Here is a 57,671-nt window from a genome sequence, read left to right as displayed (position 1 = left end):
CGTGCAGGAAACCGTGGAAGAGCACGCGGCAAAACACGCCCATCAGTACGATGTAGTGACCTGCATGGAGATGCTGGAGCACGTTCCCGATCCGCAGTCGGTGGTGCACGCCTGTGCAAAACTGGTGAAACCGGGCGGCCAGGTCTTCTTCTCAACCATCAACCGTAACGGTAAAGCCTGGCTGATGGCCGTTGTCGGCGCGGAGTATGTGCTGCGCATGGTGCCGAAAGGGACGCACGACGTGAAGAAATTCATCAAGCCTGCGGAACTGTTAGGCTGGGTTGACCAGACGTGGCTCAAAGAGCAGCACATCACCGGCCTGCACTACAATCCGTTGACCGATAAATTCAAGCTCGCACCGGGCGTAGATGTTAACTATATGTTGCATACCACCGCCAAAAACGACTAACGTCATTCGTTATTCTTATAAAGATTGCGCGACATCATGTTGCGCAATTCTGACCTCTCGTTGAAGAAATCAGCACTCGATCAAATTTTGAATTTTTTTTCTTAATTATTGACATGTCTTCCAGGCCTTACGGTACGAGGACTTAGCCTTTTTTACCCTTTCACAACCTCAATTTAACGCCAAAATCAACCCTTGTGCTGAAAAGATTCGATACTAGAATACTCACCATATAGCGTTTTTCTTATCGCAAACCCCCTACATGTAGTATTTATCCACAGAGTTAGTCACAAGACGGATCTGTGGATAAGCGGGGGATATTTTTTATTTCACGGACAGGTAAAACCCACATGAATCAGAGTCTGCTGGTGACAAAGCGCGACGGTACTACCGAGCGTATCAATCTGGACAAAATCCATCGAGTTCTCGACTGGGCAGCAGAAGGACTGAACAACGTATCTATCTCCCAGGTTGAACTGCGTTCCCACATTCAGTTCTACGACGGCATCAAAACGTCTGATATCCACGAAACAATCATTAAAGCAGCGGCAGACCTCATTTCCCGCGAAGCACCGGATTATCAGTACCTCGCTGCACGTCTGGCGATTTTCCACCTGCGTAAAAAAGCCTACGGTCAGTTTGAGCCGCCGAAGCTTTACGATCACGTCGTGAAAATGGTTGAGCTGGGCAAATACGACACGCATCTGCTGGAAGACTATACGGAAGAAGAGTTCGAGCAGATGAACGGGTTTATCGATCACTGGCGCGACATGAACTTCTCCTACGCGGCGGTGAAGCAGCTCGAAGGCAAATACCTGGTTCAGAACCGTGTAACCGGTGAGATCTACGAAAGCGCCCAGTTCCTCTATATTCTGGTGGCCGCCTGCCTGTTCTCTAACTACCCGCGTGACACCCGTCTGGAATACGTAAAGCGTTTCTACGATGCGGTATCCACGTTCAAGATTTCTCTGCCGACGCCAATCATGTCTGGCGTGCGTACCCCAACCCGTCAGTTCAGCTCCTGCGTACTGATCGAGTGTGGTGACAGCCTGGATTCCATCAACGCCACCTCCAGCGCCATCGTGAAATACGTCTCCCAGCGTGCCGGTATCGGCATCAACGCCGGTCGCATCCGTGCGCTGGGCAGCCCGATTCGCGGCGGTGAAGCGTTCCACACCGGCTGTATCCCGTTCTATAAACACTTCCAGACGGCAGTAAAATCCTGCTCTCAGGGCGGCGTGCGCGGCGGTGCTGCGACCCTGTTCTACCCAATGTGGCACCTGGAAGTGGAAAGCCTGCTGGTTCTGAAAAACAACCGCGGCGTGGAAGGCAACCGCGTGCGTCACATGGACTACGGCGTGCAGATCAACAAGCTGATGTACACCCGTCTGCTGAAAGGCGAAGACATCACCCTGTTCAGCCCGTCAGACGTTCCGGGCCTGTATGATGCGTTCTTTGCCGATCAGGACGAGTTCGAGCGTCTGTACACCAAATACGAAAAAGACGACAGCATCCGCAAGCAGCGCGTGAAGGCGGTAGACCTGTTCTCCCTGATGATGCAGGAACGTGCCTCTACCGGCCGTATCTACATCCAGAACGTGGACCACTGCAACACCCACAGCCCGTTTGATCCAGTAGTTGCGCCAGTGCGCCAGTCTAACCTGTGCCTGGAGATCGCCCTGCCGACCAAACCGCTGGAAGACGTGAACGACGAAAACGGTGAAATCGCGCTGTGTACGCTTTCCGCGTTCAACCTGGGCGCAATTAAGAGCCTGGACGAGCTGGAAGAGCTGGCGGTGCTGGCGGTTCGCGCGCTCGACGCCCTGCTGGACTACCAGGATTACCCAATCCCGGCCGCTAAACGCGGTGCGATGGGCCGCCGTACCCTGGGTATCGGCGTGATCAACTTCGCCTACTGGCTGGCGAAAAACGGCAAGCGTTACTCCGACGGCAGCGCTAACAACCTGACGCACCAGACGTTCGAAGCGATTCAGTACTACCTGATGAAAGCCTCTAACGAGCTGGCGAAAGAGCAAGGCGCGTGCCCGTGGTTCAACGAAACCACCTACGCGAAAGGCATTCTGCCAATCGACACCTACAAGAAAGACCTGGATGCGATCGTCAGCGAGCCGCTGCACCTCGACTGGGAAGGCCTGCGCGAGTCCATCAAGACCCACGGCCTGCGTAACTCCACGCTCTCTGCCCTGATGCCGTCCGAGACCTCTTCGCAGATCTCTAACGCCACCAACGGTATTGAACCGCCGCGCGGCCACGTCAGCATCAAAGCGTCAAAAGACGGCGTGCTGCGTCAGGTGGTACCGGATTACGAAACGCTGGGTAATAACTACGAGCTGCTGTGGGAAATGCCGAACAACGACGGCTACCTGCAGCTGGTGGGTATCATGCAGAAGTTTATCGACCAGTCGATCTCTGCCAATACCAACTATGACCCGACGCGCTTCCCGTCCGGCAAGGTACCGATGCAGCAGCTGCTGAAAGACCTGCTCACCGCCTACAAATTTGGCGTGAAAACGCTGTACTATCACAACACCCGTGACGGTGCGGAAGACGCGCAGGACGACATGGTACCGTCAATTCAGGACGATGGCTGCGAAAGCGGCGCATGTAAGATCTAATGAAGGGCGGGGATATCCCCGCCTTTATTTCGTAAGACAGGACACACTCATGGCATATACCACCTTTTCACAGACGAAAAACGACCAGCTCAAAGAGCCGATGTTCTTCGGCCAGCCGGTCAACGTGGCACGCTACGATCAGCAAAAATATGACATCTTCGAAAAGCTGATTGAAAAGCAACTCTCCTTCTTCTGGCGCCCGGAAGAAGTGGACGTTTCCCGCGACCGTATTGATTACCAGTCGCTGCCGGATCACGAAAAACATATCTTCATCAGCAACCTGAAGTACCAGACGCTGCTGGACTCCATTCAGGGTCGTAGCCCGAACGTGGCGCTTCTGCCGCTGATCTCCATTCCTGAGCTGGAAACCTGGGTGGAAACCTGGGCGTTCTCCGAGACGATCCACTCTCGCTCTTACACCCACATCATCCGCAACATCGTGAACGATCCGGCGGTGGTGTTTGACGATATCGTCACCAACGAGCAGATCCAGAAGCGCGCGGAAGGCATTGCCCATTACTACGACGAGCTGATCGAGATGACCAGCTACTGGCATTTGCTGGGCGAAGGTACGCACAACGTGAACGGTAAAACCATCACCGTTAACCTGCGCGCGCTGAAAAAACAGCTGTACCTGTGCCTGATGAGCGTCAACGCGCTGGAAGCGATCCGCTTCTACGTGAGCTTCGCCTGCTCCTTCGCCTTTGCAGAGCGCAAGCTGATGGAAGGCAACGCCAAAATCATTCGTCTGATCGCCCGCGATGAAGCCCTGCACCTGACCGGTACCCAGCACATGCTGAACCTGCTGCGCAGCGGGACGGACGATCCGGAGATGGCGGAAATTGCCGAAGAGTGCAAGCAGGAGTGCTACGACCTGTTCGTGCTGGCGGCTCAGCAGGAGAAAGAGTGGGCAGACTACCTGTTCCGCGACGGCTCCATGATTGGCCTGAACAAAGACATTCTGTGCCAGTACGTTGAGTACATCACCAACATCCGCATGCAGGCTGTCGGTCTTGACCTGCCGTTCCAGACGCGCTCTAACCCGATTCCGTGGATCAACACCTGGCTGGTGTCCGATAACGTGCAGGTTGCGCCGCAGGAAGTGGAAGTCAGCTCTTATCTGGTCGGTCAGATTGATTCTGAAGTCAACACCGACGACCTGAGCAACTTCCAGCTCTGATGTCACGCGTCACGCTACGTCTTTCCGGCACTGAGGTACTGTGTCGGGAGGAGCACCCTTCTCTGCTGGTGGCGCTTGAGGCGCATCAGGTAGAAGTAGAGTACCAGTGTCGTTCCGGCTACTGCGGCTCCTGCCGCTGCCGTCTGGTCGCCGGCCAGGTGGACTGGCTGACCGAGCCGCTGGCCTTTATCAACGAAGGGGAAATTTTGCCCTGCTGCTGCCGGGCAAAAGGCGATATAGAGATCGAGATGTGATGTTGTCCGTATCCCCTCTCCCGGTGGGAGAGGGTTAGGGTGAGGGTATCAGGCCGCAGAGCCTGATTGTCGGGTGGCGGCTTCGCCTTACCCGACCTGCCAAACCTACTTCCGGTGAATGAATTCGACCGCTTTATCCGGGAAATCCGTAAACAGTCCGTCCACGCCCGCCTGGTTATACAACACCTCATAAAGCTGATTCACGTCCGTGGCATACGGCGGCAGCTGGTCTGCACGCACGGTATACGGATGCACCTGCATCCTGCTGGCGTGCGCCTCTTTCACCATCGCCGTCAGCTTCACGTGGCCCGGCGCTGAGCCTTCCGCCACCAGCATGTGGTAATCCGGCCCGATACCGTCAGCGTACTGCGCAATTTGCTTCATCGCGCCCGGCTTAAACATCCAGTCGTAGTTATAGTTCACCCACTTGCCGTCCGGCTGCTTCTCCTGGGTTTCATTCCAGTCGGTATAGGCAATCAGCTGAACCAGATTGAGGTTCATCCCCATCTTCGGCTCCAGCTCGGTTTTGATGCGCTTCAGCTCGGCGGCGTCAAAACACTGCAGGTAGACTTTGTCCTTCTTGCTGGTGTAGCCGTACTGTTTCAGCACCTCCAGCGTCTTCGCGGCAATGTCTTTGCCTTCCTGATGGTGGAACCACGGCGCTTTGATCTCCGGGTAGATGCCGATATTTTTACCGGTTGAGTGGTTCAGCCCCTGAACAAACTCAATCTCTTCCTGGAAGGTATGGATCCGGAAGTCAGACTTGCCCATCGGGAAACGTCCCGGATAGACCTGCACCTTCTTGCCGTTTTCAATCTCAAAGCCTTCGGTAAACTTCAGGGAACGGATCTCCGCCAGGGTGAAATCAATGGCGTAGTAGCGGCCATCTTTGCGCGCGCGGTCCGGGAAACGCTCCGCCACGTCCGTCACGCGGTCCAGATAGTGGTCATGCAGGACGACCAGCTGGTCGTCCTTCGTCATCACCAGATCCTGTTCCAGGTAATCCGCGCCCTGGGCATAGGCCATCGCCTTCGCCGGGAGCGTATGCTCCGGCAGATAGCCGCTGGCGCCGCGGTGGGCAATAACGATTTTATCCGCCGCCAGCGCGGAGCCTGTCATCAGGCCCGCCAGCAGCAGGCCGGTTGTTACGTAAGATAATTTCATCGCAATGCTCCTTATTGACGACGCGCCAGCACTTCCGCGTGGTGACGTTTCTCACCGATCATGACCACAATGAGCAGCAATACCGCCAGCACGCTGCCGCCGATCATCACCATAAAGCCGCCGTCCCAGCCGAAGAAGTCAACGGTGTAGCCCACGATGGCGCTCGCCGCGACCGAACCGCCCAGGTAACCGAACAGACCGGTAAAGCCTGCCGCCGTGCCTGCCGCTTTTTTCGGTGCCAGCTCCAGCGCGTGCAGACCGATCAGCATCACCGGACCGTAAATCAGGAAGCCGATGACGATCATGCAGGCCATGTCTACTGATGGGTTGCCCGGCGGGTTGAGCCAGTAAACGACGGTCGCGATGGTGACCAGGGTCATAAAGAACACGCCCGTCGCGCCGCGGTTGCCTTTAAACACCTTGTCCGACATCCAGCCGCAAAGCAGCGTGCCCGGGATCCCGGCATATTCATACAGGAAATAGGCCCAGGAGGACTTATCCAGCGCGAAGTGCTTCACCTCTTTCAGGTAGGTCGGGGACCAGTCCAGAATGCCGTAGCGCAGCAGATAAACGAACACGTTCGCCACCGCGATGTACCACAGCAGCTTGTTCGGCAGGACGTACTTCATGAAGATCTGTTTTGCGGTCAGCTCTTCTTCGTGCTCCTTGCTGTAATCATCCGGATAGTCGTTTTTGTACTCTTCAATCGGCGGCAGGCCGCAGGATTGCGGCGTATCGCGCATCAGCGCGAAGGCGATAATCGCCACGACGATGGCGCCAAAGGCAGGCATATAGAGCGCAGCGTGCCAGTCGTTGAACCAGGCCATCCCCAGCAGGAACAGCAGCGGCGGGATACCGCCACCGACGTTATGCGCGCAGTTCCACACCGACACGATGCCGCCGCGTTCCTTCTGCGACCACCAGTGCACCATGGTACGTCCGCACGGCGGCCACCCCATCCCCTGGAACCAGCCGCAGAGGAACAGCAGCACGAACATGACGGCGATGCTGGAGGTTGCCCACGGCACAAAGCCCATGAACAGCATGACCGCAGCCGCCAGGATCAGGCCGGCGGGCAGGAACACGCGCGGATTCGAGCGATCCGATACCGACCCCATGATGAATTTGGAAAAACCGTAGGCGATTGAGATCCCCGACAGCGCGAACCCCAGATCGCCGCGGGAGAAGCCCTGCTCCACCAGATACGGCATCGCGAGCGCGAAGTTTTTACGTACAAGGTAGTACGCCGCGTACCCGAAGAAGATCCCCAGGAAAATTTGCCAGCGCAGACGGCGGTATAGCGGATCAATTTCTGCCTCTGGCAGACGCGCCCTGTGCGGCGCAGGTTTGAAGATACTGAGCATAACAGCCTCCGTGGCCTTGAATTGAATGGGCAGGTGGCTCGCACCTGAATTCCAGAGGCGGGGATGTTAAGAAATCACGGTGATTGTTACTGTGAATCAACGCACAGATTGTTACAGAAATATGACAGAATGCGCAAAAAAGCGCATGGAATCACGTTCCACTTTCGAATTTCGCGCGTTTATGTTCGAAATCAAACAAACCACATTATTGATATGGCTAAATGATAAAAAACGAACATAGAGGGTAAACAATGACCATTCACGATCCTCGCTACAGCGATGTGATAATCATTGGCGGTGGCGCAACCGGCGCCGGGATCGCACGCGACTGCGCCCTTCGCGGCTTAAGCGTTACGCTGCTAGAGCGCCACGACATCGCAACGGGCGCAACCGGGCGTAACCATGGCCTGCTGCACAGCGGCGCGCGGTATGCGGTTACTGACGGTGAATCCGCACGCGAATGTATTGCTGAAAACCAGATCCTCAAGCGTATCGCCCGCCACTGCATTGAGCCGACCGACGGCCTCTTTATTACTCTTCCCGAAGATGACCTCGCCTTTCAGGACACCTTTATTACCGCCTGCACTGCGGCGGGCATTCAGGCTGAGGCCATGGACCCGGCGCTGGCGCGGCGGCTGGAACCGTCGGTTAACCCGGCGCTTATCGGCGCGGTGAAAGTGCCTGACGGCACCGTTGACCCCTTCCGCCTGACCGCCGCCAATATGCTGGACGCCCGCGAGCATGGCGCGAACATTCTGACCGGGCACGAAGTGACCGGGCTTATCCGGGAAGGTCATCGCATCTGCGGCGTGCGGATCCTTGATACGCAGTACAACGAACACAGCGAGCTGTATGCCGCCGTGGTGGTCAACGCGGCGGGGATCTGGGGGCAGCGCATCGCGGAATACGCGGACCTGTCGGTACGCATGTTCCCGGCAAAAGGCTCGCTGCTGATCCTCGACCACCGCATCAATAACCACGTGATCAACCGCTGCCGCAAACCGTCCGACGCCGATATCCTCGTCCCGGGCGACACCATTTCGTTAATCGGTACCACCTCAACCCACGTCGACTACAGCGAGATTGACTACAACCGCGTGACCGCCGAAGAGGTCGACATCCTGCTGCGCGAAGGGGAAAAACTGGCCCCGGTGATGGCGCAGACGCGTATTCTGCGCGCCTACGCGGGCGTGCGTCCGCTGGTTGCCAGCGACAACGACCCGAGCGGACGTAACGTCAGCCGGGGCATCGTGCTGCTCGATCACGCCGAACGCGACGGCATGGACGGGTTTATCACCATCACCGGCGGCAAGCTGATGACCTACCGCCTGATGGCCGAGTGGGCGACCGATGCCGTCTGCCGCAAGCTGGGCAATACCGAACGGTGCGTGACGGCAGAACACCCCCTGCCCGGCTCGCGTCAGTCCACCGAAAAAACGCTGCAAAAAATCATCTCCCTGCCCGCGCCGCTGCGCGGATCCGCGATTTACCGCCACGGCGACAGAACGCCGCAGTGGCTCGGTGAAGGACGCCTGAGCCGCAGCCTGGTATGCGAGTGCGAAGCCGTCACCGCCGGTGAGGTGCAGTATGCGGTGGAGAGCCTGACGGTCACAAGCCTGCTCGATCTTCGTCGCCGCACCCGCGTGGGAATGGGGACCTGTCAGGGCGAGCTGTGCGCCTGTCGTGCCGCCGGGCTGCTGCAGCGTTTTCATACCACCACCGCCACCCAGTCGCTCGATCAGCTCAGCGCGTTTTTAAACGAGCGCTGGAAAGGCATTCAGCCTGTCGCCTGGGGCGATGCCCTGCGCGAAAGCGAATTTACCCGCTGGGTCTACCAGGGGCTTTGCGGTCTTGAGAAGGAGCAACGCGATGAAATTTGATACCGTAATCGTCGGCGGCGGGCTGGCAGGCCTGCTCTGCGGCATCAAGCTCACGAAGCAGGGGCTGCGCTGCGCCATTATCACCCGGGGCCAGAGCGCCCTGCACTTCTCGTCGGGCTCGCTGGATCTGGTGGACGAAGCGTACCGCGATAAGCTGCCGCCGGAGCACCCGTATCACCTGATTGGCGCCCAGCATATTGACCGCTTTGCGCTGGAAACCGAAGCGCTGCTGGCAGACTGCGGCGCGCGTCTGAAGGGAAGCGCCCGGCTCAATCACCAGCGCGTCACGCCGCTCGGCACCCTGCGCTCTGCCTGGCTCAGCCCGGAAGAAGTGCCCGTTGCTCCCTTCAACGCCGCGCGCGTGCGGGTCGTGGGCATTAGCGGCTTTCTGGATTTTCAGCCCCATCTCGCGGCGGCGTCGCTCTGTCGCCAGGGCGTCAATGCCGAAACGGCAGAGATAGAGCTGCCTGAGCTTGATGTCCTGCGCGACAACCCGAGCGAATTTCGCGCGGTGAATATCGCCCGTTTTCTGGATAACGAGGACAAATGGCCGCTGCTGTATGACGCACTCAGACCGCTCAGCGACAGCTGTGACGCCCTGCTGATGCCCGCCTGCTTTGGTTTACGCGACAACCGGCTCTGGCGCTGGCTCTCGGATCGTCTGCCCTGCTCGCTTGGCCTGCTGCCAACCCTGCCCCCTTCCGTCCCCGGCATTCGCCTGCATACCCAGCTCCAGCGCCAGTTTGTCGCGCAGGGCGGCGTGTGGATGGCGGGTGATGAGGTGAAAAAAATCACCCTGACCGACGGCGCGGTGAGCGAAATCTGGACGCGCAACCACGACGATATTCCGCTTCGCGCGCGCTTTACGGTGCTGGCAAGCGGCAGCTTCTTCAGCAACGGGCTGCTGAGCAGCCGGGAGGGCATCCGGGAAGCCATTATGGGGCTGGATGTTCGCCAGCGTGCCTCCCGCGCGGACTGGTATCAAAGTGATTTCTTCTCGCCGCAGCCCTGGCAGCAGTTCGGCGTGATTGTCGATAACCAGCTACATCCGCAACTTTCAGGTAAGCCCGTCAGTAATCTTTTTGCCATCGGCTCGCTGCTGGGCGGGTACGATCCGATTGCCCAGGGATGCGGTGGCGGGGTCTGCGCCGTCACGGCGCTGTATGTGGCAGAGCAGATTAGCCAGCGCACGGAGGCTGAACAATGAACGACACCCGTTTTGAAAGCTGCATTAAATGCACGGTGTGTACCACCGTCTGCCCGGTGAGCGGCGTGAACCCACGCTATCCCGGACCAAAGCAGGCCGGGCCGGACGGCGAGCGTCTGCGGCTGAAGGACGGCAAGCTGTACGACGAGGCGCTGAAATACTGCATTAACTGCAAACGCTGCGAAGTCGCCTGCCCGTCGGATGTGAAAATCGGCGATATCATCCAGCGCGCCCGGGCGCGCTACAGCACGCAAAAGCCGACGCTGCGGGACGCTATTCTGAGCCATACCGATCTGATGGGCAGCGTCTCGACGCCGTTTGCCCCGCTGGTGAATGCCGCGACCTCCCTCAAACCGGTGCGTCAGCTGCTGGATGCCACGCTGAAGATAGACCATCACCGCAGCCTGCCGAAATATTCTCACGGCACCTTCCGCCGCTGGTACAAATCCGTCGCGGCGGAGCAGGCGCAGTACGCCGACCAGGTGGCTTTTTTCCACGGCTGCTATGTGAACTACAACCACCCGCAGCTGGGCAAAGATCTGCTGAAGGTGCTTAACGCCATGGGAACGGGCGTTCAGCTGCTGAACAAAGAGAAGTGCTGCGGCGTACCGCTGATCGCCAACGGGTTTACCGATAAAGCGCGCAGGCAGGCTCAGAGCAATGTCACGTCACTGCGCGAAGCGATTGTCGATAAAGGTATTCCGGTGCTGGCGACCTCGTCCACCTGTACCTTCACCCTGCGCGATGAGTACCCGCATCTGCTGGACGTGGATAATACCGGCCTGCGCGAGCACATCGAGCTGGCGACACGCTTCCTGTGGCGCAAGCTCGATAGCGGGCAGACGTTGCCGCTGGGGAAATTGCCCCTGAAAGTGGTGTATCACACGCCGTGTCATATGGAGAAAATGGGCTGGTCGCTCTATACGCTTGAGCTGCTGCGGTTAATTCCGGACCTGGAGCTGACGGTGCTGGATTCGCGCTGCTGCGGGATTGCGGGAACCTACGGCTTTAAGCGTGAAAACTACGAAACGTCACAGGCGATTGGCGCCCCGCTGTTCCGCCAGATTGAAAAGAGCGGCGCGGATATCGTGGTAACGGACTGCGAAACCTGCAAGTGGCAGATTGAGATGTCCACCAGCAAGCGCTGCGAACATCCAATCACCCTGCTGGCGAAGGCGCTGGGCTAAACAGTGCCGGGGCGAAAGGCCCCGGCACAGGTTTTACTCGATGAACAGCGACTCGACAACGTTAATCCAGCCGTGCTCGCTGGCAACCTCTTTGCCATTCAGCCAGCGGCGCAGCATGTTCAGCGCCATCATGGCGCAAACCTCCTGACGCACCGCCAGGCTGTGGCGGGTAATGCTCATTTTTACCCGCAGGGCCCAGGTGCCTTCCGGCGTCGCCAGCGCGAAGTTAAGGTGTTCCTCGTCCAGCCCCCCGACAAACAGCGCCAGACCGGCAAAATGCTTCACCCTTCTCTCGGAAGCCCAGCGGGCGGTTTGCGCCAGGGTCTCCTGCTGGAACGGCACCACTTCGCTGGCCAGCAGCGGCGCGTTGACGCGCGACAGCTGCAGCGCCAGCAGGCCACCGGTGAACTGCTCGCTTAAGGTCACGCTCAGCTGACGCGACTGCAGATGCGTCGCAATCTGCGCGGGCAGCCCTTCCGTCCCTTCAAAGATCAGGCTTTCGCCCGCCACGCGCTGCACCTCGGGCCACAGGGCCAGCATCGCCTCTTTCTGTTCGGCCGGACCTGTCAGCTTGAGCTCAATGATCGGCATGGAGGAGCGGTAGCCCATGGAGACGCCCGGCGGCAGCGGGAGAGGATCAAGGCTCTGGGCCAGATCGCTTTCCGAGCGGCCAAAGGTGGTCAGACGCAGACACAGCGGCGGTTCAGGCAGGGTAAAACGATCGCGAAGGCGCGGCAGGATCTGCTGCTCGACCATCACTTTAAATTCTGAGGGCACGCCCGGCGTGAAGAACATCAGGCAGCGGTTCAGCTGCATGGCAAACCCGCACGCGGTACCCACCGGGTTATCGACCAGCTCGGCGCTGGCGGGAATTTCAGCCTGTTTGCGGTTGCTGGGGGCCATGACGCGGCCACGTTCGGAGAAAAAGCGCTCCATCTGCGAAAGCCACGCCTCATGCAGCACCAGCCCTTCGCCTTTTGCGGTCGCGGCGGCCAGCGCGCTGAGATCGTCACCGGTGGGGCCGAGTCCGCCATTCACAATCAGCACGTCGCAGTGTTCGCTGCGCTCGCGCAGAATAGCGACCAGCGACTCAAGATTGTCGCCCACCGTATTGCGGCGCGTTAACGGTAATCCTTGCTCAAAGAAAAGATCGGCAAGCCAGGCAGCATTGGTATCAATAATTTGTCCATGCAGCACTTCGTCGCCGGTGGATAACATCTCCACGTTAATCATTATGTTCTCCCGCTTATTTGGTCAAAACACTATAGCGCAAACGCGGGGTGGAGAAGAGAGAAACAGGCGCGACAGAACGCCGCGCCGGAGTGATTAGAAGCCTGCGCTGACGCCCACGTACGGGCCGTCGGCCAGCGCGTTGTCGCGGTTGCCGTCTTTGCCGGCCAGGTTCAGATAGCGATAGCCCGCTTCGATGGTAATCGGACGCATGATGGTCCAGCGCGCGCCGGCGTTGGCCTCTTCATAGCTTTCGATACCGCTTGAGAGGGAGTCCGGCGAATAGTAGTACTCACCAAACAGGCCGAAGCTGTCGCCAATTTTCCACTGCAGGCCGCCGCCCACTGCCGCCGCGTACCCTTCGTCACCGTCATTTGGGTTGGTGTAGATACCTTTACCGCCGACGGTGGCCAGGAACGGGCCAAGAGGAACGTTCAGACCCAGGCCGAGGCTCGCCGCGTCGCCGTCGTCATCGTTATGCGTCCAGCCGCCGGTCATCGCCAGGCCGGAAGTCTCGGTACCCATGCCAAAGCCCAGGTGGGTATAATCCTGACCCGCCGATCCGTTAATGCTGATGGCGTTAGCCGCCGCAGATACAACCATCAGGCCGAAGCCCACGAATGCCACTTTTTTCATTGTCGTGATCCCGCACAATTATTATAAAGAAGTCCCAAAACCGCGAGATTTTAACCGGAGTCTCCCGGGGATCAAGCACTCTGCGTGCGGCAGGTCAGTAGATTGTAATTATTTGAAACGGCTATTATCCCTTCAGCGAGGCGTTCACCCACTGCTGCAACGCGCGGCGCGAGACTTTAATGCCGCCATTTTTGAGTTCGGTCGGCAACAGCAGCCAGCGGACGGGTTGCTCAAAACGCGCCACTTTATCCTTCACCCAGTCAGGCAAACAGGTGATATCCGTTCCCGGCTCGCACTCCACCACCGCCACCGGACGCTGTCCAAACTCGGCGTCGTCCAGCGGGACGATAAACACCTGGTTAATCTGCGGATGGCGGGCGATAACGCGCTCAAGGCTTTCCGGCTGGATCCCTTCTCCGCCGCTAAAAAAGAGGTTGTCCATGCGGCCCAGGATCGTCAGGCGGCCGTCATGCCATTCACCGCGATCGCGGGTAGCGAACCATCCCTGCGCGTTGGTCAGCGGAACCAATTCGCCGTTCCGCCAGTAACCTGAGGCCATACTCTCTGCCCGGATCCAGACTTCACCGTCAACCACCTGCACCTCTCTGCCCGGCAGCGCATAGCCTACGTCCGGCTCGCCGTCCGCCGCTTTCGCGCAGACGGTAGAGGCAAACTCGGTCAGGCCGTAGCCGCAGAAGGTGCGAATCCCCTGCTCGCGCGCCTGCTGCGTCAATTCAACAGGGATGGCGGCTCCGCCCAGCAGCACCGCTTTCAGTGCAACAGGCTGGTGGGTGTTAAGCAGACGCCAGAGCTGGGTCGGCACCAGCGAAGCGTGCGTACAGCCGCGCAAAGCCTGCGCCAGCGGCTGTTTCTCGCGCACGGTTAACCGCGCGCCGGCCTGCAGCCAGCGCCATAAAATCCCCTGGCCGGAAACGTGAAACAGCGGCAGCGAAAGCAGCCAGTCGTCGTCTTCGCCGTAGGGCATCAGCGCCAGCACGCCGCGCGCGCTGGCGAGATGGGCGTCGCAGGTATGCACCGCTGCTTTCGGTAGCCCGGTAGAGCCGGAGGTCAGCGTCATCGACGCCAGCCGCGCCGGCTGCCACGCAACGCGATATTCCCCCGCGCGCTCGCGCATGCTCAGGGCTGGAAGACCGTCGCAGGTACCGTCCAGCACCAGCGCAAAGCGCAGCGTCATCTGCGGGAGCAACACGTCCAGCAGCGGGCGAGGCAGCTGCGGATTAACGGGAAGAATACGCGCCCCGCACTGGAGCAACGCCAGCCACGCCAGCAGGGTTCGCGGATGATTATGGGCCAGCAGCAGCACACCGTTGCCCTCCTCCACGCCCTGCAGGTGAAACTCTGCCGCAAGGCGGTCGACGCGGGCGCACAGCTGTTGCCAGCTGAGCACCTCGTCGTTCAGCCTCAGGGCCGGTTTATCAGCAAACTGCGCGCGCCAGTGCCGCCATGGCCAGTCGGTAAAACTCATAACAACGGCTCCAGCGCCGCGACGTTGAGGCACGGCAGCGCGCTGTCCGGCCACCTGCGGATAAGCTGAGCCTGCATCAGGTTCAGCGTGTCGAGGCCAGGGATCGTATCCGGCGTTAGCCAGGCGGCAATGCGCGCCAGCTGGGTCAGCCCAAGGCTGGACTCAATCGACGAGCTGATGACCGCCGTCAGCCCTGAGGCATGCGCTGCCGCGACCTGCTCTCGCACCTTCGCCAGGCTGCCGGTCAGCGTTGGTTTAATCACTACCGCGCTGACGCCGGGCTCGGCGACAAATTCAAAATCGTCCTCGCGCAGGCTTTCATCCCAGGCGATGGCAATCCCCGTTTCGCGGGCGAACGCGCGCGAATCGTCGCGGGTTTTGCACGGTTCTTCGAGGAAGGCAATGCGGCTGCGGTACGCCGGGTTGACGTACTTTGCAAACTGCTGCGCCTTGAGCGGCGTCCAGGCGCGGTTAGCGTCAAGACGCAGATGAAGGTCGGGGATCGCCTCCAGCAGCAGGTTGGCGACCATGCCGTCGCGCACCGCTTCGTAAAGACCGACTTTAATTTTCGCTACTTTCTCGCCCGGCATGGCGGTGAGCAGCGCGAACAGCTCGTCAGGGTCGCCCGTACAGAGCGGTGCCGCACGGTAGTTAGCCTCTTCAGGCAGGCTGCCGTCCAGCTCCGCCAGCGCGCAGCTGATGCCAAAAGCCGCGGAAGGCACGTCCGGCAGCGCCGGATCCGCGCCCTCACGCCACGCGTCTGCCCACGCCAGCAATACAGACTGCGCGTCATCCAGCGACTCCAGGCTAAAGCCCGGCAGCGGCGAAATCTCGCCCCAGCCTTCCCGCTCGTCCTGCTGCAGATGCACGAAGAAGCCGTCACGGGTTTTTAACCGCCGTTCACGCAGCACCACGCCCGCGTCCATCGGTATCTGCCAGCGGTAAACCTGCGCGCGACGCATTACGGGTTCCGTTTGTATTTGCTGAAGTCCGGCTGGCGTTTTTCGTTAAACGCGTTGCGCCCTTCCTGACCCTCTTCGGTCATGTAGAACAGCATGGTGGCGTTGCCCGCCAGCTCCTGCAGACCCGCCTGACCGTCGCAGTCGGCGTTGAGAGCGGCCTTCAGGCAGCGCAGCGCCATCGGGCTGTTTTGCAGCATTTCGCGACACCAGCGAACGGTCTCTTTTTCGAGATCGGCAATCGGTACCACGGTATTCACCAGGCCCATATCCAGCGCTTCCTGGGCGTTGTACTGACGGCACAGGAACCAGATTTCGCGGGCTTTTTTCTGCCCGACGATGCGCGCCATGTACGAGGCGCCCCAGCCGCCGTCGAAGGATCCCACTTTCGGACCGGTCTGGCCGAAGATGGCATTTTCTGCGGCGATGGTCAGATCGCACATCATGTGCAGCACGTGACCGCCACCGATGGAGTAGCCCGCTACCATCGCCACTACCGGTTTCGGACAAGTGCGGATCTGACGCTGGAAATCGAGGACGTTCAGGTGGTGGGTACCCGCATCGTCCTGGTATCCGCCGTAGTCGCCGCGCACTTTCTGATCGCCGCCGGAGCAGAACGCTTTATCGCCTTCGCCGGTCAGGACAATCACGCCGATGTTATCGTCGTAGCGCGCATCCGCCAGAGCCTGAATCATCTCTTTCACGGTCAGCGGACGGAAGGCGTTACGCACCTGCGGGCGGTTGATGGTGATTTTGGCAATGCCGTCGGTGGATTTGTGGTAGCGAATGTCGGTGTAGCCTTCGGAGCAGTCCTGCCATTCAACCGGGGCGTAAAGCATGTTTTCATCAGGATAGATCATAGAGTGTCCTTTATTCGATAACGCAGTATCTGAGCCAGACTCGCGATAACCGCATCGGGGTTTTCCCGGTGGGCGTTGTGTCCGGCGTCTGGAATGGCATGGCGAACGGCGTTCACTTCCGCGGCAAGGGCCGCGAACTTCTCATCCCGTTCGCCATAGAGATAGTCAAAAGAGAAATCGCGTGCGCTAAGCGCGGCACGCAAATCAGGCTGCACGGCCAGCGAGGTCGTCTCAAGCATCATCGCCAGCGTCGCGGCGTTGTTCTGGCTGCGCAGGGTAATAAGCGCATCGCGCTGGGCGTCCGTGAGGGAGGCGAACACGGGCTGTTGGTACCAGTCAGCGAACACCTTCTCCAGCGGTTCGGTGCGAAAACGCGTTGCCCAGCGGCGGTCGGACGCCAGCCGCGCACTTCGCGCATCGGCATCCTGCAGGCCCGGGTGTCCACCTTCAACAATCACCCCGAGCAGCCCCTTCGGCTGCTGGCAGGCATGAAACATCGCAATGCGGCCGCCGAGGGAGTACCCGATGAGCCAGAATTTAAGTATGTTGTAACTAAGAAGGGTTCGGGTGAGCAACGTGCTCATCTCGTCAAACCCCATCACGCCCAGATTCCGGGATCCGCCGTGCCCCGGCAGATCCAGATACAGCCGGGGATAATCGCTGAGCCCTGTACCGACCCTCTGCCACTCGCGGCGGTCGCCGGAAAAACCGTGCAAAAAGACCAGCCAGGGATAGTCCGGTTTGCCAGCCTGCTGCATGCCAGAGAGGATCACAGCTGGCTCACCTGCGCCAGCAGGCTTTGCAGGGCCTGCGCACCGTCAGCCTCGTTCACCACCAGCTCAATCAGCGTCGCGCCCGGCTGTTTCCAGGCGCTGCTTAACGCCGCGTCCAGCTGTTCCCAGCTTTCCGGGCGATGGTATTTCAGGCTAAACATCGCCGCGGCGTGTTCGAACTGCACGTTCTGCGGCATCAGATAGAAGCGCTCGCGCTCGCTCTGCGGCGTTGGCAACAGGGAGAAAATCTGCCCGCCGTTGTTGTTGACCACAATCAGCACAAACGGGGCAGACGCCTGACGCAGCAGCGCCAGCGCGTTAAGATCGTAGAGCGCGGAGAGATCGCCCACGATCGCCAGCGTCGATTTCGCGCTGGCGCGCTGCACGCCCGCCGCCGTAGAGATCAGCCCGTCGATGCCGCTGGCACCGCGGTTGCTGTACACCGGGTAGCCCGCAGGCAGCTTCGAAAACGCGTCAATCAGCCGCACGACGAGGCTGTTGCCGACAAACAGCTGCCCCTGTTCAGGCAGGTACTGGCGAATGCGGTGCGCCAGCCCGGCTTCGCTAAACGCTTCGCAGTGCGCTTTGGTCAGTTCCCACGCCTGGCGCGAAAGGTCCGGTATAGCCACCGCCCAGGGCTTGCGTTTCTCAGCCGGATGAAGCGTCAGCCAGGCGTCGATACTGCTGACCAGACGACGGCCGCGGTGGTGCGCCGGGTCAAGCCGTCCTTCCAGCGAATCCACCAGCCAGTACTCTTCCGGCGTGCAGGTGGCCTGCCACTGCAGTAACCGTTTGCCGGTCAAACTCGATCCAAGCTGGACCACAATCTGCGCCTGCGCCAGTTCGGTGACCGCTTTCGCATTACCCAGCCAGAGGTCGGCGCACGGCAGCGGCTGACCGGTCTGAGAAAGCACATCGCCAATCAGCGGCCAGCCAAGGGTTTGCGCCCATTCAGCGACCAGCTTGCCTTCGGCGGCGCTCATGCGCCCGGCAATCACCACGCCGCGCTTCTGCCGCCAGAAGAACCAGTCGCGCTGCTTCGCGCTCTCAAGATGCGTCTGCTCGCGCAGCCACGGTTTTTCACTCTGCCACCAGTCGCCGAGGGACTGCTGCCAGTCAAGACCGGTGTCGTCCAGCTCGCCATAGAGCGGCTCGGCAAACGGGCAGTTGATATGCAGCGCCCCGCTGCGCAACGTCTCCATGGCGTGATCGACAGTGGAGACCAGCCAGCTTGCCGGAATATCCTGGGTGGGACGCGGTAACGAAATCGTCTGCGAAGGATGCGAAGAAAAGAGCCCCGGCTGGCGAATGGCCTGATTGGCGCCGCAGTCGATAAGCTCAGGGGGACGATCGGCCGTCAGTAAGATCAGTCTTTCACCCGTTAACCCGGCTTCTATCAGGGCCGGATAGAGGTTCGCCACGGCGGTACCGGAGGTGACGATCACCGCCACAGGTTCTTTGCTGACTTTCGCCAGACCCAGCGCCAGATGGCCGAGGCCGCGTTCATCAAAGTGGGTGTGGTGAATCAACGCCCGGTTTTCTGCGGCCGCCAGCGTCAGCGGCGTTGAGCGAGAACCCGGTGCAATACACACGTGCCTGACGCCGTGGCGCGTCAGGGCTTCAAGGATCACCGCCGCCCAGCGTCGGTTAAAAGAACTTACTGACATGAGATTGTCCGGTATCAAGAATGCGACACAGTATAAATAATAGGAAAAATTGGAATTTTGATATGAATCGGGATTGCGCGAATCTGTATTAATCCCTTAGGAGCAGAGAGCGCAATCCGGCGGCTTTGTTTTCAATCTCCTGCCACTCCTGCTCCGGGTCAGACCCGCTGACAATACCGGCGCCGGCGTAGAGCCGCAGGGAGTCCTCCTGAACGCGCGCGGAGCGCAGCGCCACGCAGAACTCACTCTGTTCGGGGGATAAGTACCCGGCCGAACCGGCGTACCACTCGCGGTTAAAGGGTTCAACCTTCTGGATGAACTCGCGCGCAGGCTGTCGGGGTAATCCGGCAACGGCCGCGGTCGGCTGTAACATGAGCAGACACTGCTCGTCGTCGGCCTGTTTGAGCTCGGTCCAGATACAGCGGCGCAAATGCTGCACCTTACGCAGGCGTACCACCTGGGGGGGCAGTACCTCAAGCGTCTGCGTAGAGTGCTGAAGACGCTGGCAGATATCTTCCACCACCAGCATATTTTCGCGCTGGTTTTTATCATCGTTCAGCAGCCACTCGCCGAGACGCTGCGCCTGGCTATCATCGGTATGGCTGGCGACGGTGCCAGCGAGCGCTTCCGTGCGCAGCAGCTTGCCGCGCCGCCGCCAGAGACGCTCGGGCGTAGAGCCGAGAAACGCGTTGCTGGCGTCGAATACCATGCAGAAATGATAGCAATGTAAATTCAGGGCGCGGCTGGCGGCCATCAGCGCGACAGGGTTAACACGCTGCGTGAACTGCAGATCGGTTGCCCTGGCGAGCACCACTTTTTCAAACTCACCGCGCGCGATGGTCTCCGTCGCCCTGCGGATAAGTTTCAGCCATTCGGCCTGCTGCGGCTGATGGGTTTCGTGCTCAACCTGCACGGAGAGCGGACGGATAGATTTGGCAGGACGAAGCCGCTGTAAAAAATCCTGCGCGACGCGGGCATCCTCCACAAGCGAGCGGTCGCTCCAGAGCTGCAGGCGCAGCGTGGCGTTGCCGGCGGTACGTCGCCAGAGCAGTCGCGGTAAAAAGAGGCTCCCCTGTTCGGGATTAAAGGCGTTCAGGCCGCAGATGCGAGTATCTTGCGCCGCATTTTGCTCGCGCAAAAACTGCGAGGCTAATGCCAGAGAGGAAAATTGGTTGACCGCCCCCAGCGCGGCCAGCTCTTCATCGCCGTTACGCTGCTGCCAGTAAAACTGCGGATAACACTGCTGCTCGCCCAGCCAGGCGAGGGGATCGAAGGCGTCGTTTAACGGGAAAGAGACGTCGAAATGACGTATGCCGGGTGCTGCGGGTAACGCTTGCGATAGCTGGGTACGCAGTTGCTCCAGCGCGAGGAAAATCGAATTCACGCGAACCTCTCCCTGTTAAAACCTCGTATTATACGGGGTACTGGCCATAAATAGCAGTACCCACGTATAGGGAGTGGTTAAGCGGCTTAACGACGGGCTAACAGCAGCCCCAGCACCAGCCCAACGGCAGCACCCACCCCAATACCCTGCCACGGTTTTTCATGCACGTAATCATCGGCACGATACACCGCTTTTTTGGCACGGTAGTAGTAAGTATCTGACGCATGGCTGACGCGGTTTTTCACTTCATGCAGCGCCTGTTCGGCACGGGCTTTTAGCTCAATATATTTCTGATCGGCAGGGTCGCCCGAGGAACGTAACACCTCTTCCAGCGTTTCGCTCAGCAAGGCCAGATCGTCGTCGATACGGGTATCCCAGGATTGAAATGACATATTTTTCTCCATGTTAGTACACCAGTCCGCTAACTATAGCCAACGAGATGCCATTACGCCTGTTTCACTTCTCGCGCCATGCCGATGTGGGGAATGCCATCTTCATCGTATACCTCCGTCACTGGCGCAAAGCCAAAGTGCCCGTAAAAGGATTGAAGATGCGCCTGCGCGCCGAGGTATAACGCCTTGTCCGGCCACTGTTTCCGGCACGCCTCCAGCGTTTTTTCCATCAGCTGATAGCCCAGTTTTTCCCCTCGCGCTTTGCCGCTAATGATGACGCGGCCAATGACGACGGGCTCAAAATCGTCTTCGCTTTTCAGAATCCTCGCATACGCCACCAGCTCGTTATCCCGCCAGCCGAGGATATGGCGGTTCTCACCGACAAGGTCATCACCATCGATGTCCTGATACGGGCAGGTCTGTTCCACAACAAACACTTCACAGCGCAGCTTCAGCAGGGCGTAAAGTGAATGAACGGTGAGGTCGCTATGATGTAAATCTTGCCACTGGATCATGTCAGTCTCCTTCCTGGGGTTCATCACGTTATACTAAACCCCTCCCCGTTCGGCAAAGGGCTGATTGCGTTATGGAACTGATTTTTCTGGGTACGTCCGCTGGCGTGCCAACCCGCTCACGAAACGTGACGGCGATCCTGCTGGATCTTAAGCATCCCACCCGCGGCGGGCTGTGGCTGTTTGACTGCGGTGAAGGGACGCAGCATCAGCTGTTACACACCGCTTACCACCCCGGCAAGCTGGATAAAATTTTTATCACCCATCTGCATGGCGACCACCTGTTTGGCCTTCCCGGCCTGCTGTGCAGCCGCTCGATGGCCGGTAACGCCAACCCGCTGACGATTTACGGGCCAGCGGGTATTCGTGAATTTGTCGAAACTACGCTACGCCTGAGCGGGTCATGGACAGATTATCCGCTGGAGGTCGTTGAGATTGCCGAAGGCCTGGTTTTTGATGACGGGGATTATCGGGTTACCGCTCAACCGCTCAATCATCCTGTCGAGTGCTATGGCTACCGTATTGATGCGCATGATAAACCCGGCGCGCTGGATGCCGCCGCGCTGATGGCCGACGGCGTAAAACCCGGGCCGCTGTTCCAGCGTCTGAAGCACGGAGAGACCGTCACGCTGGAGGACGGACGCGTCATTAACGGTCAGGATTATCTCGCCGCACCGCAGCCCGGCAAAAAACTGGCGATTTTTGGCGATACGGCCCCGTGCCCGGCGGCGCTCACGCTGGCCCAGGGCGTGGACGTCATGGTGCATGAAGCGACGCTTGAAACGGCGATGGAAGAGAAAGCCAACAGCCGGGGCCATAGCTCCACGCGTCAGGCGGCACAGCTTGCCCGTGACGCGGGCGTAGGGCGGCTCATCGTCACCCATGTCAGCTCGCGCTACGACGCGCGGGGATGCGCAAGCCTGCTGGCAGAGTGCCGCGCGCTGTTCCCGGAATGTGAGCTGGCCGAAGATTTCGCTCAGGTTAGCGTTTAGTCCTTCATTTTTCCCTCAGGATGCCGATAACGATTAAAAGGTCAGCATTTCTCTCGAGGGTAGAATGGATAATTTCCAGAAAGATATTGATGACAGGGCGAATCTGACCCTGTCGAACCGTTTTGAACTGTTGCTGTTCCGTCTTGGCACCTCTCTGAACGAAAATAAATCCGAGCTGTTTGGCATTAACGTCTTTAAGCTGCGTGAAATTGTGCCGATGCCGGAGTTCACAAAACCCGCTGGGATGAAGTCACCGCTGATGGGAATGGTGAATATTCGCGATCAGGTGATCCCGGTGATTGACCTGGCCGCCGTGGCGGGCTGTAAGCCCACCACCGGGCTGAACATCCTGCTGATCACCGAATATGCGCGCAGCGTGCAGGCGTTTGCCGTGGAATCGGTTGAGAACATCATGCGTCTGGACTGGAAGCAGGTGCATGCGGCGGAAACCGCCGTCAGCGGTCGCTACATCACCAGCATCGCGTGTCTTGACGAGAAGACCGATACCAACGATCTGGCGATGGTGCTGGACGTTGAGCAGATCCTGTATGACATCACCCCGGCCAATCACGATCTGCACGCCACGAACCTGAAGACCACCAAATTCCATATCAAGCCAGGCGCTGTCGCCATCGTCGCGGAAGACTCCAAGGTGGCGCGCTCGATGCTGGAGAAAGGTCTGCAGGCGATGGAGATCCCCGCACAGCTGCATATCACCGGCAAAGACGCGTGGGAAAAAATCGGCGTGCTGGCGGCACAGGCCCAGGCTGAGGGGGTTCCCATCACCGATAAGATCGCTCTGGTGCTGACCGACCTCGAAATGCCGGAGATGGACGGTTTTACGCTGACGCGCAAAATCAAAACCGACCCGATATTGAAGGACATTCCGGTGGTCATCCACTCTTCCCTGTCCGGCAACGCCAACGAAGACCATATTCGCAAGGTGAAGGCGGACGGGTACGTCGCGAAGTTTGAGCTGAACGAGCTGTCGTCGGTGATTGAGGAAGTGCTGGACCGCTCGATGAAGAAGATTGACGGGCCGTTGATTAGCCGGAAGCAGCTGGCTTAAGTCCGGTGCGGGCAGGTGCCTTCACCCTGGCCCTCTCCCTTAGGGCGAGGGTACAAATCATAAAAAAACCCGCCTCGGCGGGTTTTTTGTTTTTACATCAGCGGCATCGCTCGCTGCACGATATCAATCAGCGGCTGCGGATAGATACCGAAGATCAGCACCAGCAGTGCGGAGATAAGCACTACGATACCACCGGCGCTGTACTGCCAGTTGGTTGGGGCATCACGATTGAGCTGCTGAGGCGCGCTCAGGTACAGACTCACGGCAACACGCAGGTAGTAGTAGAGACCAATCGCGGAGCCGATAACCACGCCCGCGGTCAGCCACCACAGGTGCGCCTGCACACCGACGGCCAGCACGTAGAACTTACCGATAAAGCCAAGCGTCATCGGGATACCTGCCAGAGAGAGCATCATCACGGTCATTACCGCGGACAGGATCGGACGGTGCCAGAACAGACCACGGTAGGAGAACAGTGAATCGGCATCCGGGCCACGGTACGGGCTGGACATCAGGCTCACCACGCCGAAGGCGCCGAGACTGCTGAACAGGTAGCCGGCCAGATACACGCCCACTGCTTCCATTGACATCTCGCCGCTCTGCAGCGCAATCAGCGCCACCATCAGGTAGCCCAGATGAGAGATAGACGAGTAGCCCAGTAGACGCTTGATGTTGGTCTGGCTCAGCGCCATCAGGTTACCGAAGATGATGGAGACGAACGCGATAATGCCCAGCACCACGCGAACCGCTTCGCTGTCACCAACCGGCGCGTACAGGAACAGACGCATGACCACACCGAAGATAGCGATCTTGCTCGCCGTCGCCAGGAAGGTCGACACCGGAGCCGGGGCACCCTGGTATACGTCTGGCGTCCACAGGTGGAACGGCACCAGAGAGAGTTTGAAGCCGAGGCCAACGATCATCATGCCCAGACCCGCCAGCAGCAGCGGCTCATGCAGCATGCCGTCACCGAGGCTCTTGCCGAGCGCCATGAAAGAGAGATTACCGGACTGTGCGTACAGCAGCGCAATACCAAACAGCAGGAACGAGGACGCAGCAGCAGACAGAATGGTGTACTTGATGCTTGCTTCCAGGGAACGCTTCTGACGGAAGGCGTAACCAATCAGGCCGAACAGCGGCAGAGAGATCAGCTCAATACCGAGGAACAGCGCGGCCAGGTGGTTCGCATTCGCCAGCAGAATGCCGCCCAGCGCGGCAATCAGAACCAGCAGGTAAAACTCTTCTTTGTTGTCGTTGTAGCCTTCGAGCCACGGGTACGCAAAGGTACAGGTTGCCAGGCTCGCCAGCAGCACCAGACCGGTATACAGCATGGCGTAACCGTCAACGCGCATCAGCGGGGTGACGTCCATCGCCCCACCCTGGCCAACAAACCAGAGAGAGACTAACGCGGCGTTCAGGCCGATGACCGACAGCGTGGCATTCAGGAAGTGATTGCGTCGCCACGCAATGGAGAGCATCACAACCACCACCGTCAATCCGACGATCAGCAGCGGTAGCAGCGCGATCAGTTGTTGTGGAGTTATTGTCATGGCGAATTACGGCCTTGTAGTAGAAGCAGAATTAACAAACCACTGCTGGATGTTACCCATCGCGCTATGCGAGGTATCCAGAATCGGCTGCGGGAAGAAGCCCAGCAGCACCAGCAGTACGACCAGCAGCAGGATGATGAACAGCTCACGCAGCGACATCCCCGGCAGTTCTTGTGCAGCAATTTCGCTCTTCGCTTTACCGAAGTAGGCGCGGTGCAGCATCGCCAGCGAGTACACGGAAGCGAATACCAGACCAAAGGTGGAGATCACGGTAATCACCGGAACCACTTTGAAGCTGCCGAACAGAATCATAAATTCGCCGACGAAGTTACCGGTACCCGGCATCCCCAGGGTAGCCACCGCGAAGAACATGGACAGCGCTGGCAGCCACTTAATTTTGCTCCACAGACCGCCCATCATGCGCATGTCGCGGGTATGCAGACGTTCGTACAGCTGACCGCACAGGATGAAGAGGCCGGCTGCGGACAGACCGTGCGCAATCATCTGGATTACCGCGCCCTGGTACGCCAGCTGGCTACCGGTGTAGATAGCAATCAGCACGAAGCCCATGTGGGAAACGGATGTGTAGGCAATCAGACGCTTAATGTCGTACTGCGTGAAGGCCATCCAGGCACCGTAGAAGATACCGATCACACCCAGCCACATGGCAATCGGTGCGAACTCTGCGGAGGCATTCGGGAACAGCGGCAGTGCGAAACGCAGCAGACCGTAGGCCGCCGTTTTCAGCAAGATGCCCGCCAGGTCAACGGAACCCGCCGTTGGTGCCTGAGAGTGCGCGTCTGGCAGCCAGCCGTGCAGCGGAACGACCGGCATTTTCACCGCGAACGCGATGAAGAAGCCCAGCATCAGCAGGTATTCAACGCCGTGGGACATTGGCGTTTTCAGCAGATCTTCGTAGTTGAAGGTCCAGGTTCCGGTCGCGTTGTGGTGAACAAACACCAGCGCCAGAATGGCAATCAACATCACCAGACCACTCGCCTGGGTATAGATGAAGAACTTGGTTGCCGCCGTGATACGCGTTTTACCGTCGGACGCCTTGTGACCCCACAGCGCGATCAGGAAGTACATCGGCACCAGCATCATCTCCCAGAAGAAGAAGAACAGGAACATGTCGATGGCAAGGAACACGCCGATCACGCCGCCCAGGATCCACATCAGGTTCAGGTGGAAGAAGCCCTGGTATTTTTCGATTTCTCGCCAGGAGCAAAGTACCGCCAGAACGCCGAGCAGACCGGTCAGCACCACCATCAGCAGCGACAGACCGTCAATCGCCAGGTGGATCGTAATGCCGAAACGCGGGATCCACGGCAGGATGAACTTAGACTGCCACTGCGGAATGCCCGCAGACTGGGTCAGTGAGTAACCGCCCTGCAACCACAGTTGCAGGCCAAGCGCGAGCGTCAATCCCATGGTGATCAGCGCGATCCAGCGCGGCATCTTCACGCCAAAGCGTTCAGTCTGCCAGCACAGGAAGCCGCCGATGAAGGGAATTAATATTAGCCAGGGTAGTAACATGGCGATTTACATTCCTTTTTAAGGCCCCCAGCAGGGGCCTGATTTTCAACGAATTCGAATAAAATTCACTTAACGATCAACGCAACACCATCAGCAGCGCCAGCACGACAACCGCACCGATGCTCATGGACGCCACATACCAGCGCAGGTAACCGTTCTCGCTGTACAGCAGGCCTTTACCTGCAAAGCGGGAAAGGATCGCCGGGATATTCATCAGGCTGTTCAGCGGGTCGCGCTTCAGCAGCCACGCAATGCCCAGGAACGGCTTAACGAAGATCATGTCGTACAGCCAGTCGAAGCCCCACGCGTTGTACCACCAGGTGCCCAGCAGACGGCCCGGCGCACTGTTGGCAACGGCAGTCACCAGCGTACGTTTGCCCAGCCACAGCCATGCAGCGATCAGGATGCCCGCGATAGCGACCACACCGGAGGTGATTTCAAGCGTCAGAACGCGACCGTGCTCAAGCTCGGTGGTGTCTGGCAGTACGCCCTGCAGCGGTGGCACAATCATCGCGCCAACGAAGGTGGACAGTACCAGCAGCACAATCAGCGGCAGGTGGTGGGTGATCCCCTTCCCTGCGTGAGCGTGAATTTGTTCTTTACCGTGGAATACGATGAAAATCATACGGAAGGTATACAGGGAGGTCATGAACGCACCGACCAGACCCGCAACCATCAGATTGATATGACCATTCGCCATGGCACCCGCAAGGATTTCGTCCTTACTGAAGAAGCCCGCGGTGATCAGCGGCAGTGCCGCCAGCGCCGCGCCTCCCACCAGGAAGCAGACATAAACCAGCGGAATGGACTTACGCAGTCCGCCCATCTTGAAGATATTCTGCTCGTGATGGCAGGCCAGGATCACGGAACCGGATGAGAGGAACAGCAGCGCTTTAAAGAACGCGTGCGTCATCAGGTGGAAAATGGCTGCGTCCCACGCCTGAACGCCCAGCGCCAGGAACATGTAACCAATCTGGCTCATGGTGGAATACGCGAGAACACGTTTGATGTCGGTCTGCACCAGCGCGGCAAAGCCTGCCAGCACCAGCGTGACCGCACCGACGATACCCACCAGATGCAGAATTTCCGGGGTCATCAGGAACAGGCCATGGGTACGCGCAATCAGGTAGACACCGGCGGTTACCATGGTCGCGGCGTGGATCAGCGCGGAGACAGGGGTTGGACCCGCCATCGCGTCGGCCAGCCAGGTCTGCAACGGCAGCTGCGCGGATTTACCCACGGCACCACCCAGCAGCATCAGCGTAGCCCACCACAGCATGTTGTTGCCTGCAGCGAAGTGCGCCGGCGCCAGTTCCACCATTTCGCGGAAGTTCAGCGTGCCCAGTTCGTTGTAAAGAATGAACAGCGCGAAAGCGAGGAAGACGTCACCCACGCGGGTCACGACGAACGCTTTCATGGCCGCTGCGCCATTCTTCGGATCGGTGTAGTAGAAACCGATCAGCAGGTAAGAACACAGACCTACGCCTTCCCAGCCCAGATACATCAGCAGCAGGTTATCGGCCAGCACCAGAACAACCATGCTGGCGATAAACAGGTTGGTGTAGGCGAAGAAGCGGGAGTAACCCTCTTCACCGCGCATATACCAGGAGGCGAACATGTGGATCAGGAAGCCCACGCCGGTGACCACGGAGAGCATGGTCAGCGAGAGGCCGTCCAGCACCAGGTTGAAGCCGATGTTGAAATCACCGACCGACATCCAGGTCCACAGCGGCACGCTGAAAGGCTGACGCCCGTTGTTAAAGAAGTCGATACCCGCATACGCCGTCACCAGCGCAGCCAGACCGATGGAGCCAATGCCCACGGTCGCAGACAGATTCTCAGACCAGCGGCCGCGAGAAAACGCCAGCAGCACGAAGCCAATCAGCGGAAAAATAATGGTTAAGGCAAGCATGTTCATCCACGCAACTCACTTACTGAATCGATGTTCAGGTTCTGGCGGCGACGATGGAGCTGCAGCAACAGCGCCAGGCCAATACTCGCTTCGGCAGCCGCGAGGCTGATGGCGAGAATGTACATCACCTGACCATCGGTCTGGCCCCAGTAGCTTCCGGCGACCACGAAGGCCAGCGCGGAGGCGTTAATCATGATTTCCAGACCGATCAGCATAAACAGCAGATTGCGGCGGATAACCAGACCGGTTAGACCCAGAACGAATAAAATCGCAGCGAGGATCAGTCCATGTGTTAAGGGGATCATGCGCGCTCCTCCGTTTTTCTTTTCGCGCGGTCGTCAGTGCGGTTGCTCAGCACCTCGCCAGCACGCTCTTCGCGGCCAACGTGGAAAGCAACAACCAGACCTGCCAGCAGCAGCATTGAGGCCAGTTCAACCGCCAGAACGTATGGGCCAAAGAGCGTGATACCGACCTCTTTAGCGCCGATCGGCGTGCCGTCGATGCCCTGATCGTTGACGCCCAGAATGGCGTAAACAATCACCGCCAGCATGATGGCCGACAAAATTGCCGGACCAATCCACACCTGCGGTTTTAACCACTGACGTTCCTGCTCAATCTCAGAGCCGCCCAGGTTCAGCATCATCACCACGAACACGAACAGCACCATGATGGCCCCGGCGTAGACGATGATTTCCAGCGCACCGGCGAAATGCGCGCCCAGTGCGAAGAACACCCCGGAAATGGCCAGCAGCGAGATGATTAAGTACAGCAGCGCATGCACCGGATTGGTGTGCGTAATTACTCGCAGCGTAGCCAGGATGGCGATAAGGCCACAGATATAAAAAGCGAATTCCATTGCCCTCTCCTTACGGTAACAGGCTCTTGACGTCGATAGGCTTAGCTTCGTTCTCTGCTTCGCCCTTATCTTTGCCGTCGATTGCCATACCCGCCATCCGGTAGAAGTTATATTCCGGGTATTTGCCCGGACCGGAAATCAGCAGATCCTCTTTCTCGTACACCAGGTCCTGACGCTTGTACTCACCCAGCTCGAAGTCTGGAGTCAGCTGAATCGCCGTGGTTGGGCACGCTTCTTCACACAGACCGCAGAAGATGCAGCGTGAGAAGTTGATGCGGAAGAACTCAGGGTACCAGCGGCCGTCTACCGTCTCTGCTTTCTGCAGAGAGATACAGCCTACCGGACACGCTACCGCACACAGGTTACAGGCAACGCAGCGCTCGGAACCGTCCGGGTCGCGCGTCAACACGATACGGCCACGGTAGCGCGGCGGCAGATATACCGGCTCTTCCGGGTACATCCGGGTTTCGCGTTTGGCAAACGCGTGCAGGCCGATCATCCAGATACTGCGTACCTGGGTACCAAAGCCTACCAGTAATTCTTTTAAGGTCATGGTCTATAGCCCCTTATGGCTGCTGCCAGAGAATGACAGCCGCCGTTACCAACAAGTTGACGAGCGTCAGCGGCAGGCACACTTTCCAGCCGAAGGACATTACCTGGTCATAACGCGGACGCGGTAACGCTGCGCGAATCAAAATGAACATCATCATGAAGAACGCGGTTTTCAGCGCGAACCAGATGAACGGCGGTAAGAACGGGCCATGCCAGCCACCGAAGAACAGCGTTACCATCAACGCGGAAATGGTGACGATACCGATGTACTCGCCTACGAAGAACAGACCGAATTTCATACCGGAATATTCGATGTGGTAACCGTCGGCCAGTTCCTGTTCGGCTTCTGGCTGGTCAAACGGGTGACGGTGACACACTGCCACGCCCGCGATAGCAAAGGTAATAAACCCAAAGAACTGCGGGATAACGTTCCAGATGTCGGCCTGGTTATTGACGATGTCGGTCATGTTGAATGAACCGGCCTGCGCCACCACGCCCATCAGGGAGAGCCCCAGGAACACTTCGTAGCTCAGCGTCTGCGCGGAAGCACGCATCGCACCCAGCAGCGAGTATTTGTTGTTACTGGACCAGCCTGCGAACAGCACCGCGTACACCGCGAGGCCTGCCATCATCAGGAAGAACAGAATGCCGATGTTCAGGTCAGCGACTACCCAGGTCGGGCTGACCGGAACGATAGCAAACGCCAGCAGCAGCGAGGTGAAGGCGATCATCGGTGCCAGAGTAAAGATCACGCGGTCCGAGAAGCACGGGATCCAGTCCTCTTTAAAGAACATCTTGATCATGTCCGCGACCAGCTGGAGTGAACCACCCCAACCCACGCGGTTCGGTCCGTAACGGTTCTGGAACAGACCGAGCAGACGACGTTCACCAAAGCTCATGAACGCGCCGCAGGTGACCACCACCAGCAGGATAACAATCGCTTTCAGAATGCTCAGCAGGATGTCGATAAGATCCGGCGTTAACCAACTCATGCTTTTGCCTCCTGCAGATTATCAAGACGCGCACCCGCCAGAACCGGCGCGATGCCAGGCATACCCATCGGCAGACCCACCTGCCCTGCTGTCAGACCTTCGGAGATAATCAGCGGCAGGCTGATTGTCTGGCCGTCATAGCTAAAGGCGATGTTCGCGCCCGCGTTTACGCCAAGCTTCGCGGCATCCGCCGGGTTGAGCTTGATGTAAGGCTGCGGCATACGGGTCTGGAAGACAGGCGAACGCTGAGACAGCTCGTCGCTACCGAACAGATGGTAGTACGGCGCGATACGCCAGCTGCCATCCTGCGCCTGGAAGCTCGCCGGTACGGAGGTGAAGAAGTCCAGACCGGTTTCGGAGGCTTCAATCAGACGCACGCCCGGATCGCCGTGACGCAGGGAGCCACCCACTTCAGCCTGGAACTTGTTCCATGCCTGCGGGGAGTTCCAGCCTGGCGCCCATGCGAATGGGATTTGCGAACGCGGCGCAGACGGCTGGTTGTTCCCTTCCATAGAGAAGGCGAACATGGTGTCTTTATCCTGCGGCTGGCGCGGTTCGTGCACGCTGATATTGGCGCGCATCGCGGTACGGCCGCTGTAACGGTGCGGTTCACGCGCCAGTTTCTGGCCGCGAATGCGGAAGCTTGCTTCAGGTGCGGCATCTTTAATGCCTGCCAGCTGAGGCAGTTTTTCCACTACCGCGTCGATAACGTGGTCGAGCTGCGTCCAGTCCACTTCACGGCTCTGCACGGTGCTGTGCAGGGAGTGCAGCCAGCGCCAGCTTTCCAGCATCACGGTGTTGCTGTCGTAGTACGCCGGATCGTAAACCTGGAAGAAACGCTGGGCGCGACCTTCGTTGTTGATAACGGTACCGTCGCTTTCTGCGAAGCTTGCCGCAGAGAGCACCAGGTGCGCTTTGTCCATGATCGCGGTGCGCTGATGGTCAATGACCATTACCAGCGGCGCTTTGGAGAGCGCGGCGTCAACGCGAGCGGCAGAGGCGTGGCGATGCAGATCGTTTTCCAGCACCACAACGGCGTCAGCGGCACCGGACTCCAGTTCGCTTAACGCTGCTTCCAGCGAGCCGCCGCCGATCATGCCCAGACCAATGCTGTTCACCGCACGGGCAATCATGGTCACACCGACATCAGCACCGCGGCCTTTCAGGGCTTTAGCAACGTTGGCTGCCGCCTGAATGATCTCCGCGCTGCCGGCGTTGGTACCGGAAATAATCAGCGGTTTTTTCGCACCCGCCAGGGCCTGAACAATCACGTCAACCTTGTTCTGCAGGTCACGATCCAGTTCAACGGCCGGCGAGCTGCTGTCCAGCGCGTGGGCAATGGCAAAGCCGAGGCGCGCCTGATCTTCAACCGGCGCGCAGTAGGTCCACGCCGCGATATCGTCCAGACGGGTGTTGTCGACGTTGGTCACAAACAGAGGATGCTTCGCGCGCTGGCCGATGTTGAGGATCGCCGCAATCTGCCAGTCAGCCACTTTCTGCGCCGCTGCCATTTCACGTGCTTTCCCCTTCACCGCCTGACGAACCGCCAGAGCCGCGCGTGCGCCCGTCTGCGTCAGGTCTTCACCCAGCACCAGGACCGCATCATAAGATTCGATTTCGCGCAGCGCAGGGGTATGAATACCGCCTTCACGCAGCACTTTCAGTACCAGCTGCAGACGTTCCTGCTCGCCCTGAGCGATACCGGTATAGAAGTTTTCCGCTCCAACCAGCTCGCGCAGCGCGAAGTTGCTTTCGATGCTGGCGCGCGGGGAGCCGATACCGATCACTTTCTTCGACTGGCGCAGAATATCTGCCGCGCCCTGCATCGCCTGCTCAGCGTTCAGGGTAATGAAGTCGTCGCCACGGCGCTGAACCGGCTGACGCGGACGGTCCTTCAGGTTCACATAGCCATAGCCGAAACGACCGCGGTCGCAGAGGAAGTAGTGGTTAACGGTACCGTTGTAACGGTTTTCGATACGACGCAGCTCGCCGTAACGCTCACCCGGGCTGGTGTTACAGCCGAGGGAACACTGCTGGCAGATGCTTGGCGCAAACTGCATGTCCCATTTACGGTTGTAACGCTCGGAGTGGGTTTTATCGGTGAATACGCCTGTCGGGCAGATTTCTACCAGGTTACCGGAGAATTCGCTTTCCAGCACGCCGTCTTCCGGACGACCGAAGTAGACGTTATCGTGCGCGCCATACACGCCCAGATCCTGACCGTCTGCGTAATCTTTGTAGTAACGCACGCAGCGGTAGCAGGCGATGCAGCGGTTCATTTCGTGAGAGATGAACGGCCCCAGGTCCTGATTACGGTGGGTACGCTTGGTAAAGCGATAGCGACGGAAGCTGTGGCCGGTCATCACGGTCATATCCTGAAGGTGGCAGTTACCGCCCTCTTCACAGACCGGACAGTCGTGCGGGTGGTTGGTCATCAACCATTCCACAACGCTTTCGCGGAACTGTTTCGCTTCTTCGTCATCAATCGAAATAAAAGTGCCTTCGGTGGCTGGCGTCATACAGGACATCACCAGGCGACCACGCGTGTCTTCCGCGTTTTGATATTGCTTCACCGCACACTGGCGGCAAGCACCGACGCTGCCCAGCGCCGGATGCCAGCAAAAGTACGGAATATCGAGGCCAAGAGACAGACAAGCTTCCAGCAGGTTGTCCGCCCCGTTGACTTCGTATTCTTTGCCGTCTACATGAATCGTAGCCATTAGCATGCTTCCAGTTGGCTCGGTCGAAACCGAGCGTTAATCAAAATTCTTGTCGTTACCAGCGCGCTTTAAGCAGGTTCGGCTGAATCCCATTGATGGCATGGGTATTGCTGAACGGCTGCTTGATGCCTGCTTCGAACTCGTCGCGGAAATATTTGATCGCGCTCTGCAGAGGTTCGACGGCACCCGGTGCGTGGGCACAGAAGGTTTTACCCGGGCCTAAGAATCGACACAGTTGCTCAAGCGTCTCGATATCCCCAGGCTGGCCTTCGCCACGTTCGATTGCACGCAGGATCTTCACGCTCCACGGCAGACCATCACGGCACGGTGTACACCAGCCGCAGGACTCGCGGGCGAAGAACTCTTCCAGGTTACGCACCAGCGAGACCATGCCGATCTCGTGGTCGACGGCCATCGCCAGCGCCGTACCCAGACGGCTGCCTGCTTTACCAATGCTTTCGAATTCCATTGGCAGGTCAAGATGGGCTTCGGTCAGGAAGTCTGTCCCTGCCCCACCCGGCTGCCAGGCTTTGAATTTCAGGCCATCGCGCATGCCGCCAGCGTAGTCTTCAAGAATTTCACGTGCGGTGGTACCGAACGGCAGTTCCCAGACGCCAGGATTTTTAACGCGACCAGAGAAGCCCATCAGCTTGGTACCGGCATCTTTGCTTGAGGAGATGCCCTGATACCACTCCACGCCGTTGGCGAGGATAGCCGGAACGTTACACAGGGTTTCAACGTTGTTTACGCAGGTCGGTTTACCCCATACGCCGGAACTTGCCGGGAACGGTGGCTTGGAACGCGGGTTCGCGCGGCGGCCCTCCAGGGAGTTAATCAGCGCGGTTTCTTCACCGCAGATATAACGCCCTGCACCGGTGTGCACGAACAGCTCAAAGTCAAACCCGGTACCCAGGATGTTTTTACCCAGCAGGCCGGCTTCGGTGGCTTCGGCAATCGCGCGACGCAGGTTTTCCGCTGCTTCGATGTACTCACCGCGCAGGAAGATGTAGCCACGGTACGCTTTCAGCGCGAACGCGGAGATCAGCATGCCTTCCACCAGCAGGTGCGGCAGCTGTTCCATCAGCAGGCGGTCTTTATAGGTGCCCGGCTCCATTTCATCGGCGTTACACAGCAGGTAACGGATGTTCATGGATTCGTCTTTCGGCATCAGGCTCCACTTCAGACCGGTGGAGAAGCCCGCACCGCCGCGCCCTTTCAGGCCGGAGTCTTTCACCGCATTAACGATGTCGTCCGGCGCCATGCCGCCAAGGGCTTTACGCGCGCCGGCATAGCCGTTTTTGCTCTGGTATTCGTCGAGCCATACCGGCTGTTTGTCATCGCGCAGACGCCAGGTCAGCGGATGCGTCTCAGCAGTACGAATTACAGTTTTCATTTGTACTGCTCCAGCAGGTCAGGAATCGCTTCCGGCGTCAGATGGCTGTGAGTGTCCTCATCAATCATCATGGTCGGCCCCTTGTCGCAGTTACCCAGGCAGCAGGTTGGCAGCAGGGTAAAGCGTCCATCGAACGTGGTCTGGCCCGGCTTGATATTGAGCTTTTTCTCAATCGCAGCCTGAATGCCCTGATAACCGGTGATGTGGCAGACAACGCTGTCACAGTAGCGGATCACATGGCGGCCAACCGGCTGACGGAAGATCTGGCTGTAGAACGTGGCTACGCCTTCTACGTCACTTGCCGGAATACCCAGCACTTTCGCGATCTCATAGATCGCCCCATCCGGCACCCAACCACGCTGTTTCTGTACGATTTTCAGCGCTTCAATGGACGCCGCACGCGGGTCTTCGTAGTGGTGCATCTCGTGCTCAATCGCGGCACGTTCTGCTTCACTCAGCTCAAAAGCCTCGGTTTGTGGTTGTTGATTCTCGTGCATAATTAGCGGTCCACATCTGACATAACAAAATCGATACTACCCAGATACACAATCAGGTCGGAGACCAGACTGCCGCGGATGGCGGACGGGATCTGCTGCAGGTGCGCAAAGCTCGGCGTACGCACGCGGGTACGGTAGCTCATGGTGCTGCCGTCACTGGTCAGGTAGTAACTGTTAATACCCTTGGTCGCTTCAATCATCTGGAAGGATTCTTGCGCCGGCATGACCGGACCCCAGGAAACCTGCAGGAAGTGGGTGATCAGGGTTTCGATATGCTGCAGAGTGCGCTCTTTCGGTGGCGGCGTCGTCAGCGGGTGATCCGCCTTGAACGGGCCTTCCGGCATGTTGTTGAGGCACTGCTCAAGGATGCGCAGACTCTGGCGCAGCTCTTCCACTTTCAGCATCACGCGGGTGTAGCAGTCGGAAACACCGCCGCCCACCGGGACTTCAAAGTCGAAGTTCTCGTAGCCAGAGTAAGGACGGGCTTTACGCACGTCGAAATCAATACCGGTCGCACGCAGGCCTGCACCTGTCGTACCCCACTCCAGCGCTTCTTTCGCGCCGTAGGCAGCAACGCCCTGGGAACGGCCTTTCAGGATGGTGTTACGCAGCGCGGCTTTCTCGTATGACGCCAGACGTTTTGGCATCCAGTCGAGGAATTCACGCAGCAGACGGTCCCAGCCGCGCGGCAGATCGTGTGCCACGCCGCCGATACGGAACCATGCCGGGTGCATACGGAAACCGGTAATCGCTTCCACCAGATCGTAGATTTTCTGACGGTCGGTAAAGGCGAAGAAGACCGGGGTCATCGCGCCGACGTCCTGAATGAACGTGGAGATGTACAGCAGGTGGCTGTTGATACGGAACAGTTCTGACAGCATAACGCGAATCACGTTAACGCGATCCGGCGTAACGATACCCGCCAGTTTCTCAACGGCCAGCACGTATGGCATTTCGTTGACGCAGCCGCCGAGGTACTCGATACGGTCGGTATACGGAATGTAGCTGTGCCAGGACTGACGCTCGCCCATCTTTTCAGCGCCACGGTGGTGGTAGCCGATGTCCGGAACGCAGTCGACAATCTCTTCGCCATCAAGCTGAAGGATAATACGGAATGCACCGTGCGCAGACGGGTGGTTTGGACCGAGGTTGAGGAACATGAAGTCCTCGTTGTCGGTACCGCGCTTCATGCCCCAGTCTTCCGGCTTGAAGGTCAGCGCTTCCATCTCCAGATCCTGCTTGGCTTTGGTCAGCTCAAACGGATCGAATTCGGTTGCACGCGCAGGGTAGTCTTTACGCAGCGGGTGGCCGGTCCAGGTCTGCGGCATCATGATGCGCGTCAGATGCGGGTGGCCGTCGAAGGTCATGCCGAACATTTCCCAGGTTTCACGCTCATACCAGTTCGCGTTCGGGAAAAGTTTGGTGATCGTCGGCAGATGCATGTCGTTTTCAGACAATGCCACCTTGAGCATGATATCCGTATTACGGTCTATTGAGATCAGGTGGTAGAAAACGGAAAAATCCGCAGCAGGGAGACCCTGGCGGTGGGTACGCAGACGTTCATCCATGCCGTGTAAGTCAAACAGCATGACGTACGGTTTTGGCAATTTCTTAAGGAAATCGACAACTTCCAGCAATTGCTCACGCTTCACCCAAACAACGGGTACCCCGGTGCGGGTAGCCTGAACAGTAAAGGCATCCGGCCCAAAACGGTTGCGCAGTTCGCCAATGACTGGGTCATCCAGATGATCCCGGGTCTGCCAGGCGGCTTCTTGCGCGGTTAAGTCGGTCATATTGTTCACCATTGCAAATGGTCCGTGGTGACTGTTGAGCCTGGCTTCGCGCTATTTGAGTAGTGATATGCGAAGGTGTTCTCCAGGCCTACAGGCGCAAATTAAATTTCGTCAGGCGTACGCAGATTGGTGACGGCAATACGTTCACCACGTTTACGCTCGCGCTCAGACTGCATGTTCGCGCGATACACACCCTGATCGCCAACAACCCACGACAGTGGGCGACGTTCTTTACCAATAGATTCCTGCAGCAGCATCAGCGCCTGCATGTAGGCTTCCGGACGTGGCGGACAACCCGGGATGTACACATCCACTGGGATAAATTTATCTACGCCCTGCACGACGGAATAAATGTCGTACATACCGCCAGAGTTTGCACATGCGCCCATGGAGATAACCCATTTTGGCTCCAGCATCTGGTCATACAGACGCTGAATAACAGGTGCCATCTTGGTAAAGCACGTTCCGGCAACCACCATCAGGTCAGCCTGACGCGGGGAAGCACGGAGTACCTCGGCCCCAAAACGCGCAACGTCATGCACCGCAGTGAATGACGTCACCATTTCAACGTAGCAGCAAGAAAGACCAAAGTTGTAAGGCCAGATGGAGTTCTTACGACCCCAGTTGACCATATCGTGCATGGCATGTTCGAGCTTGCCCATGTACACGCTTTTATTGACTTCTTGCTCCAGGGGGTCGGTTACGATCTCCTGTTTTTGCAGGGGGTAACGGTCATTCTCACCGTTAGGATCTATGCGGGTGAGCGTATAATCCATCTTATTGCCTCGCTGTTACTGCTGACGATTAGAGATACTGTTTTCCGGGTTGATGTGTTCACGACGTGAACGCGCAGGCGTCCAGTCAAGCGCGCCAATACGCACCAGATAAACCAGACCGGCCAGTAGCACTAAAATGAAAATTGCGGCCTCGACAAAGCCCACCCAACCACTTTCGCGGATGGACGTTGACCATGCGAAAAGGTAAAGCGCTTCCACGTCGAAGATGACGAAGAACATGGCTACCAGATAGAACTTGGCAGACAGGCGTAAGCGAGCGGAACCTACTGAATCAATACCTGATTCGAAAGGTGTGTTTTTGTGCCTTGCACGGGCGCGACCGCCCAGGAACCAGCCGCCGACTAACATCAGGCAGCACAGGCCAATGGCTACAATAAGAAAGATTGCGAATGCCCAGTGATGAGCGATGACTTCTGTGGATGTTGACATACTCATTGCTTACTCATCAAAAGTGATACCAACGACACTGCTCTTGCTGGCAGATGGGCATCACATCGATTCATGGGGAGGAACAAATAACCTTACACTAACTGTCAGAAATGAGACGTAGACAGCAAAATGATGGGGTTTTTTACTCCTTTCTATAACCTATTGTCAACTTTAACAAAGGTTTCTTCACATTAAATTACATCGAGCGATTCTCATTAACATTTGGTGCCCTTTAACCCTGGTGGGTGCATGACTTTCCGTCAAATGTATGTTGTTGAATCGTGTCCGTTTCGGAAGTAAAAAAAATAACCCTCCTATTTTGACAGGATTTGCCAACGATTCCTCCCCCCAAATAGGAGTATTTTCTTGATCTGCGACACGCTTTTGTTAATTCAACATGGAAAACGGCAACATATTTCCTGTTTTTTTAACATGAGAGGGATATGGGCGAAGTTAGAACGGAAAACGGACAAGTTTTAAGCAAAAGTATTCAGCTTATTGATAAATAAGAGAGTATCCTGAAAACCCTTGCGCCATAAGCGGGTATTATTGCGTAAAAAAAGCCACTGCATGTGAAAATCACACGAGTGGCTGTTTTTTACACTTACATTTTGTTACCAGAATATTGAGCTATCGATCACTCAAAATCCCCTTCGACGATCAGGGAGTCATCCCCCCCTTCGGAGGTAACGCGCTCGAATTGCCACGGGTTATGGTAGTTTTCCATCGCCTCGAACACCACTTTGGCCAACTCGTTATGGCTGGACGAATTGTGGCAGAGCAGATACTCCGTATCCGGCAGCGCAGGAAGACCGTCGGATTTCCCCAGAACGCGCAGATCGGGGCTCATCATCTCTACCGGACGGGCCGTTACGCCCAGACCGGCCTTCACGGCGGCACGAACCGCTGGCAGCGTGGAAGCCACATACGCCAGACGCCACGGAATGTTGGCCTCATTCAGCGCCGTGAGCACCATATCGCGGAACGGGCTCGGGTCATCCAGCAAGACCAGCGGAACCGGCTCCCCTTTTTGCAGCACGTACTCGGCTGCGCAATACCAGTGTGTAGGTGATGTGCGCAGCGTCAGGCAATCAAACTGCCCGGGACGATGCGTCGTCACCACAAGGTCGACTTTGTGCTCATTTAACATCTCAACCATAAAGGCATTACGTTTCACGCTAACGTCCAGCGCAAGCTTCGGATAAACCGAACTAATACGGTTGAGAAGAAACGGCAATATAGTATCCGCTGACTCATCAGATGCGCCTAACGTTAACACCCCTTGAAGGTTGCTAAACATTAATGACATACATGCTTCATCATTAAAGCGAAGAATTTTCCTGGCATAACCCAGTAGCTGAATACCGTGTTCCGTTAAGAGCTTATTACGCCCGTGACGTGCAAAAAGCTCTTTACCAACCAGTTGCTCCAGCCGCTGCATTTGCTGGCTAACGGCGGACTGAGTTCGGCAAACGGCGGCAGCAGCTGCTGCAAAAGTGTTGAGATCGGCGACCGCAACAAACGTTCTCAGCAGATCGAGGTCGAGATTCATTATCGGACGATTTGCATTTATCATATCTATTCACTTTCAGGTTGCTCGTGCGGAGCTGCCCGGGTTGAAGCTGTGTGTAACAGTTAAGCAATTCCCTCTGAAGGTTTTCCCTCGCATCCCGGCCCGGCAGACTGCCTGACAGATAGTTATTGTGCTGCTTTATATCAACAGTCAGAAAGCACGTTTCATGACGTTATTTTTATTCTCTTAAACGTTCAGGATATTTAGATGTTCGCAGGTTTATGTAAATTACATTAAAGGTATAACACCTTTTCTGCCATCTTTATCGCAGCGCTGTCAACGTAGCAGGAGATGTGCGACACATTCCAGCCAGAGATAACTCCAACAATAACAATCAATTAATTCGAAAAGTCAGTGCCAGATATACAAAATTCTTGCATCTGTCCTCTGCTTTCCTGAAAGACATCTTAACCCAAATCCACTTTATTTATAAGTCTTATTGCAATATTGAGGATTAAAGAAGAATGTTAAGCTTCTAAACTAATTTTATTAAAATTAACTAAAGTTGCATTTTATAGGTTAATAATAAATAAATTTTAATTTAGATTAAGACCATTCATTAATGGCACTTAACATTAATTTCACATGAGTAACTTTTAGCCACATTATGCTTTTACAGGAACATGTATCAAGCATTCAGGTTTTACGAAAAGTCACGCAGGGTGATTGCTACCGTTGTCAGGTTCACCACTTATTTTTACCAGCACAATATACAGAATTCTGACAAATGAATAGCACATTTAACCTATCATCGTGCCATGCGCACAACTTTAAGACAGTAAAAAAGCTAACGCACAGCGAAAAAGATTTATCAAAATTTTGCTCCCGGCACAAAATCTTCTACTGTAAACCCTTCAAAACGAAGCGAGGGGGGAGTACATTATTCCGTGCTGACTTCCACGGCAGGGAGCGGCAATAATAGCGAAAAGGTTAAAGGTTCATGTCCCCTATCGAAAAATCCAGCAAGCTAGATAACGTCTGTTATGACATCCGCGGCCCGGTTCTGAAAGAGGCAAAACGCCTTGAAGAGGAAGGCAACAAGGTTCTGAAACTCAACATTGGTAACCCTGCGCCATTTGGTTTTGAAGCGCCGGATGAAATTCTGGTTGATGTGATCCGCAACCTTCCAACTGCACAAGGCTATTGCGATTCAAAAGGACTTTACTCCGCACGTAAAGCCATCATGCAGCACTACCAGGCGCGCGGTATGCGTGATGTTACCGTTGAAGATATCTATATCGGCAACGGCGTTTCCGAACTGATCGTGCAGGCGATGCAGGCGCTGCTGAACAGCGGGGACGAAATGCTGGTGCCCGCGCCGGACTATCCGCTGTGGACGGCTGCCGTATCACTGTCGAGCGGGAAAGCCGTGCACTATCTGTGCGACGAGTCCTCCGACTGGTTCCCGGACCTCGATGATATTCGCGCAAAAATCACGCCCCGCACGCGCGGCATCGTGATCATTAACCCGAACAACCCGACGGGTGCAGTGTACTCAAAAGAGCTGCTGATGGAGATCGTCGAGCTCGCCCGCCAGCACAACCTGATCATCTTTGCCGACGAAATTTACGACAAGATCCTGTACGACGCGGCACAGCACCACTCAATCGCTGCGCTGGCACCGGATCTGCTGACCGTCACCTTTAACGGCCTGTCTAAAACCTACCGCGTGGCCGGTTTCCGTCAGGGCTGGATGGTTCTGAACGGCCCGAAAAAGCACGCCAAAGGCTATATCGAAGGGCTGGAGATGCTGGCCTCGATGCGTTTATGCGCTAACGTGCCGGCGCAGCATGCAATCCAGACGGCGCTGGGTGGTTATCAGAGCATTAGCGAGTTCATCGTTCCCGGTGGTCGCCTGTATGAACAGCGCAACCGCGCGTGGGAGCTGATCAACGATATCCCGGGCGTTTCCTGCGTGAAGCCGAATGGCGCGCTGTATATGTTCCCGAAAATTGACGCGAAGCGCTTCAATATTCATGACGATCAGAAAATGGTGCTGGATTTCCTGCTTCAGGAAAAAGTGCTGCTGGTTCAGGGGACGGCGTTTAACTGGCCGTGGCCGGATCACGTGCGCATCGTGACGCTGCCGCGCGAAGATGACCTCGAAATGGCCATCAGCCGCTTCGGGCGCTTCCTCTCCGGATACCATCAGTAATCTTAAAATCAGGCTACTTCGGTAGCCTGATTTGCATCTTCCCTCCCCTCCCCGCACAATGAACGCCTGTCGCAGTGAAGACAAAAGGTAACCTATGAGTCAGAGTCATTTCTTCGCCCACCTCTCCCGCCTGAAACTCATCAACCGCTGGCCGCTGATGCGTAATGTCCGCACGGAAAATGTCTCAGAGCACAGTCTGCAGGTTGCGATGGTCGCTCACGCGCTGGCCGCCATTAAAAACCGCAAATTCAACGGTCAGGTCAATCCAGAGCGCATCGCCCTGCTGGCGATGTACCACGATGCGTCAGAAGTGCTGACCGGCGATCTGCCCACGCCGGTGAAATATTTCAACTCGCAAATTGCGCAGGAATATAAGGCCATCGAGAAAATTGCCCAGCAGAAGCTGATTGACATGGTGCCGGATGAGTTGCGCGACATTTTTGAGCCGCTCATCGATGAGCATCAGTACACGGAAGATGAAAAGTCGCTGGTCAAGCAGGCCGACGCGCTCTGCGCCTATCTGAAGTGTCTGGAAGAGCTGTCTGCGGGGAATAACGAATTTTTACTGGCGAAAACGCGTCTGGAAAAAACGCTGGAATCCCGCCGCAGCGAAGAGATGGACTATTTTATGCAGGTGTTTGTGCCAAGCTTCCATCTGTCGCTGGATGAGATTAGCCAGGATTCACCGTTGTAATCTGTTTGCCCAGCGGCGCTGCGCTTGCAGGGCCTTCGGGTAGTAGGCCGGGTAAGGCGCAGCCGCCGCCCGGCAAAATTATCAGAACGGGAACAGGACCGGTATCAATACCACGCACACCACCATCACCAGCACGGTGAACGGCACGCCTAGCTTCACGAAATCACTGAACTTATAATTCCCGGGCCCCAGCACCAGCGTATTTACCGGTGAAGAGACTGGCGTCATAAATGCCGCGGAGGCCGCCATTGCGACCATCATCGCAAAGGGATACGGTGACACGCCCATGGATTTGGCCATCGCCAGCGCAATCGGCGCCATCAGTACCGCCGTCGCGGTATTGGAGATAAACAGACCGATGGTGGCGCACATGATAAACAGACAGACCAGCATCATGTACGGCCCATACCCGCCGCCAACGTCCATTAAGCCTTTAACAATCAGATCCACCCCGCCGGTTTTTTGCAGCGCCAGGGCAAAAGGCATCATCCCGACAATGAGGATAATGCTCGGCCAGTGAATGGCTTTATAGGCACTTTCGGCGTCAATGCAGCGGAATTTGCCCATCAGAAGGCAGGCGATAATAGCCGCGACCGGATTGGGAATTTCATCGGTCAGCATCAGCGCCACCATCAGCACCAGACAAAAAATCGCGTGGGGCGCCTGGCTGTGAGCCGGGGAGGCGTCGCTCTCCTCGACAGGCATGTTGAGCACCACAAAATCGCGCCCTTTTTGCCCAAGCTGGCTAATTAGCTTCCAGTTACCAACAACAAGGAAGATATCGCCCAGCAGGATCGGCTCATCCACCACCGCCCCTTCCATCGCTACGCCATCGCGCTTCAGCCCCACGACATTCAGGCCATAGCGGGTTCGGAACCCCATTTCCCGCACGGTTTTGCCCAGCAGTTCCGATTCCGGGATCAGCGATACTTCGGCCATGCCGACATCCAGTGCCTGATCGGAGAAATACTCCCCGCGCAGCACCATCGGTTCCAGCAGCTGTTCGCTGCAAAACTCGCGCAGATCCACATCCGCGGTGGACATATCAATCAGCAGGACATCCCGCGCGCGGAATTCCGACACCCCGTTGACGTTGACAATAACCCGGCGAAAACGACGCCAGCGCTCTACGCCAATCACGTTCGCGCCATAGCGCTCACGCAGCTTCAGATCGTCAAGACGCTGTCCCACCATCGGCGAGCCGGGACGAATAGCCAGACGGCGCGCGCGCCCGGTGAGACGGTACTCTTTAATCAGATCGCGGAAGGTGCGTCGCTTCCACCCTTCTTTATTTTTGTCCTGTTTTTCACCTTTCAGGGCAAACCGGGTCAGCAGCATGTAGACCACGCCCATCACCAGAATGACCAGCCCAAGCGGGGTGACGCTGAAAAAACTGAAGCCCTGGAATCCTTCCCGGATCAGCTCACTGTTGACGACCAGGTTCGGCGGCGTTGCCACCAGCGTCATCATGCCGCTAATCAAACCGGCAAAACTCAGGGGCATCATCAGGCGCGACGGCGAGATCTGCATCCGCATGGAGACGCTCAGCACCACCGGGATAAAGATGGCGACCACGCCCGTTGAGCTCATAAACGCTCCCAGCCCGGCGACGGTCACCATCAGGTAGATCAGCATTTTGGTTTCGCTGCTGCCCGCCACCTTCACCAGCCACGACCCCATGATGGTCGCCACGCCAGTACGCACCAGCCCATCACCAATAATAAACAGGGCGGCAATCAGGATAACGTTGGGATCGCTAAACCCGGAGAAGGCTTCCGGCAGCGTGAGCGTACCGCTCAGCACAAACGCGACGATGACAAACAAGGCGACGGCGTCCATGCGTACCTTGCCCGTTGCAAAAAGAAGGATGGCGATTAAAAGCAGGCTCAGGACCCAAATCAGTTCACCGTTCACAACATGTCCTTGTCAGTGGGAGATGAGGAATTTTGCCATAAAAAAGCCCCAGCAATGTGGGGCTATATCATGTGATTACATTTTTAGCGAGACGGTTACAACCCCGTCAGAGGCTTTCGAAACAGCCAGCGCCGTCAGTGAATCCAGCACAAAGTCTGCCTCCTCCAGGCGGGGAGATCCCGCCGGAACATTCACCGCAATAACGTGGCTTCCGGCGTTCAGCCCGGCCAGTACGCCAGCGGCCGCGTCTTCCACCACCACGCACTCTTCAGGCTCGAGGCCCAGCAGTTCAGCGCCCAGTAAAAACGCGTCGGGCTCCGGTTTACCGCGCTTTACGCGCTCCGCCGTGATAAACACTTCTGGCGTCGGCAGACCTGCCGCCTTGTGACGGGCGTGGGCGACGGGAATGGAGCCTGAGGTAACGATAGCCCACGGGATCTGCGCTTCGTTCAGATGCTCAAGCAGCTCGCGCGCGCCCGGTAAGGCTGTGATGCCGTCCGTATCCGTGGCTTCAATATGTTCCAGGTATTTGAACTCCGCCTGAATTTCGTCCTCAGAGCGTCCGGCCAGGAAGTGCCGTAGCGAGGTGATGGCCTGTTTGCCATGGATAAAATTCAGCACGTCCTGATGGTCGATGCCATGTCTGTCAGCCCAATGGCACCAGGAACGCTCCACAACCGGCAGCGAATCCACCAGCGTACCGTCCAGATCAAACAGAAAACCTCTACACTGCACACGCACCTCCGTCAGGCATTAATGATTTGTTGAATTTCGTTGCTGCTTAAATGGTACTGGCGCGGGCAGGCGTGCCACGCGCTTAGCATTCGCTGATACTTATCCCACATTGGGGTCTGCGCGTTGAAGCCGTGGGTGCCCGCATCAAAATGGGTATAGCGCCCTTCTGTATTCACCATAAAGCGAACATAGCTCAGATAACGCGCTTCCGTTGCGGCATCAAAGCCTAAGAAGGTCACGCGGCGCTCGTCGATGGACTGCTGATCTTTGAGATTCGTCCAGGACACGTGCAGGGCGTGATACATCTCCATAATGTCGATCACGATGCGACAGGTTTCTTCTTTCAGCTCGCCAAACTCGCGGTCCAGTTCGCGCATTTGCAAACCAAAACCGCGTTCAACGATGGTTTGCAGGCGGCTGTAGCGCGCAGCGTTATCGGGATCAAGCATAGTCATCATCTTGTACTGGTTGGACAAAATCAGACGTTGAGCATGGGTCATTTCCATCTTTCGACTCCTGTAGCGCATTGCACTTTAAAAAAAAGACACGGTAACTGATTGTTACTGTGCCTTCTTTTCGTCGTCGTTTCGATGATCAATCACAAATCATCGAGGAATGTTTTATCCAGTTGCTTAAAAGCGCGCTTTAACGTGTCCGCCAGCGCCTGGTAGTCCGGCTTGCCTTCGACCGGGGCGAGCGCCTGTCCGGCCTCCTCCAGTTTTCCGCGCACTTCATAAAACCAGTGTAAAATAGAAGGGGGAAGCGGAGTGATGGACCGTTTACCTAACCACCACAGGCCCTGCATCGGCAGGCTTAAGGCGAAGAGCGCCGTCGCGACTGAAGGACCAAGCTGCCCGCCCAACGCAATCTGCCAGCACAGCGTAAAGACAGCGACAGGCGGCATAAAGCGAATCGCATAGCGCGTGGCGCGAATGGTGCGATTCTCAATGAACATCGGCGCAAGGCGCTTTTCCATCGGCCACGTCTTTGCGTAATGCTGTCCCCGACGAAACAGACTAAAGAAATTTACGGACGGGTTCTCTGGTGTCGACATGGCTGTACCTCAACTTCACATATAAAAATTAAAATTTTCGTGCAAAACCACAACAGGCTATGACAACGTTCAAAATATTTTGTCATCTCTACCCCGTATCGGGTATCCTGTGCCAGCCTGATAGGGCCCTAGACGAGAATCATTAACTCGTCAAATTATTGCACATTATGCCATTGGCTGAAAATTGTGCAAAATGGCATAAAATCATAGTTATTTCTTCCATCATGCCACAATGTTCGTTTGGCATGATGTTAATCATAAATGTCTGAGTCCTCATGCGTTACGCTGTTAGACTCACTGACGTTTTTTTAGCCACGTATCAATAATAGGTACTTCCATGTCGAGTAAGTTAGTACTGGTTCTGAACTGCGGTAGCTCCTCACTGAAATTCGCCATCATCGATGCGCTCAACGGTGACGAATACCTCTCTGGTTTGGCCGAATGTTTCCATCTGCCTGAAGCACGTATCAAGTGGAAGATGGACGGCAGCAAACAAGAAGCGGCTTTAGGTGCAGGCGCCGCTCACAGTGAAGCGCTGAACTTTATCGTTAACACTATTCTGGCACAAAAACCAGAACTGTCTGCTCAGCTGACTGCGATTGGTCACCGTATCGTCCACGGCGGCGAAAAATACACCAGCTCCGTCGTGATCGACGAATCTGTGATCCAGGGCATCAAGGACTCTGCGTCCTTCGCACCGCTGCACAACCCGGCTCACCTGATCGGTATCGCTGAAGCGCTGAAATCCTTCCCGAATCTGAAAGACAAAAACGTGGCCGTATTCGACACCGCGTTCCATCAGACCATGCCGGAAGAGTCTTACCTCTATGCCCTGCCATACAGCCTGTACAAAGAACACGGCGTACGTCGCTACGGCGCGCACGGCACCAGCCACTTCTATGTGACTCAGGAAGCCGCAAAAGTTCTGAACAAGCCGGTTGAAGAACTGAACATCATCACCTGCCACCTGGGCAACGGTGGTTCTGTTTCTGCTATCCGCAACGGTAAATGTGTTGATACTTCCATGGGTCTGACCCCGCTGGAAGGTCTGGTGATGGGTACCCGTTCCGGTGACATCGACCCGGCGATCATCTTCCACCTGCACGACACCCTGGGCATGAGCGTTGACCAGATCAACAAAATGCTGACCAAAGAGTCTGGCCTGCTGGGTCTGACCGAAGTCACCAGCGACTGCCGTTACGTTGAAGACAACTACGCAGAGAAAGAAGACGCTAAACGTGCAATGGACGTTTACTGCCACCGTCTGGCGAAGTACATCGGCTCTTACACTGCGCTGATGGACGGTCGTCTGGACGCGGTTATCTTCACCGGTGGTATCGGTGAGAACGCGGCAATGGTTCGTGAACTGTCCCTGGGCAAACTGGGCGTTCTGGGCTTCGACGTTGATCACGAGCGTAACCTGGCTGCCCGCTTCGGCAAGTCTGGCTTCATCAACAAAGAAGGCACCCGCCCTGCTCTCGTTATCCCAACTAACGAAGAACTGGTCATTGCGCAAGACGCGCACCGCCTGACTGCCTGATTCCACACCGCCAGCAATGCTGGCGGTGCTGTTTTGTAACCCGCCCAATTGCGGCGGTAACGAAAGAGGATAAACCGTGTCCCGTACTATTATGCTGATCCCTACCGGAACCAGCGTCGGCCTGACCAGCGTCAGCCTTGGCGTTATCCGTGCTATGGAACGCAAAGGCGTTCGTCTGAGCGTCTTTAAGCCAATCGCCCAGCCACGTGCTGGTGGCGATGCGCCAGACCAGACCACCACTATCGTTCGCAAGAACTCCAATCTGCCAGCGGCTGAACCGCTGAAGATGAGCCACGTTGAGTCTCTGCTGTCCAGCAACCAGAAAGACGTGCTGATGGAAGAGATCATCGCTAACTACCATGCTAACGCGCAAGATGCGGAAGTGGTGCTGGTTGAAGGCCTGGTCCCGACGCGCAAACACCAGTTTGCCCAGTCTCTTAACTTTGAAATCGCGAAAACCCTGAACGCAGAGATCGTTTTCGTGATGTCTCAGGGCACCGACACCCCAGAGCAGCTGAACGAGCGTATCGAACTGACGCGCAGCAGCTTCGGCGGCGCGAAAAATACCAACATCACCGGCGTGATCGTGAACAAGCTGAACGCACCGGTGGATGAGCAGGGACGTACTCGCCCTGACCTGTCCGAGATTTTCGACGACTCTTCCAAAGCGAAAGTCATCAAAGTTGACCCGGCTAAGCTGCAGGAATCCAGCCCTCTGCCAGTACTGGGCGCGGTGCCATGGAGCTTCGATCTGATTGCAACCCGTGCAATCGATATGGCGCGTCACCTGAACGCTACCATCGTTAACGAAGGCGACATCAACACCCGCCGCGTGAAGTCCGTGACCTTCTGTGCGCGCAGCATTCCGCACATGCTGGAACACTTCCGCGCAGGTTCCCTGCTGGTAACCTCCGCAGACCGTCCTGACGTGCTGGTTGCCGCCTGTCTGGCCGCGATGAACGGCGTGGAAATCGGTGCGATCCTGCTGACCGGTGCTTACGAGATGGACCCACGCGTTAGCAAGCTGTGCGAACGCGCGTTTGCGACCGGCCTGCCGGTCTTCATGGTGAACACCAACACCTGGCAGACCTCCCTGAGCCTGCAGAGCTTCAACCTGGAAGTGCCGGTTGATGACCACGAGCGTATCGAGAAAGTTCAGGAATACGTTGCGGGCTACATCAACGCAGACTGGATCGAATCCCTGACTGCAACCTCCGAGCGCAGCCGCCGCCTGTCTCCTCCAGCATTCCGTTATCAGCTGACCGAGCTGGCGCGTAAAGCGGGCAAACGCGTTGTTCTGCCAGAAGGCGACGAACCACGTACCGTTAAAGCGGCTGCTATCTGTGCAGAGCGCGGCATCGCGACCTGCGTGCTGCTGGGTAACCCGGATGAGATCACCCGCGTTGCGGCGTCTCAGGGCGTTGAGCTGGGCGCTGGCATCGAAATCGTTGACCCTGAAGTGGTTCGCGAGAGCTACGTTGCCCGTCTGGTTGAGCTGCGTAAGAGCAAGGGTATGACCGAAGCCGTTGCGCGCGAACAGCTGGAAGACAACGTGGTGCTGGGCACGCTGATGCTTGAGCAGGACGAAGTTGACGGTCTGGTTTCCGGTGCGGTTCATACCACGGCGAACACCATCCGTCCACCGCTGCAGCTGATCAAAACCGCGCCAGGCAGCTCTCTGGTTTCTTCCGTGTTCTTCATGCTGCTGCCTGAACAGGTTTACGTTTACGGCGACTGCGCGATCAACCCGGATCCAACCGCAGAGCAGCTGGCAGAAATCGCTATCCAGTCCGCGGACTCCGCGATTGCCTTCGGTATCGAACCGCGCGTAGCGATGCTCTCCTACTCCACCGGTACTTCTGGTGCAGGTAGCGACGTAGAGAAAGTGCGTGAAGCGACCCGTCTGGCGCAGGAAAAACGTCCTGACCTGATGATCGACGGCCCGCTGCAGTACGACGCCGCCGTGATGGCCGACGTGGCGAAATCCAAAGCGCCGAACTCGCCGGTTGCAGGTCGCGCTACCGTGTTCATCTTCCCGGATCTGAACACCGGTAACACCACCTATAAAGCGGTGCAGCGTTCAGCAGACCTGATCTCCATCGGGCCAATGCTGCAGGGCATGCGCAAACCTGTGAACGACCTGTCTCGTGGCGCGCTGGTTGACGATATCGTCTACACCATCGCTCTGACCGCGATCCAGTCTTCGCAGCAGCAGTAATGTTAAAAAGCCCGGTGGCGCCAGCGCTTACCGGGCAACAAAAAGGCGACCACTTAACGGGTCGCCTTTTTTATTTACAGCAGCTCTCGCGCCGCCGATACAATGTCATGTGCCGTCAGGCCATACTCCTTCTGCAGGAAATCCTGTGTCCCCACCTGGCCGTAACGCTCCTTGACGCCCACCCGCCGCATCGGTACCGGGCAGGTTTCCACCAGGACTTCCGCCACCGCCGATCCCAGGCCGTTGTGAATACTGTGGTTTTCACAGGTGACGATGCGACCGGTTTTCTCGGCGTAGTTTTTCACCAGCATCCGGTCGATGGGCTTCAGGGTAAACATGTCGATGACCGCCGCGCTGACCCCCTCCTGCTCAAGCTGGCGCGCCGCCTCCAGCGCTTCCGCCACCATGATGCCGTTGGCAATCAGGGTGATATCGGTTCCTTCGCGCAGCACATTGCCTTTACCAATGGTGAAGGTTGACCCCGGCGCATACACGCTCGGCGCCTGCTTGCGGATGGTGCGTACCCAGTAGAAGCCTTCGAGGTCGATAAGCTGGCGCAGCACGTCCTCAAACATCACCGCGTCGGTCACCTCCAGCACCACCGAATGCGCCAGACCGCGTACGATGCCCATATCCTCAAACGACATATGCGTTCCGCCGTTGTGGCAGGCCGTCACGCCCGCATCCGAGGCAATCACCTTCACGTTGTTGCGCTGATAGTCCAGGGACATAAACAGCTGGTCGAAGCAGCGACGGCTGGCAAACGCGGTGAAGGTATGAACGAACGGTTTACGCCCGGTAAGCGACAGCCCCGCCGCGGTGCCGATGACGTTGGCCTCCATAATGCCGCAGTTAATCACGTGCTGCGGATAATCGCGCGCCACGCCGTCCATCGCCATCGAGCTCATCAGATCCGCCTCCAGGGCGATAATCTCGCTACCCGCCTCAATCTGCTTTGCCACAAAGCCCGCGTAGACCTTACGCATCTCAACGGCGTCTTTCTCTCCTGCCGGTGCAACCTTAATCATGTGAAGCCTCCAGTTGGCGAATCGTCTCGTTGAGGGCCGCTTTGCTCTCCGCGGTCAACCGCAGGTGGTGCGAGTTGCTGAGCTGTTCCAGGTACGGCACCCCCTGCCCTTTGATGCTGTCAAGGATGACGACTAACGGACGCGCGTCGGCAGCCGGAACCCGCGACGTCAACGCCAGCAGGCCCGGGATGTCGTCGCCCTTCACCGTCGCCACGTCAAAGCCAAAGGCGCGGAATTTCCCCTCCAGGTCGAACGCGCTGATAATTTCGTCCAGCTCGCCGTCGAGCTGCTGTTTGTTCCAGTCCACGAACACCGTCAGGTTGTTAAGGCGATGATGAGCGATAAACTGGAAGGCTTCCCAGCACTGCCCCTCGTTCAGCTCGCCGTCACCGACAATGCAGAAGACGCGGTTCGGTCGCCCCGCCAGCTTGTGCGAGAGCGCCATACCGCCGGCAATCGAGATCCCCTGCCCCAGCGAACCGGTGGTGGCGTCCACGCCGCGCGTTTTCAGACGGTCCGGGTGGCTTGGCAGGCGCGTGCCGTTCTGGTTCAGGGTGCTCAGCTCTTCCACCGGGAAGTAACCCTTGATCGCCAGCGTGCTGTAGAGCGCCGGGCCCGCATGACCTTTCGACAGGACAAAATAGTCTCGCTCCGGCCAGTCCGGATCCGCCGGGTCGATTTTCATCACCGCGCCGTACAGCACGGCCAGGGTTTCGACCACCGACATACTGCCGCCATAGTGCCCAAAGCCCAGCTGCGTCAGGGATTTCAGCGTCTCAAGACGGATCTGACGCGCGAGTTCGGTTATCTCTTTCTCATTCATGATTTGGCTCCGGTGTTTTCCTGCGCGTTACCGCCCGCAGGTTTGTTTTTCGCGAAGACGTTGTACGCCACCAGCAGCGCGAACAACGCCACAACCAGTCCGGTGATGGCAAGCGGCGACAGGAAGCGCGCCAGGTTGCCGAGCACAATCCCGACCGCGCCAAAGTCGGCGTCCGAGAAGGTGGTGTTGGCAAAGCCAATGGCGCCCAGCACCGGCAGCAGCAGGACCGGCAGGAAGGTGATCAGCAGGCCGTTAGCAAAGGCGCCAATCATTGCCCCGCGGCGTCCGCCGGTGGCGTTACCGAACACGCCCGCCGTTGCGCCGGTGAAGAAGTGCGGCACGACGCCCGGGAGGATCAGCACCCAGCTAAACTGACCGCAGATGAACAACCCCACAATCCCGCCGAGGAAGCTGAACAGGAAGCCAATCAGCACCGCGTTTGGCGCATAGGGATACACCACCGGGCAGTCCAGCGCAGGACGCGCGTTCGGCACCAGCTTTTCCGAGAAGCCGGTAAAGGCCGGAACGATTTCCGCCAGAATCAGGCGTACGCCCTGCAGGATGATGAACACGCCCGCCGCGAAGGTGATCGCCATGATGATGGCGTAGACCAGGTAGTTCTGACCGCCGCTGAAGGTGGCCTCGACATACTCACGTCCGGCGCTCACCGCCATGATCAGGTAGATAATCATCATGGTCAGGGAGATGGAGATCGAGCTGTCGCGCAGGAAGCTCAGGTTCTTCGGCAGGTTCATCTCTTCGGTTGAGCGGGAGCCTTTGCCAACCTTGCTGCCAATCCAGCCGGACAGCACGTAGCCCAGCGTGCCGAAGTGCCCGAAGGCAATCTCATCGTTGCCGGTAATGCGCTTCATGTAGCGCTGGGCAATCGCCGGGAAGAAGGCCATGATCAGGCCGAGGATCAGCGAGCCGGTAAAGACCAGCCCCACGCCCTCAAAGCCCGCTACCGTCAGGATCACCCCAATCATGCACGCCATGTAAAACGTGTGGTGCCCGGTCAGGAAGATGTACTTCAGGCGGGTAAAGCGCGCGACGATAATATTCGCCACCATGCCGAAGGCCATAATAAGCGCGGTCGCTGCACCGTATTTTTCCAGCGCAATTGACACAATCGCTTCATTGTTTGGAATAATGCCCTGAATCGTAAAGGCGTGCTCAAACATACCGCCCAAAGGATTTAATGACCCCACCAGCACCGTGGCGCCGCCGCCCAGCACAATAAAGCCGAGAATGGTTTTAATCGTCCCTTTCACTACGTCCGAAAACGCTTTTTTCTGCGCAACCAGACCAATTAGCGCAATTAAACCGACCAGCACCGAAGGGACTTTTAAAATATCAACAACGAAATTCAGCGTTTCAAGGATAAACATATCCACCTCGCCTTATCAGGGTTATTGTCTTTCGAACCAGGCGCGCAGCTGCGCTTCAAGTTCGTTGATGTCGATGATGTTGTTAATCACCACCAGCTGGCTTTCCGGCACGCTGGCGCTGGCCGCAATGTCTTTTGCCATCACGAACAGATCGGCCGCGCCCGGCGTGGCCGAGGAGAGATCGGAATGTTCAACCTCAGCCTCAATCTCCAGTTTTTTAAGTACCTTTTTAATATTCATTTCGACCATAAAACTGCTGCCCAGGCCGGAGCCGCAAATAGCCATGATTTTCATTGTTGTCCCCTTATTTTGAGTAGAGCACGCCCCATCACGCTGTCGCGTAATGTTGTGAATAATCGGATTAAAGAATTAAATCAGAAGCGGTCAATAATCGTTTTAATTTCCTCCAGGGTATTCGCCTGATGCAGTTTTTCCATATCCTCGTCGCTGGAAAATAATTCTGCGAGTGCGGATATCATTTCGATATGGCTATGTTTATCCGGTGCCGCGAGCATAATAATCACATCGACAGGGTCAAACTCACCGGCACCAAACGAGACGCCCTGTTTTAGTTTTAATAAAGACAACCCCAGTCCTTTGGCGCCTTCCTCCGGCCGCGCATGCGGCATCGCCAGCCCTGGTGCCAGCACATAATAGGGTCCTAACGTGTGGTGCTGCTGGATGATGGCAGTGACGTATTCAGGCTCAATCACCTGCAAATCCAGAAGCGGCTTCGCGCACAGCTCCAGCGCCTGCGGCCAGTTTTCCACGCTATCCTGCAGCGTGATGGTTGTATCATATATCCATTTTTTGAGCACTTTTCACTCCCGCTACACGCTAAAGATGAGCAAACTTTATTCAACACATCGCTGGATGACTGCGATCGGGATCACAAAGATAGCGCTACCAATGCTTAACATGCAGAAATGTGATAGCGCTATCAAAATACAATCACGTCGCTAAATCACAGCAAAAAAAGGGATTTAAGGCGTATACTGCCTGTCACGTGAAGCGAAGGAAATGAAGAACGCGTCTGGTCAGCAGGAAGGTGTATGTCTCTAACCCGAAAACGGCGCAGTACCGGTAAAGTGACACTCGCCGATGTCGCACAGCTTGCCGGTGTGGGCACGATGACCGTGTCCCGTGCACTCCGCACGCCCGAACAGGTTTCCGATAAACTACGAGAAAAAATTGAAGCTGCCGTGCAGGAACTGGGCTATATGCCTAATCTTGCCGCCAGCGCGCTGGCCTCGGCGTCGTCGTGGACGATAGCCATGGTGGTGCCAAATCTCTCCGAAGCCGGCTGCTCGGAGATGTTCGCCGGGCTACAGCAGGTGCTACAGCCTGCCGGGTATCAGATCATGCTGGCTGAATCTCAGCATCGCCTGGAGCAGGAGGAGAAATTGCTGGAGACGCTGCTGGCGTCGAATATTGCCGCCGCTATCCTGCTCAGCGTTGAACATACCGACACCGTTCGCCACTGGCTGAAAAACGCCTCCATTCCGGTGATGGAGATGGGGGCCATGCGCGCCGACCCGATTGATATGAATATCGGGATTGATAACGTAGCGGCCATGTATGAACTCACGGAAATGGTGATTAAGCGCGGCTACCAAAATATTGGCCTGCTGTGCGCCAACCAGGAGCAGTGGATTTTCCAGCAGCATTTGCAGGGCTGGTACAAAGCCATGCTTCGCCACCATATGTCGCCGAACCGGGTGATTAACGCGGCGATGCCACCGACCTTCTCGACCGGCGCGGCACAGCTGCCTGAATTCCTGCTGGCGTGGCCGGAGCTGGATGCGCTGGTGTGCGTCTCAGACGAGCTGGCCTGCGGGGCGCTGTACGAGTGTCAGCGCAGACGAATCAAGGTGCCGGACGATCTGGCGGTGGTCGGCTTTGGCGATAGCGACGTGAGCCGCGTCTGTCAGCCGCCGCTGACGACGATGGCGGTGCCGCATCGTAAGATTGGAATTGAAGCCGGGAAAGCGTTGCTGGAGCGTCTGAATGACGGTGACTGGCGCGATCAAAAGCCCATCGCGTCCAGTCTGTGTCTGAGAGAGAGTTGCTGACGCTTACTCAGCCTCTTCCTCTTTCTCTGATTTGGTCGATTCGTTTTTGGCGTTGCGGGTCATCCACAGCGCCAGCGCTTTTAACGAATCCGGCGTGAACTCGTCGCAGCGCGCGGTGATCTCTTCCGGCGTCATCCAGCTGACTTCACTCACCTCTTCTTCCTGCAGAGCGAACGGTCCGTGGGAGACGCAGCTAAACAGCCCGCCCCAGACGCGGCAGTTTTCGTCTTCGAAATAGAACTGACCGTGCTCGGCAAACGGCACGCCGGCGATGCCTAACTCTTCTTCCGCTTCACGACGCGCGGAATCCAGCAGCACTTCATCTGCCTGGACAACCCCACCTGCGGTGGCATCCAGCATACCCGGGAGAAAATCTTTGGTGTCCGTGCGGCGCTGGACCAGAATTTTGCCCATCCCGTCATGCACAACGATGTACGTTGCGCGGTGGCGCAGACGCTCCGCACGCATTTGTTCGCGGCTGGCCTGCGCGATCACTTCATTCTCTTCGCTGACAATGTCAACCCACTCTGTACTTGCCAAATGACTCTGCTCCACCATCGGGAAACCTTCTCTTCTAAGCGCTCTTTCGGCGCGTTTGCAGTTGAGGTGTAACTTACGGATTAATCGCTACCTGCGCAATAACTTGCTGATCATTAAGTGCGATAACGCGCAGGGTATTTCCATCCAGCATGCCATAGCTCGCTGGATAACCGCCTTTCGGTATGCTGACCGATCCCGGATTGAAGTAATAAATCTCACCGCGCTTTTCAGCAACCGGAATATGAGTATGACCGTAAACCAGGACATCGCCAGCCGCGAGCGCCGGGAGATTATCCGGGCTAAAAAGATGCCCGTGCGTCAGGAACAGACGGCTTTGTTCCAGCAGCACCTGCTGCCATGGCGCGGTAAGGGGAAAATGCAGCAGCATCTGGTCCACTTCGCTGTCGCAGTTGCCGCGAACGGCAATGATGCGCGAGGCGTACGGGTTGAGCTTTTCCGCGACCTGCGCAGGGGCGTAGCCCTCTGGCAGCGCGTTGCGCGGGCCGTGGTTGAGCACATCCCCCAGAATAATCAGCCACTGCGCGCCGCTTTGTGCAAACAGGGAAAGGACACGCTCGGTAGCGGGCAGCGATCCATGGATATCCGACGCAAACATCAGTTTCATCAGTCACTCCTCGGGAAAACAGACTGCCCCATCATACCTGAAGCGTCAGGGCTTATCAGCCCGCGCGCTTAGCCGAGAGTGCCACATAGCGCTGCACGGAGGCGCGCTGCCACTGAAACGCGGCATAATCAACCAGCAGCTGCGGCACCTCATCGCCGTTGAGGATCAGGCGGTTTAGCATCAACGCCAGATCGGCGTCGGCAATGCACCACTCGCCGAACAGGTTCGGGTTGCCGTGTGCGAGGAGCGAGGTGGCGGTTTCAATGAGTTTTTGCGCGCTTTCACGGCCTTCAGCGCTGAGCGCTGGCTTTTTGCCCCCGGCAAACACGACGTCCGTTGAGCGTTCCACGCGAATCGGCACCAGATCGCTCCGCAGCCACGCCTGGATCTGCCGCGCCCGCGCGCGTTTTTGCAGGTCGTGCGGATAGATCCGCTCCCACTCGGGCGGCGCGAACCTATCTTCCAGATATTCATCAATCGCAGACGATTCGCTCAGGGCAAAACCGTCGATCTCCAGCACCGGCACGCGTCGGGTCAGGTCGTAGCCCTGCCACTGCGGCTTGAGATGTTCACCGCCGTCAAGATCGACGGTCTTCAGCGTAAAAGTGAGTCCTTTTTCGGCCAGCGCAACGTATACGCTCATAACATAGGGAGAAAAGAAATTCGCATCGGACCACAACGTGATTACGGGCTGGTTCATAACATCCTCATCGGCTGATCGGGTTTTTACTCAACATATAATCTCTTTGCCCCGCTGTCACTTGATGAAAACTCACGATTTACAACAACCACCTATACTCATTTCTCATGGCATCACTATTCGCATGGACAGGAGTTGAGAATGATCGACCTTTATTACGCCCCTACCCCAAACGGCCATAAAATCACCCTTTTTCTTGAAGAAGCCGAGCTGGATTACAGGATCATTCGCATGGATATCAGCAAAGGCGATCAGTTCAGCCCTCTCTTTCTGGCTATCTCGCCGAATAATAAAATCCCGGCCATTATTGATAACCACCCGGCGGACGGGGGCAGGCCGCTGAGCCT

The 57,671-nt window shown here is 57.2% G+C and carries 53 protein-coding genes (2 of these 53 running past the window's edge); 15 read left to right on the top strand and 38 right to left on the bottom strand.

Annotated elements, in window-relative coordinates; genetic code table 11:
* The 4 genes from ubiG to yfaE all read left to right on the top strand — a co-directional run.
* Positions 1–409, top strand: partial view of a bifunctional 2-polyprenyl-6-hydroxyphenol methylase/3-demethylubiquinol 3-O-methyltransferase UbiG gene (gene ubiG, locus SPH27_RS14005; protein ID WP_048980024.1) — the 3' portion only. The gene continues 320 nt to the left of window position 1, outside the view; the window shows 409 of its 729 coding nt (coding positions 321–729); its start codon lies off the left edge, out of view; the stop codon is at positions 407–409.
* Between the two features lie 347 nt (positions 410–756).
* Positions 757–3,042 carry a class 1a ribonucleoside-diphosphate reductase subunit alpha gene (gene nrdA, locus SPH27_RS14000; protein ID WP_023312513.1) on the top strand — a complete coding sequence of 762 codons (2,286 nt, stop codon included), beginning with the start codon at positions 757–759 and terminating at the stop codon, positions 3,040–3,042.
* A 49-nt stretch (positions 3,043–3,091) separates the two neighbouring features.
* Entirely contained in the window at positions 3,092–4,222 is a 1,131-nt protein-coding gene (nrdB, locus tag SPH27_RS13995) for a class Ia ribonucleoside-diphosphate reductase subunit beta (RefSeq protein ID WP_023312514.1), read from the top strand.
* Entirely contained in the window at positions 4,222–4,476 is a 255-nt protein-coding gene (gene yfaE, locus SPH27_RS13990) for a class I ribonucleotide reductase maintenance protein YfaE (RefSeq protein ID WP_023294104.1), read from the top strand. The genes nrdB and yfaE overlap by 1 nt, the downstream gene beginning before the upstream one ends.
* A 105-nt stretch (positions 4,477–4,581) precedes the next feature.
* Here the strand turns inward: yfaE and glpQ are convergent, their stop codons facing one another.
* Both glpQ and glpT read right to left on the bottom strand, forming a co-directional pair.
* Entirely contained in the window at positions 4,582–5,640 is a 1,059-nt protein-coding gene (gene glpQ / locus SPH27_RS13985; RefSeq protein WP_023312515.1) for a glycerophosphodiester phosphodiesterase, read from the bottom strand.
* A gap of 11 nt (positions 5,641–5,651) precedes the next feature.
* Positions 5,652–7,004 (bottom strand): glycerol-3-phosphate transporter, encoded by a 1,353-nt coding sequence (gene glpT, locus SPH27_RS13980; RefSeq protein WP_045888627.1) that lies wholly within the window; start codon positions 7,002–7,004, stop codon positions 5,652–5,654.
* Positions 7,005–7,255: 251 nt separating this feature from the next.
* Between glpT and glpA the strand changes: the two genes are divergently transcribed.
* From glpA to glpC, 3 genes are read left to right on the top strand one after another with little or no spacing between them, the layout of a single operon-like run.
* Complete coding sequence (gene glpA, locus SPH27_RS13975) at positions 7,256–8,884, top strand: anaerobic glycerol-3-phosphate dehydrogenase subunit A (RefSeq protein WP_182071316.1); 1,629 nt, start codon at positions 7,256–7,258, stop codon at positions 8,882–8,884.
* On the top strand, positions 8,874–10,091 hold the full coding sequence (gene glpB, locus SPH27_RS13970) for a glycerol-3-phosphate dehydrogenase subunit GlpB (protein ID WP_182071317.1): 1,218 nt from the start codon (positions 8,874–8,876) through the stop codon (positions 10,089–10,091). The genes glpA and glpB overlap by 11 nt, the downstream gene beginning before the upstream one ends.
* Entirely contained in the window at positions 10,088–11,278 is a 1,191-nt protein-coding gene (gene glpC, locus SPH27_RS13965; protein WP_182071318.1) for an anaerobic glycerol-3-phosphate dehydrogenase subunit GlpC, read from the top strand. Before glpB ends, glpC begins: the two co-directional genes overlap by 4 nt.
* A gap of 33 nt (positions 11,279–11,311) precedes the next feature.
* Here glpC and SPH27_RS13960 read toward each other — a convergent pair whose 3' ends face one another.
* From SPH27_RS13960 to SPH27_RS13915, 10 genes are all read right to left on the bottom strand, one after another.
* Positions 11,312–12,511 carry a nicotinamide mononucleotide deamidase-related protein YfaY gene (locus tag SPH27_RS13960; protein ID WP_045354280.1) on the bottom strand — a complete coding sequence of 400 codons (1,200 nt, stop codon included), beginning with the start codon at positions 12,509–12,511 and terminating at the stop codon, positions 11,312–11,314.
* A gap of 93 nt (positions 12,512–12,604) precedes the next feature.
* Positions 12,605–13,144, bottom strand: coding sequence for a YfaZ family outer membrane protein (locus SPH27_RS13955; RefSeq protein ID WP_045354282.1), 540 nt, complete (start codon positions 13,142–13,144; stop codon positions 12,605–12,607).
* A 124-nt stretch (positions 13,145–13,268) separates the two neighbouring features.
* The gene (gene menE, locus SPH27_RS13950) at positions 13,269–14,630 is read right to left on the bottom strand and encodes an o-succinylbenzoate--CoA ligase (protein ID WP_182071319.1); all 1,362 of its coding nucleotides are present in this window, start codon (positions 14,628–14,630) and stop codon (positions 13,269–13,271) included.
* Entirely contained in the window at positions 14,627–15,592 is a 966-nt protein-coding gene (gene menC / locus SPH27_RS13945) for an o-succinylbenzoate synthase (protein ID WP_182071320.1), read from the bottom strand. Before menC ends, menE begins: the two co-directional genes overlap by 4 nt.
* On the bottom strand, positions 15,592–16,449 hold the full coding sequence (gene menB / locus SPH27_RS13940) for a 1,4-dihydroxy-2-naphthoyl-CoA synthase (protein WP_023312524.1): 858 nt from the start codon (positions 16,447–16,449) through the stop codon (positions 15,592–15,594). Before menB ends, menC begins: the two co-directional genes overlap by 1 nt.
* A complete protein-coding gene (gene menH, locus SPH27_RS13935; RefSeq protein ID WP_182071321.1) occupies positions 16,446–17,222 on the bottom strand; it encodes a 2-succinyl-6-hydroxy-2,4-cyclohexadiene-1-carboxylate synthase in 777 nt (258 codons plus the stop codon). Before menH ends, menB begins: the two co-directional genes overlap by 4 nt.
* Positions 17,219–18,889, bottom strand: a complete 1,671-nt coding sequence (gene menD, locus SPH27_RS13930; RefSeq protein ID WP_048975386.1) for a 2-succinyl-5-enolpyruvyl-6-hydroxy-3-cyclohexene-1-carboxylic-acid synthase — start codon at positions 18,887–18,889, stop codon at positions 17,219–17,221. The genes menH and menD overlap by 4 nt, the downstream gene beginning before the upstream one ends.
* A gap of 88 nt (positions 18,890–18,977) precedes the next feature.
* Positions 18,978–20,273 carry an isochorismate synthase MenF gene (menF, locus tag SPH27_RS13925; protein ID WP_167818402.1) on the bottom strand — a complete coding sequence of 432 codons (1,296 nt, stop codon included), beginning with the start codon at positions 20,271–20,273 and terminating at the stop codon, positions 18,978–18,980.
* An 86-nt stretch (positions 20,274–20,359) separates the two neighbouring features.
* Entirely contained in the window at positions 20,360–20,665 is a 306-nt protein-coding gene (elaB, locus tag SPH27_RS13920) for a stress response protein ElaB (protein ID WP_008500219.1), read from the bottom strand.
* 53 nt (positions 20,666–20,718) lie between these two features.
* Complete coding sequence (locus SPH27_RS13915) at positions 20,719–21,180, bottom strand: GNAT family N-acetyltransferase (protein ID WP_047060603.1); 462 nt, start codon at positions 21,178–21,180, stop codon at positions 20,719–20,721.
* 71 nt (positions 21,181–21,251) lie between these two features.
* On the opposite strand from SPH27_RS13915, the gene rbn reads away from it, so the two are divergent.
* A complete protein-coding gene (rbn, locus tag SPH27_RS13910; protein ID WP_182071322.1) occupies positions 21,252–22,169 on the top strand; it encodes a ribonuclease BN in 918 nt (305 codons plus the stop codon).
* 64 nt (positions 22,170–22,233) lie between these two features.
* Positions 22,234–23,238, top strand: a complete 1,005-nt coding sequence (locus tag SPH27_RS13905) for a chemotaxis protein (protein ID WP_033146077.1) — start codon at positions 22,234–22,236, stop codon at positions 23,236–23,238.
* 92 nt (positions 23,239–23,330) lie between these two features.
* Here SPH27_RS13905 and nuoN read toward each other — a convergent pair whose 3' ends face one another.
* From nuoN to lrhA, 14 genes are all read right to left on the bottom strand, one after another.
* Positions 23,331–24,788 carry an NADH-quinone oxidoreductase subunit NuoN gene (nuoN, locus tag SPH27_RS13900; protein WP_029740937.1) on the bottom strand — a complete coding sequence of 486 codons (1,458 nt, stop codon included), beginning with the start codon at positions 24,786–24,788 and terminating at the stop codon, positions 23,331–23,333.
* A 6-nt stretch (positions 24,789–24,794) separates the two neighbouring features.
* A complete protein-coding gene (gene nuoM, locus SPH27_RS13895) occupies positions 24,795–26,324 on the bottom strand; it encodes an NADH-quinone oxidoreductase subunit M (protein WP_322435697.1) in 1,530 nt (509 codons plus the stop codon).
* Positions 26,325–26,400: 76 nt separating this feature from the next.
* Positions 26,401–28,242: an NADH-quinone oxidoreductase subunit L gene (nuoL, locus tag SPH27_RS13890; RefSeq protein WP_014884634.1), complete on the bottom strand. Its 1,842-nt coding sequence runs from the start codon at positions 28,240–28,242 to the stop codon at positions 26,401–26,403.
* Positions 28,239–28,541 carry an NADH-quinone oxidoreductase subunit NuoK gene (nuoK, locus tag SPH27_RS13885; RefSeq protein WP_003861496.1) on the bottom strand — a complete coding sequence of 101 codons (303 nt, stop codon included), beginning with the start codon at positions 28,539–28,541 and terminating at the stop codon, positions 28,239–28,241. Before nuoK ends, nuoL begins: the two co-directional genes overlap by 4 nt.
* Positions 28,538–29,092, bottom strand: a complete 555-nt coding sequence (gene nuoJ / locus SPH27_RS13880) for an NADH-quinone oxidoreductase subunit J (protein ID WP_023312534.1) — start codon at positions 29,090–29,092, stop codon at positions 28,538–28,540. Before nuoJ ends, nuoK begins: the two co-directional genes overlap by 4 nt.
* Before the next feature lie 10 nt (positions 29,093–29,102).
* Complete coding sequence (gene nuoI / locus SPH27_RS13875; protein ID WP_003861491.1) at positions 29,103–29,645, bottom strand: NADH-quinone oxidoreductase subunit NuoI; 543 nt, start codon at positions 29,643–29,645, stop codon at positions 29,103–29,105.
* Positions 29,646–29,658: 13 nt separating this feature from the next.
* A complete protein-coding gene (gene nuoH / locus SPH27_RS13870; RefSeq protein ID WP_073001596.1) occupies positions 29,659–30,636 on the bottom strand; it encodes an NADH-quinone oxidoreductase subunit NuoH in 978 nt (325 codons plus the stop codon).
* Complete coding sequence (nuoG, locus tag SPH27_RS13865; RefSeq protein ID WP_182071323.1) at positions 30,633–33,356, bottom strand: NADH-quinone oxidoreductase subunit NuoG; 2,724 nt, start codon at positions 33,354–33,356, stop codon at positions 30,633–30,635. Before nuoG ends, nuoH begins: the two co-directional genes overlap by 4 nt.
* A 55-nt stretch (positions 33,357–33,411) precedes the next feature.
* Positions 33,412–34,749: an NADH-quinone oxidoreductase subunit NuoF gene (nuoF, locus tag SPH27_RS13860; protein WP_023312536.1), complete on the bottom strand. Its 1,338-nt coding sequence runs from the start codon at positions 34,747–34,749 to the stop codon at positions 33,412–33,414.
* Positions 34,746–35,246, bottom strand: coding sequence for an NADH-quinone oxidoreductase subunit NuoE (gene nuoE / locus SPH27_RS13855; RefSeq protein ID WP_006176513.1), 501 nt, complete (start codon positions 35,244–35,246; stop codon positions 34,746–34,748). The genes nuoF and nuoE overlap by 4 nt, the downstream gene beginning before the upstream one ends.
* A 2-nt stretch (positions 35,247–35,248) precedes the next feature.
* A complete protein-coding gene (nuoC, locus tag SPH27_RS13850) occupies positions 35,249–37,051 on the bottom strand; it encodes an NADH-quinone oxidoreductase subunit C/D (protein ID WP_023312537.1) in 1,803 nt (600 codons plus the stop codon).
* An 89-nt stretch (positions 37,052–37,140) separates the two neighbouring features.
* On the bottom strand, positions 37,141–37,815 hold the full coding sequence (gene nuoB, locus SPH27_RS13845; RefSeq protein WP_003861482.1) for an NADH-quinone oxidoreductase subunit NuoB: 675 nt from the start codon (positions 37,813–37,815) through the stop codon (positions 37,141–37,143).
* A 15-nt stretch (positions 37,816–37,830) separates the two neighbouring features.
* Positions 37,831–38,271 carry an NADH-quinone oxidoreductase subunit NuoA gene (gene nuoA, locus SPH27_RS13840; protein ID WP_014171000.1) on the bottom strand — a complete coding sequence of 147 codons (441 nt, stop codon included), beginning with the start codon at positions 38,269–38,271 and terminating at the stop codon, positions 37,831–37,833.
* A gap of 631 nt (positions 38,272–38,902) precedes the next feature.
* Positions 38,903–39,841: a transcriptional regulator LrhA gene (gene lrhA, locus SPH27_RS13835; protein WP_029741933.1), complete on the bottom strand. Its 939-nt coding sequence runs from the start codon at positions 39,839–39,841 to the stop codon at positions 38,903–38,905.
* Between the two features lie 937 nt (positions 39,842–40,778).
* On the opposite strand from lrhA, the gene alaA reads away from it, so the two are divergent.
* Both alaA and yfbR read left to right on the top strand, forming a co-directional pair.
* Positions 40,779–41,993 carry an alanine transaminase AlaA gene (alaA, locus tag SPH27_RS13830; protein WP_008500204.1) on the top strand — a complete coding sequence of 405 codons (1,215 nt, stop codon included), beginning with the start codon at positions 40,779–40,781 and terminating at the stop codon, positions 41,991–41,993.
* A 94-nt stretch (positions 41,994–42,087) separates the two neighbouring features.
* Positions 42,088–42,687 (top strand): 5'-deoxynucleotidase, encoded by a 600-nt coding sequence (gene yfbR, locus SPH27_RS13825; RefSeq protein ID WP_023312539.1) that lies wholly within the window; start codon positions 42,088–42,090, stop codon positions 42,685–42,687.
* An 81-nt stretch (positions 42,688–42,768) separates the two neighbouring features.
* On the opposite strand, the gene SPH27_RS13820 is transcribed toward yfbR, so the two are convergent.
* The 4 genes from SPH27_RS13820 to yfbV all read right to left on the bottom strand — a co-directional run bounded on the left by SPH27_RS13820 (position 42,769) and on the right by yfbV (position 46,390).
* The gene (locus SPH27_RS13820; RefSeq protein WP_033146079.1) at positions 42,769–44,601 is read right to left on the bottom strand and encodes an SLC13 family permease; all 1,833 of its coding nucleotides are present in this window, start codon (positions 44,599–44,601) and stop codon (positions 42,769–42,771) included.
* Between the two features lie 75 nt (positions 44,602–44,676).
* Positions 44,677–45,336 carry a sugar phosphatase gene (locus tag SPH27_RS13815; RefSeq protein ID WP_182071324.1) on the bottom strand — a complete coding sequence of 220 codons (660 nt, stop codon included), beginning with the start codon at positions 45,334–45,336 and terminating at the stop codon, positions 44,677–44,679.
* Between the two features lie 11 nt (positions 45,337–45,347).
* Positions 45,348–45,842, bottom strand: coding sequence for a YfbU family protein (locus SPH27_RS13810; RefSeq protein ID WP_008502874.1), 495 nt, complete (start codon positions 45,840–45,842; stop codon positions 45,348–45,350).
* A gap of 92 nt (positions 45,843–45,934) precedes the next feature.
* Positions 45,935–46,390 (bottom strand): terminus macrodomain insulation protein YfbV, encoded by a 456-nt coding sequence (gene yfbV / locus SPH27_RS13805; protein WP_143346661.1) that lies wholly within the window; start codon positions 46,388–46,390, stop codon positions 45,935–45,937.
* Between the two features lie 337 nt (positions 46,391–46,727).
* On the opposite strand from yfbV, the gene ackA reads away from it, so the two are divergent.
* Together ackA and pta are read left to right on the top strand one after the other, a co-directional pair.
* Entirely contained in the window at positions 46,728–47,930 is a 1,203-nt protein-coding gene (gene ackA, locus SPH27_RS13800; RefSeq protein WP_033146081.1) for an acetate kinase, read from the top strand.
* A gap of 76 nt (positions 47,931–48,006) precedes the next feature.
* Positions 48,007–50,148, top strand: a complete 2,142-nt coding sequence (pta, locus tag SPH27_RS13795) for a phosphate acetyltransferase (RefSeq protein ID WP_023312545.1) — start codon at positions 48,007–48,009, stop codon at positions 50,146–50,148.
* 74 nt (positions 50,149–50,222) lie between these two features.
* Here pta and SPH27_RS13790 read toward each other — a convergent pair whose 3' ends face one another.
* The 5 genes from SPH27_RS13790 to SPH27_RS13770 all read right to left on the bottom strand — a co-directional run bounded on the left by SPH27_RS13790 (position 50,223) and on the right by SPH27_RS13770 (position 54,205).
* Complete coding sequence (locus tag SPH27_RS13790; RefSeq protein WP_023312546.1) at positions 50,223–51,176, bottom strand: transketolase family protein; 954 nt, start codon at positions 51,174–51,176, stop codon at positions 50,223–50,225.
* On the bottom strand, positions 51,169–51,999 hold the full coding sequence (locus SPH27_RS13785; protein WP_048980043.1) for a transketolase: 831 nt from the start codon (positions 51,997–51,999) through the stop codon (positions 51,169–51,171). The genes SPH27_RS13790 and SPH27_RS13785 overlap by 8 nt, the downstream gene beginning before the upstream one ends.
* A complete protein-coding gene (locus SPH27_RS13780; protein WP_023312548.1) occupies positions 51,996–53,387 on the bottom strand; it encodes a PTS ascorbate transporter subunit IIC in 1,392 nt (463 codons plus the stop codon). The genes SPH27_RS13785 and SPH27_RS13780 overlap by 4 nt, the downstream gene beginning before the upstream one ends.
* A gap of 21 nt (positions 53,388–53,408) precedes the next feature.
* A complete protein-coding gene (locus tag SPH27_RS13775) occupies positions 53,409–53,681 on the bottom strand; it encodes a PTS sugar transporter subunit IIB (RefSeq protein ID WP_003861447.1) in 273 nt (90 codons plus the stop codon).
* An 80-nt stretch (positions 53,682–53,761) separates the two neighbouring features.
* On the bottom strand, positions 53,762–54,205 hold the full coding sequence (locus SPH27_RS13770) for a PTS sugar transporter subunit IIA (RefSeq protein WP_047060619.1): 444 nt from the start codon (positions 54,203–54,205) through the stop codon (positions 53,762–53,764).
* 234 nt (positions 54,206–54,439) lie between these two features.
* On the opposite strand from SPH27_RS13770, the gene SPH27_RS13765 reads away from it, so the two are divergent.
* Positions 54,440–55,459 carry a LacI family DNA-binding transcriptional regulator gene (locus SPH27_RS13765; protein ID WP_048980044.1) on the top strand — a complete coding sequence of 340 codons (1,020 nt, stop codon included), beginning with the start codon at positions 54,440–54,442 and terminating at the stop codon, positions 55,457–55,459.
* A gap of 3 nt (positions 55,460–55,462) precedes the next feature.
* Here the strand turns inward: SPH27_RS13765 and yfcD are convergent, their stop codons facing one another.
* The 3 genes from yfcD to yfcF are packed head-to-tail and all read right to left on the bottom strand — an operon-like array spanning position 55,463 to position 57,324.
* Positions 55,463–56,017 (bottom strand): NUDIX hydrolase YfcD, encoded by a 555-nt coding sequence (gene yfcD / locus SPH27_RS13760; protein WP_023312551.1) that lies wholly within the window; start codon positions 56,015–56,017, stop codon positions 55,463–55,465.
* A gap of 55 nt (positions 56,018–56,072) precedes the next feature.
* On the bottom strand, positions 56,073–56,624 hold the full coding sequence (gene yfcE, locus SPH27_RS13755; protein ID WP_048980046.1) for a phosphodiesterase: 552 nt from the start codon (positions 56,622–56,624) through the stop codon (positions 56,073–56,075).
* Between the two features lie 55 nt (positions 56,625–56,679).
* Complete coding sequence (gene yfcF, locus SPH27_RS13750) at positions 56,680–57,324, bottom strand: glutathione transferase (RefSeq protein WP_182071325.1); 645 nt, start codon at positions 57,322–57,324, stop codon at positions 56,680–56,682.
* Positions 57,325–57,465: 141 nt separating this feature from the next.
* Between yfcF and yfcG the strand changes: the two genes are divergently transcribed.
* Positions 57,466–57,671, top strand: partial view of a GSH-dependent disulfide bond oxidoreductase gene (yfcG, locus tag SPH27_RS13745; protein ID WP_182071326.1) — the 5' portion only. The gene runs 424 nt beyond the window's last position; the window shows 206 of its 630 coding nt (coding positions 1–206); the start codon lies at positions 57,466–57,468; its stop codon lies beyond the right edge, outside the window.

Origin of the sequence: Enterobacter sp. A103 (assembly GCF_034427535.1) — a bacterium.
Taxonomy (GTDB): Bacteria; Pseudomonadota; Gammaproteobacteria; order Enterobacterales; family Enterobacteriaceae; genus Enterobacter; species Enterobacter asburiae_B.
The sequence above is the reverse complement of the archived record's forward strand: the minus strand, read 5'-3'. Positions and strand labels throughout refer to the sequence as shown.

Bases quoted from the DNA above. Each gene is read 5' to 3' on its own strand.
- glpA (WP_182071316.1), top strand. From the start codon at position 7,256: ATGACCATTCACGATCCTCGCTACAGCGATGTGATAATCATTGGCGGT.
- SPH27_RS13790 (WP_023312546.1), bottom strand. From the start codon at position 51,176: ATGATTAAGGTTGCACCGGCAGGAGAGAAAGACGCCGTTGAGATGCGT.
- menB (WP_023312524.1), bottom strand. From the start codon at position 16,449: ATGATCTATCCTGATGAAAACATGCTTTACGCCCCGGTTGAATGGCAG.
- yfcD (WP_023312551.1), bottom strand. From the start codon at position 56,017: ATGGTGGAGCAGAGTCATTTGGCAAGTACAGAGTGGGTTGACATTGTC.
- nrdA (WP_023312513.1), top strand. From the start codon at position 757: ATGAATCAGAGTCTGCTGGTGACAAAGCGCGACGGTACTACCGAGCGT.
- glpC (WP_182071318.1), top strand. From the start codon at position 10,088: ATGAACGACACCCGTTTTGAAAGCTGCATTAAATGCACGGTGTGTACC.
- nuoL (WP_014884634.1), bottom strand. From the start codon at position 28,242: ATGAACATGCTTGCCTTAACCATTATTTTTCCGCTGATTGGCTTCGTG.
- SPH27_RS13780 (WP_023312548.1), bottom strand. From the start codon at position 53,387: ATGTTTATCCTTGAAACGCTGAATTTCGTTGTTGATATTTTAAAAGTC.
- SPH27_RS13765 (WP_048980044.1), top strand. From the start codon at position 54,440: ATGTCTCTAACCCGAAAACGGCGCAGTACCGGTAAAGTGACACTCGCC.
- SPH27_RS13955 (WP_045354282.1), bottom strand. From the start codon at position 13,144: ATGAAAAAAGTGGCATTCGTGGGCTTCGGCCTGATGGTTGTATCTGCG.
- rbn (WP_182071322.1), top strand. From the start codon at position 21,252: ATGGAACTGATTTTTCTGGGTACGTCCGCTGGCGTGCCAACCCGCTCA.
- yfbV (WP_143346661.1), bottom strand. From the start codon at position 46,390: ATGTCGACACCAGAGAACCCGTCCGTAAATTTCTTTAGTCTGTTTCGT.
- menD (WP_048975386.1), bottom strand. From the start codon at position 18,889: ATGTCAGTAAGTTCTTTTAACCGACGCTGGGCGGCGGTGATCCTTGAA.
- elaB (WP_008500219.1), bottom strand. From the start codon at position 20,665: ATGTCATTTCAATCCTGGGATACCCGTATCGACGACGATCTGGCCTTG.
- SPH27_RS13960 (WP_045354280.1), bottom strand. From the start codon at position 12,511: ATGATTAACGTGGAGATGTTATCCACCGGCGACGAAGTGCTGCATGGA.
- yfcE (WP_048980046.1), bottom strand. From the start codon at position 56,624: ATGAAACTGATGTTTGCGTCGGATATCCATGGATCGCTGCCCGCTACC.
- nuoN (WP_029740937.1), bottom strand. From the start codon at position 24,788: ATGACAATAACTCCACAACAACTGATCGCGCTGCTACCGCTGCTGATC.
- menE (WP_182071319.1), bottom strand. From the start codon at position 14,630: ATGAGTTTTACCGACTGGCCATGGCGGCACTGGCGCGCGCAGTTTGCT.
- SPH27_RS13905 (WP_033146077.1), top strand. From the start codon at position 22,234: ATGGATAATTTCCAGAAAGATATTGATGACAGGGCGAATCTGACCCTG.
- nuoB (WP_003861482.1), bottom strand. From the start codon at position 37,815: ATGGATTATACGCTCACCCGCATAGATCCTAACGGTGAGAATGACCGT.
- SPH27_RS13785 (WP_048980043.1), bottom strand. From the start codon at position 51,999: ATGAATGAGAAAGAGATAACCGAACTCGCGCGTCAGATCCGTCTTGAG.
- SPH27_RS13775 (WP_003861447.1), bottom strand. From the start codon at position 53,681: ATGAAAATCATGGCTATTTGCGGCTCCGGCCTGGGCAGCAGTTTTATG.
- nuoM (WP_322435697.1), bottom strand. From the start codon at position 26,324: ATGTTACTACCCTGGCTAATATTAATTCCCTTCATCGGCGGCTTCCTG.
- SPH27_RS13915 (WP_047060603.1), bottom strand. From the start codon at position 21,180: ATGATCCAGTGGCAAGATTTACATCATAGCGACCTCACCGTTCATTCA.
- yfaE (WP_023294104.1), top strand. From the start codon at position 4,222: ATGTCACGCGTCACGCTACGTCTTTCCGGCACTGAGGTACTGTGTCGG.
- nuoH (WP_073001596.1), bottom strand. From the start codon at position 30,636: ATGAGTTGGTTAACGCCGGATCTTATCGACATCCTGCTGAGCATTCTG.
- SPH27_RS13810 (WP_008502874.1), bottom strand. From the start codon at position 45,842: ATGGAAATGACCCATGCTCAACGTCTGATTTTGTCCAACCAGTACAAG.
- nuoF (WP_023312536.1), bottom strand. From the start codon at position 34,749: ATGAAAACTGTAATTCGTACTGCTGAGACGCATCCGCTGACCTGGCGT.
- yfcF (WP_182071325.1), bottom strand. From the start codon at position 57,324: ATGAACCAGCCCGTAATCACGTTGTGGTCCGATGCGAATTTCTTTTCT.
- nuoC (WP_023312537.1), bottom strand. From the start codon at position 37,051: ATGGTGAACAATATGACCGACTTAACCGCGCAAGAAGCCGCCTGGCAG.
- nuoJ (WP_023312534.1), bottom strand. From the start codon at position 29,092: ATGGAATTCGCTTTTTATATCTGTGGCCTTATCGCCATCCTGGCTACG.
- nuoI (WP_003861491.1), bottom strand. From the start codon at position 29,645: ATGACCTTAAAAGAATTACTGGTAGGCTTTGGTACCCAGGTACGCAGT.
- glpT (WP_045888627.1), bottom strand. From the start codon at position 7,004: ATGCTCAGTATCTTCAAACCTGCGCCGCACAGGGCGCGTCTGCCAGAG.
- lrhA (WP_029741933.1), bottom strand. From the start codon at position 39,841: ATGATAAATGCAAATCGTCCGATAATGAATCTCGACCTCGATCTGCTG.
- nuoE (WP_006176513.1), bottom strand. From the start codon at position 35,246: ATGCACGAGAATCAACAACCACAAACCGAGGCTTTTGAGCTGAGTGAA.
- yfbR (WP_023312539.1), top strand. From the start codon at position 42,088: ATGAGTCAGAGTCATTTCTTCGCCCACCTCTCCCGCCTGAAACTCATC.
- glpQ (WP_023312515.1), bottom strand. From the start codon at position 5,640: ATGAAATTATCTTACGTAACAACCGGCCTGCTGCTGGCGGGCCTGATG.
- alaA (WP_008500204.1), top strand. From the start codon at position 40,779: ATGTCCCCTATCGAAAAATCCAGCAAGCTAGATAACGTCTGTTATGAC.
- ackA (WP_033146081.1), top strand. From the start codon at position 46,728: ATGTCGAGTAAGTTAGTACTGGTTCTGAACTGCGGTAGCTCCTCACTG.
- nuoG (WP_182071323.1), bottom strand. From the start codon at position 33,356: ATGGCTACGATTCATGTAGACGGCAAAGAATACGAAGTCAACGGGGCG.
- nuoA (WP_014171000.1), bottom strand. From the start codon at position 38,271: ATGAGTATGTCAACATCCACAGAAGTCATCGCTCATCACTGGGCATTC.
- menC (WP_182071320.1), bottom strand. From the start codon at position 15,592: ATGCGTCGCGCGCAGGTTTACCGCTGGCAGATACCGATGGACGCGGGC.
- glpB (WP_182071317.1), top strand. From the start codon at position 8,874: ATGAAATTTGATACCGTAATCGTCGGCGGCGGGCTGGCAGGCCTGCTC.
- nuoK (WP_003861496.1), bottom strand. From the start codon at position 28,541: ATGATCCCCTTAACACATGGACTGATCCTCGCTGCGATTTTATTCGTT.
- nrdB (WP_023312514.1), top strand. From the start codon at position 3,092: ATGGCATATACCACCTTTTCACAGACGAAAAACGACCAGCTCAAAGAG.